The 57,671-nt window shown below is 44.5% G+C and carries 51 protein-coding genes (2 of these 51 only partly in view); 30 read left to right on the top strand and 21 right to left on the bottom strand.

The features are described from left to right. The 4 genes from mrdA to ACQY73_RS32135 all read left to right on the top strand — a co-directional run. On the top strand, nt 1-1,765 hold the 3' portion of the coding sequence (gene mrdA / locus ACQY73_RS32150) for a penicillin-binding protein 2 (RefSeq protein WP_428658317.1). 152 nt of this gene lie to the left of the window's left edge; the window shows 1,765 of its 1,917 coding nt (coding positions 153-1,917); the start codon falls outside the window, past its left edge; the stop codon is at nt 1,763-1,765. A gap of 96 nt (nt 1,766-1,861) precedes the next feature. Beyond that, a complete protein-coding gene (gene rodA, locus ACQY73_RS32145) occupies nt 1,862-3,145 on the top strand; it encodes a rod shape-determining protein RodA (RefSeq protein WP_428658315.1) in 1,284 nt (427 codons plus the stop codon). A gap of 40 nt (nt 3,146-3,185) precedes the next feature. Further along, nucleotides 3,186-4,208, top strand: coding sequence for a hypothetical protein (locus ACQY73_RS32140; RefSeq protein ID WP_428658313.1), 1,023 nt, complete (start codon nt 3,186-3,188; stop codon nt 4,206-4,208). Between the two features lie 1,430 nt (nt 4,209-5,638). Then, nucleotides 5,639-6,343: a LytR/AlgR family response regulator transcription factor gene (locus tag ACQY73_RS32135; RefSeq protein WP_428658311.1), complete on the top strand. Its 705-nt coding sequence runs from the start codon at nt 5,639-5,641 to the stop codon at nt 6,341-6,343. Nucleotides 6,344-6,426: 83 nt separating this feature from the next. Here the strand turns inward: ACQY73_RS32135 and ACQY73_RS32130 are convergent, their stop codons facing one another. Then, on the bottom strand, nt 6,427-7,077 hold the full coding sequence (locus ACQY73_RS32130) for a DUF4197 domain-containing protein (protein WP_428658309.1): 651 nt from the start codon (nt 7,075-7,077) through the stop codon (nt 6,427-6,429). 428 nt (nt 7,078-7,505) lie between these two features. Here ACQY73_RS32130 and ACQY73_RS32125 point away from each other — a divergent pair, with 428 nt between their 5' ends. Next, the gene (locus tag ACQY73_RS32125) at nt 7,506-7,910 is read left to right on the top strand and encodes a hypothetical protein (protein WP_428658307.1); all 405 of its coding nucleotides are present in this window, start codon (nt 7,506-7,508) and stop codon (nt 7,908-7,910) included. An 11-nt stretch (nt 7,911-7,921) separates the two neighbouring features. Then, nucleotides 7,922-8,329 (top strand): hypothetical protein, encoded by a 408-nt coding sequence (locus tag ACQY73_RS32120; RefSeq protein ID WP_428658305.1) that lies wholly within the window; start codon nt 7,922-7,924, stop codon nt 8,327-8,329. Here the strand turns inward: ACQY73_RS32120 and ACQY73_RS32115 are convergent. Then, nucleotides 8,326-9,804, bottom strand: a complete 1,479-nt coding sequence (locus tag ACQY73_RS32115; protein ID WP_428658303.1) for an aldehyde dehydrogenase (NADP(+)) — start codon at nt 9,802-9,804, stop codon at nt 8,326-8,328. The two genes, ACQY73_RS32120 and ACQY73_RS32115, sit on opposite strands and share 4 nt — an antisense overlap. A gap of 21 nt (nt 9,805-9,825) precedes the next feature. Next, nucleotides 9,826-10,281: a nuclease A inhibitor family protein gene (locus tag ACQY73_RS32110; protein ID WP_428658301.1), complete on the bottom strand. Its 456-nt coding sequence runs from the start codon at nt 10,279-10,281 to the stop codon at nt 9,826-9,828. A gap of 49 nt (nt 10,282-10,330) precedes the next feature. Between ACQY73_RS32110 and ACQY73_RS32105 the strand changes: the two genes are divergently transcribed. Both ACQY73_RS32105 and ACQY73_RS32100 read left to right on the top strand, forming a co-directional pair. Continuing rightward, entirely contained in the window at nt 10,331-10,927 is a 597-nt protein-coding gene (locus ACQY73_RS32105; protein WP_428658299.1) for a hypothetical protein, read from the top strand. A gap of 202 nt (nt 10,928-11,129) precedes the next feature. Continuing rightward, nucleotides 11,130-11,462, top strand: coding sequence for an L-rhamnose mutarotase (locus ACQY73_RS32100; protein ID WP_428658297.1), 333 nt, complete (start codon nt 11,130-11,132; stop codon nt 11,460-11,462). Nucleotides 11,463-11,969: 507 nt separating this feature from the next. Here the strand turns inward: ACQY73_RS32100 and ACQY73_RS32095 are convergent. Then, the gene (locus ACQY73_RS32095) at nt 11,970-13,031 is read right to left on the bottom strand and encodes a saccharopine dehydrogenase C-terminal domain-containing protein (RefSeq protein WP_428658295.1); all 1,062 of its coding nucleotides are present in this window, start codon (nt 13,029-13,031) and stop codon (nt 11,970-11,972) included. Nucleotides 13,032-13,441: 410 nt separating this feature from the next. On the opposite strand from ACQY73_RS32095, the gene recJ reads away from it, so the two are divergent. The 6 genes from recJ to ACQY73_RS32065 all read left to right on the top strand — a co-directional run bounded on the left by recJ (nt 13,442) and on the right by ACQY73_RS32065 (nt 22,809). Further along, nucleotides 13,442-15,163, top strand: coding sequence for a single-stranded-DNA-specific exonuclease RecJ (gene recJ / locus ACQY73_RS32090; RefSeq protein ID WP_428658293.1), 1,722 nt, complete (start codon nt 13,442-13,444; stop codon nt 15,161-15,163). Nucleotides 15,164-15,275: 112 nt separating this feature from the next. Further along, the gene (lptB, locus tag ACQY73_RS32085) at nt 15,276-16,010 is read left to right on the top strand and encodes an LPS export ABC transporter ATP-binding protein (protein WP_428658291.1); all 735 of its coding nucleotides are present in this window, start codon (nt 15,276-15,278) and stop codon (nt 16,008-16,010) included. A 98-nt stretch (nt 16,011-16,108) separates the two neighbouring features. Next, entirely contained in the window at nt 16,109-16,627 is a 519-nt protein-coding gene (locus ACQY73_RS32080; RefSeq protein WP_428658290.1) for a DUF4199 domain-containing protein, read from the top strand. Nucleotides 16,628-16,664: 37 nt separating this feature from the next. Further along, a complete protein-coding gene (gene gldF, locus ACQY73_RS32075; RefSeq protein WP_428658288.1) occupies nt 16,665-17,393 on the top strand; it encodes a gliding motility-associated ABC transporter permease subunit GldF in 729 nt (242 codons plus the stop codon). A 107-nt stretch (nt 17,394-17,500) separates the two neighbouring features. Continuing rightward, the gene (locus ACQY73_RS32070; RefSeq protein WP_428658286.1) at nt 17,501-21,256 is read left to right on the top strand and encodes a hydantoinase B/oxoprolinase family protein; all 3,756 of its coding nucleotides are present in this window, start codon (nt 17,501-17,503) and stop codon (nt 21,254-21,256) included. A gap of 56 nt (nt 21,257-21,312) precedes the next feature. Next, the gene (locus ACQY73_RS32065) at nt 21,313-22,809 is read left to right on the top strand and encodes a helix-turn-helix domain-containing protein (protein WP_428658284.1); all 1,497 of its coding nucleotides are present in this window, start codon (nt 21,313-21,315) and stop codon (nt 22,807-22,809) included. An 81-nt stretch (nt 22,810-22,890) separates the two neighbouring features. On the opposite strand, the gene ACQY73_RS32060 is transcribed toward ACQY73_RS32065, so the two are convergent. Next, nucleotides 22,891-23,550 carry an ABC transporter ATP-binding protein gene (locus ACQY73_RS32060; RefSeq protein WP_428658282.1) on the bottom strand — a complete coding sequence of 220 codons (660 nt, stop codon included), beginning with the start codon at nt 23,548-23,550 and terminating at the stop codon, nt 22,891-22,893. A gap of 196 nt (nt 23,551-23,746) precedes the next feature. Here ACQY73_RS32060 and ACQY73_RS32055 point away from each other — a divergent pair, with 196 nt between their 5' ends. Next, nucleotides 23,747-24,472: an SDR family oxidoreductase gene (locus ACQY73_RS32055; protein ID WP_428658280.1), complete on the top strand. Its 726-nt coding sequence runs from the start codon at nt 23,747-23,749 to the stop codon at nt 24,470-24,472. Nucleotides 24,473-24,637: 165 nt separating this feature from the next. Then, the gene (gene radA, locus ACQY73_RS32050) at nt 24,638-26,005 is read left to right on the top strand and encodes a DNA repair protein RadA (protein WP_428658278.1); all 1,368 of its coding nucleotides are present in this window, start codon (nt 24,638-24,640) and stop codon (nt 26,003-26,005) included. A 149-nt stretch (nt 26,006-26,154) separates the two neighbouring features. On the opposite strand, the gene ACQY73_RS32045 is transcribed toward radA, so the two are convergent. Then, nucleotides 26,155-27,609 (bottom strand): arabinose isomerase, encoded by a 1,455-nt coding sequence (locus ACQY73_RS32045; RefSeq protein WP_428658276.1) that lies wholly within the window; start codon nt 27,607-27,609, stop codon nt 26,155-26,157. Between the two features lie 149 nt (nt 27,610-27,758). Between ACQY73_RS32045 and ACQY73_RS32040 the strand changes: the two genes are divergently transcribed. Next, complete coding sequence (locus tag ACQY73_RS32040) at nt 27,759-28,637, top strand: AraC family transcriptional regulator (protein ID WP_428658274.1); 879 nt, start codon at nt 27,759-27,761, stop codon at nt 28,635-28,637. A 4-nt stretch (nt 28,638-28,641) separates the two neighbouring features. Here ACQY73_RS32040 and ACQY73_RS32035 read toward each other — a convergent pair whose 3' ends face one another. Together ACQY73_RS32035 and ACQY73_RS32030 are read right to left on the bottom strand one after the other, a co-directional pair. Next, nucleotides 28,642-29,337 carry a response regulator transcription factor gene (locus ACQY73_RS32035; protein ID WP_428658272.1) on the bottom strand — a complete coding sequence of 232 codons (696 nt, stop codon included), beginning with the start codon at nt 29,335-29,337 and terminating at the stop codon, nt 28,642-28,644. A 72-nt stretch (nt 29,338-29,409) separates the two neighbouring features. After that, nucleotides 29,410-30,657 (bottom strand): sensor histidine kinase, encoded by a 1,248-nt coding sequence (locus ACQY73_RS32030; RefSeq protein WP_428658270.1) that lies wholly within the window; start codon nt 30,655-30,657, stop codon nt 29,410-29,412. A 214-nt stretch (nt 30,658-30,871) separates the two neighbouring features. Between ACQY73_RS32030 and ACQY73_RS32025 the strand changes: the two genes are divergently transcribed. Next, nucleotides 30,872-31,249, top strand: a complete 378-nt coding sequence (locus ACQY73_RS32025) for a DUF1573 domain-containing protein (RefSeq protein WP_428658268.1) — start codon at nt 30,872-30,874, stop codon at nt 31,247-31,249. A gap of 98 nt (nt 31,250-31,347) precedes the next feature. Here the strand turns inward: ACQY73_RS32025 and ACQY73_RS32020 are convergent, their stop codons facing one another. Continuing rightward, complete coding sequence (locus ACQY73_RS32020) at nt 31,348-32,583, bottom strand: MFS transporter (RefSeq protein WP_428658266.1); 1,236 nt, start codon at nt 32,581-32,583, stop codon at nt 31,348-31,350. Between the two features lie 147 nt (nt 32,584-32,730). On the opposite strand from ACQY73_RS32020, the gene ACQY73_RS32015 reads away from it, so the two are divergent. The 3 genes from ACQY73_RS32015 (at nt 32,731) to ACQY73_RS32005 (ending at nt 34,417) form a co-directional block, all read left to right on the top strand. After that, complete coding sequence (locus ACQY73_RS32015; RefSeq protein WP_428658264.1) at nt 32,731-32,856, top strand: FeoB-associated Cys-rich membrane protein; 126 nt, start codon at nt 32,731-32,733, stop codon at nt 32,854-32,856. Nucleotides 32,857-32,930: 74 nt separating this feature from the next. Further along, nucleotides 32,931-33,920 (top strand): NAD(P)H-dependent glycerol-3-phosphate dehydrogenase, encoded by a 990-nt coding sequence (locus ACQY73_RS32010; RefSeq protein WP_428658262.1) that lies wholly within the window; start codon nt 32,931-32,933, stop codon nt 33,918-33,920. A gap of 2 nt (nt 33,921-33,922) precedes the next feature. Continuing rightward, nucleotides 33,923-34,417, top strand: a complete 495-nt coding sequence (locus tag ACQY73_RS32005) for a GNAT family N-acetyltransferase (protein ID WP_428658260.1) — start codon at nt 33,923-33,925, stop codon at nt 34,415-34,417. Between the two features lie 78 nt (nt 34,418-34,495). Here the strand turns inward: ACQY73_RS32005 and ACQY73_RS32000 are convergent, their stop codons facing one another. The 7 genes from ACQY73_RS32000 to hisG all read right to left on the bottom strand — a co-directional run bounded on the left by ACQY73_RS32000 (nt 34,496) and on the right by hisG (nt 40,593). Further along, nucleotides 34,496-36,019, bottom strand: a complete 1,524-nt coding sequence (locus ACQY73_RS32000) for a PKD domain-containing protein (RefSeq protein ID WP_428658258.1) — start codon at nt 36,017-36,019, stop codon at nt 34,496-34,498. A 202-nt stretch (nt 36,020-36,221) separates the two neighbouring features. Beyond that, nucleotides 36,222-36,755, bottom strand: coding sequence for a hypothetical protein (locus ACQY73_RS31995; RefSeq protein ID WP_428658256.1), 534 nt, complete (start codon nt 36,753-36,755; stop codon nt 36,222-36,224). Between the two features lie 57 nt (nt 36,756-36,812). Beyond that, on the bottom strand, nt 36,813-37,871 hold the full coding sequence (gene hisC / locus ACQY73_RS31990; RefSeq protein WP_428658254.1) for a histidinol-phosphate transaminase: 1,059 nt from the start codon (nt 37,869-37,871) through the stop codon (nt 36,813-36,815). Between the two features lie 114 nt (nt 37,872-37,985). After that, entirely contained in the window at nt 37,986-39,254 is a 1,269-nt protein-coding gene (gene hisD / locus ACQY73_RS31985; protein WP_428658253.1) for a histidinol dehydrogenase, read from the bottom strand. 7 nt (nt 39,255-39,261) lie between these two features. Next, the gene (locus ACQY73_RS31980; RefSeq protein ID WP_428658251.1) at nt 39,262-39,471 is read right to left on the bottom strand and encodes a prevent-host-death family protein; all 210 of its coding nucleotides are present in this window, start codon (nt 39,469-39,471) and stop codon (nt 39,262-39,264) included. After that, complete coding sequence (locus ACQY73_RS31975) at nt 39,468-39,716, bottom strand: type II toxin-antitoxin system RelE family toxin (protein WP_428668576.1); 249 nt, start codon at nt 39,714-39,716, stop codon at nt 39,468-39,470. Before ACQY73_RS31975 ends, ACQY73_RS31980 begins: the two co-directional genes overlap by 4 nt. A gap of 22 nt (nt 39,717-39,738) precedes the next feature. Beyond that, nucleotides 39,739-40,593 (bottom strand): ATP phosphoribosyltransferase, encoded by an 855-nt coding sequence (gene hisG, locus ACQY73_RS31970; RefSeq protein WP_428658250.1) that lies wholly within the window; start codon nt 40,591-40,593, stop codon nt 39,739-39,741. A 113-nt stretch (nt 40,594-40,706) separates the two neighbouring features. On the opposite strand from hisG, the gene ACQY73_RS31965 reads away from it, so the two are divergent. After that, complete coding sequence (locus ACQY73_RS31965; RefSeq protein ID WP_428658249.1) at nt 40,707-40,850, top strand: hypothetical protein; 144 nt, start codon at nt 40,707-40,709, stop codon at nt 40,848-40,850. 99 nt (nt 40,851-40,949) lie between these two features. Here the strand turns inward: ACQY73_RS31965 and ACQY73_RS31960 are convergent, their stop codons facing one another. From ACQY73_RS31960 to ACQY73_RS31950, 3 genes are all read right to left on the bottom strand, one after another. Continuing rightward, nucleotides 40,950-42,389 carry a 3-coathanger stack domain-containing protein gene (locus ACQY73_RS31960; protein WP_428658248.1) on the bottom strand — a complete coding sequence of 480 codons (1,440 nt, stop codon included), beginning with the start codon at nt 42,387-42,389 and terminating at the stop codon, nt 40,950-40,952. A 108-nt stretch (nt 42,390-42,497) separates the two neighbouring features. Next, nucleotides 42,498-43,484, bottom strand: a complete 987-nt coding sequence (locus ACQY73_RS31955; protein ID WP_428658246.1) for an ornithine cyclodeaminase family protein — start codon at nt 43,482-43,484, stop codon at nt 42,498-42,500. A 171-nt stretch (nt 43,485-43,655) separates the two neighbouring features. Beyond that, entirely contained in the window at nt 43,656-44,711 is a 1,056-nt protein-coding gene (locus ACQY73_RS31950; RefSeq protein WP_428658245.1) for a proline racemase family protein, read from the bottom strand. A gap of 84 nt (nt 44,712-44,795) precedes the next feature. On the opposite strand from ACQY73_RS31950, the gene ACQY73_RS31945 reads away from it, so the two are divergent. Next, nucleotides 44,796-45,266: a hypothetical protein gene (locus ACQY73_RS31945; RefSeq protein WP_428658243.1), complete on the top strand. Its 471-nt coding sequence runs from the start codon at nt 44,796-44,798 to the stop codon at nt 45,264-45,266. Between the two features lie 70 nt (nt 45,267-45,336). Here the strand turns inward: ACQY73_RS31945 and ACQY73_RS31940 are convergent, their stop codons facing one another. Next, the gene (locus ACQY73_RS31940; RefSeq protein ID WP_428658242.1) at nt 45,337-46,584 is read right to left on the bottom strand and encodes an NAD(P)/FAD-dependent oxidoreductase; all 1,248 of its coding nucleotides are present in this window, start codon (nt 46,582-46,584) and stop codon (nt 45,337-45,339) included. A gap of 140 nt (nt 46,585-46,724) precedes the next feature. Here ACQY73_RS31940 and ACQY73_RS31935 point away from each other — a divergent pair, with 140 nt between their 5' ends. The 5 genes from ACQY73_RS31935 to ACQY73_RS31915 all read left to right on the top strand — a co-directional run bounded on the left by ACQY73_RS31935 (nt 46,725) and on the right by ACQY73_RS31915 (nt 54,290). After that, on the top strand, nt 46,725-49,850 hold the full coding sequence (locus ACQY73_RS31935) for a sensor histidine kinase (protein WP_428658240.1): 3,126 nt from the start codon (nt 46,725-46,727) through the stop codon (nt 49,848-49,850). 27 nt (nt 49,851-49,877) lie between these two features. Further along, entirely contained in the window at nt 49,878-50,504 is a 627-nt protein-coding gene (locus ACQY73_RS31930) for a response regulator (protein ID WP_428658238.1), read from the top strand. A 170-nt stretch (nt 50,505-50,674) separates the two neighbouring features. Next, nucleotides 50,675-51,934 carry an aspartyl protease family protein gene (locus ACQY73_RS31925; protein WP_428658237.1) on the top strand — a complete coding sequence of 420 codons (1,260 nt, stop codon included), beginning with the start codon at nt 50,675-50,677 and terminating at the stop codon, nt 51,932-51,934. 129 nt (nt 51,935-52,063) lie between these two features. After that, on the top strand, nt 52,064-53,020 hold the full coding sequence (locus ACQY73_RS31920; RefSeq protein WP_428658236.1) for a hypothetical protein: 957 nt from the start codon (nt 52,064-52,066) through the stop codon (nt 53,018-53,020). 109 nt (nt 53,021-53,129) lie between these two features. Further along, nucleotides 53,130-54,290, top strand: coding sequence for a DUF1624 domain-containing protein (locus ACQY73_RS31915; RefSeq protein ID WP_428658234.1), 1,161 nt, complete (start codon nt 53,130-53,132; stop codon nt 54,288-54,290). 46 nt (nt 54,291-54,336) lie between these two features. Here the strand turns inward: ACQY73_RS31915 and ACQY73_RS31910 are convergent, their stop codons facing one another. Then, nucleotides 54,337-55,209, bottom strand: coding sequence for a Ppx/GppA phosphatase family protein (locus ACQY73_RS31910; RefSeq protein WP_428658232.1), 873 nt, complete (start codon nt 55,207-55,209; stop codon nt 54,337-54,339). Between the two features lie 215 nt (nt 55,210-55,424). Here ACQY73_RS31910 and ACQY73_RS31905 point away from each other — a divergent pair, with 215 nt between their 5' ends. Continuing rightward, nucleotides 55,425-57,287 (top strand): carbamoyltransferase family protein, encoded by a 1,863-nt coding sequence (locus tag ACQY73_RS31905; RefSeq protein ID WP_428658230.1) that lies wholly within the window; start codon nt 55,425-55,427, stop codon nt 57,285-57,287. A gap of 69 nt (nt 57,288-57,356) precedes the next feature. Next, on the top strand, nt 57,357-57,671 hold the 5' portion of the coding sequence (locus ACQY73_RS31900) for an SGNH/GDSL hydrolase family protein (protein ID WP_428658229.1). It continues 828 nt past the right edge of the window; the window shows 315 of its 1,143 coding nt (coding positions 1-315); the start codon lies at nt 57,357-57,359; the stop codon falls past the right edge of the window.

The raw sequence follows: 57,671 nt of genomic DNA, 5'->3' as shown, positions 1-57,671 counted from the left end.
ACAAGTGTATGACCGCTACGGTAATCTGATCGTTCATAATACATTGGTATATGATATATACGTAACTCCCAGTAAAATCAGAGTTGTAGATACCCTTGCGCTTTGCAATGCCCTGAGTATTACGCCTACTGCTTTTGACAGTTTAATGAAAATAGCCAAAGCGTATTCACGTTATCGTCCTTCGCTTTTTTTGCGCCAATTATCTAAACAGGATTTTGCCCGCGTTCAGGACGTATTGGTTGATTACCCGGGCTTTGAATACGTCAAAAGTTCGGTTCGTACGTACTCTGCTCCTGTTCTTGCCCATGCGCTCGGTTACGTAAGTGAAATTTCTCAAAAACAATTGGATGCCCAGGAATACCCTTACTATCGTCAGGGTGATCTGGTGGGGCAAAGCGGACTGGAAAAATACTACGAAGAATACCTGCGCGGGCAGCGAGGGGTCCATTACGTGATGCAGGATGTACACGGCGTATCTAAAGGTGCTTGGAAAGGCGGTGAATTGGATACCATCGCTCAGGCAGGGCAAAACCTATATACCAGCATTGATCTGGAAATTCAGCAATATGCCGATAGCCTCATGCAGGGCAAAGCCGGTGCCGTGATTGCCATTGAGCCCTCAACCGGTGAAGTGTTGGCCATTACTTCCGCACCAAGCTACGATCCTGCTTTGTTTGCTACGCGCGATTTTTCTAAAAATTACGCCAAATTAGCCCTTAATCCCTACCGCCCATTGCTTAACCGCGCCGTGATGGGCAACTATCGTCCCGGCTCCACCTTCAAAACGGTGCAGGCCTTGGTAGCCATGCAGGAAGGAGCCATTACCCCGGGAAGCATATTCAGTCACGCAGGCGCACCAATGAAGTGCCACAATCACGGTGGCCTGACGGGCGTTAACAGTGCCATTCAGTGGTCTTGTAATCCTTATTTTTATCACGTATTCCGGCGGATGATTTACGCTAACACTGAACGGAATACCTATAAAGCGTCGGCTATTGGCCTTAAAAAATGGCATGACTATACTGAGAAGTTTGGATTTGGTCACAAACTCGGCATTGACCTTCCCAGCGAAGCTATCGGAAAATTGCCCAACGTTGCTTTTTATGACAAATGGTACGGTGAAAATCGCTGGAAGTTTTCCAACATTTATTCACTCAGTATCGGTGAGGGCGAATTGTTGATCACTCCGTTGAAACTTGCCAACTTGGCGGCTACCATCGCCAATCGCGGTTGGTACATTGCTCCGCACTTGGTCAAAGGCGTTGGTAAAAACAATAATCCATTACCTGAGTTCAAGGAAAGACACGAAACGGGCGTCGACCGACGTTATTTTGACCCTGTTGTCAACGGAATGGAAATGGCGGTTGTGCGCGGTACGGTGTCACGCGGGGCGTTGATCCCTGATATTGTGATGTGCGGCAAAACCGGTACTTCGCAAAACAAAGTCGGTAAAGACCACTCTATTTTTATTGCTTTTGCGCCCAAAGAAAACCCTAAAATTGCCATTGCGGTATTGGTCGAAAATGCGGGTTTCGGTGGGTTTTATGCCGCTCCCGTTGCCTCTTTGGTCATCGAAAAATACCTCAAAAGGCACGTAGATCGCAAAGCATACGAACAGGAGTGGAAGAATAAGAATCTGATGCAGAACGTCATCATTCCGAAGTCGCAGCAACCTAAGCCCAAAGAAAAGCCGGCTCCTCCAAAACCCGAAGCAACCATTGTAAAACAGGAAAGAACACCTAACAAACTAACAGAAGCTCCCTAGTTCCTGCTTATCCGAGTATCTTTTGTCCGTTTTATTATTTGACGGATAACGATTTTACAAACAACCGGTAACGGATAAACGTATCCCTTCAAGAAAATGGCTCGTAACGAACATATTACCCAAAATATAGATTGGCTTACCGTATTGATTTATGCCGCCTGTGTCACGATAGGGCTTTTCAACGTCTATGCCGCAGTGTACAATCCGGAAGATCAAACCAAATTGTTTGACCTTTCCAACAGTGCCGGTCGGCAGTTGATGTTTATCAGTTCATCCGTTTTACTGATTATCGCGATTCTGGTCATTGACCATAAATTCTGGGAAGCGCTTGCTCCCATCATTTATGGATTTTCTATTTTTTTGCTTTTGGCCGTTTTGGTGGTTGGAAGTGAGATCAAAGGTTCTCATTCCTGGATAAAAATGGGATCGTTTTCGCTGCAACCTGCAGAATTTGCCAAAATTGGTACAGCATTGATGATTTCCAAATTCATTACCCAACCCAATGTCAACCTTAATAAATTTAAAGACCAGCTCTGGGTGGCAGGTATCATTATCGTGCCGATGCTGCTGATTGTGGTCTCAAAAGAAACCGGCTGCGCCCTGGTGTTTTCTTCTTTTATGATTGTATTGTATAGAGAAGGAATTCAGGGCATTTATCCGGCCATGCTGCTTATCGCCATTGTATTATTCATCCTTTCTCTGTTTTTTCCCATTTTGTATATTTGTTTGGGCCTAACTGCATTGGCAGCTATTGTTTACCGCTTCATTATTCCCCGTTATGACCGTAATAATAAGACGCTTATCAATTTGTCTTTGGTCTTCGGTATTATGATGCTGTTTGTGTCAAGTGTTGACTTTTTTACCAAACATGTGCTCCAACCACACCAACGAAAACGTATTGACGTACTGATTGACCCCAAAGCCGACCCAACCGGAAAAGGCTGGAACGTTATACAGTCAAAAATCGCCATAGGTTCCGGACGTTTGTGGGGAAAGGGGTTTCTGGACGGCACTCAAACCAAATTCAACTTCGTTCCCGAACAACATTCCGATTTCATTTTCTGTACCATTGGCGAAGAGCACGGCTTTGTGGGAAGTGCCGCTGTCGTGTTGCTGATTTTAGGGTTAATGTGTCGACTCATCTTTTTGGCCGAACGACAGCGAACGCGATTTGCCCGGGCTTACGGATACTGTGTAGCGGGCATTTTGTTTTTCCACTTTTTGGTCAACATTGGCATGACGATCGGCTTGATGGTCGTTATTGGAATTCCGTTGCCGTTCTTCAGCTACGGTGGGTCTTCGATGTGGGCTTTTACTATTTTGCTTTTTATTTTCCTTAAATTAGACGCCCAAAGGCCGTTTACATTGTCCAGAACCTAAGGCAACGTGAAGGGTTAAGTGAAATTTACCCTTCTCCGCTATGGCATTCATTACCCACAAAAAAATTCCGTTCCGTATCAATGCCGCTTTACGCAGTTATTTGGAAAATTATAACCGTGAAGTCACTTTGCCCATTGATTACCGTTATTTGTTACGGTACGACAACGCCATTCCATTGTATGACAAAAGAGGCAATGACACCCTCTGGGAGACGGTATTCTATGCTCACAGCGAAATAGACGAGATCTATTACGCCCTCAAAACCATCTATGCCGACCTGAAAGCCGACGGCGATCTGTCGGTCATGAAGCACTTGTATGTCGACCGGGTTGATGTTTGTTCTTATGGAAATTCCAAGCCTTTCCGGATTCGTATTGTGAATAAAGTCAACGACAACTTTGACTACTTTTACGTTAAAAATGCCGATGCCTCCCGTATCTATGGACTTGAATTAGAGCACATCCTGTCACCCAACCGCATCAGTTATTTGACCGGCGATGAAACCTTAATTGAAGAGCATATTGCAGGAATTCCCGGCGATATGTTTATCAAAAACTACTTATATGAACCCAATCTGAACACCGTTCGGTTTTGCAAAGAATTTGTAAAATTCAACGAGCGTTGTTTTGTAAGGCTATTGGGCGATATGCATTCCAGCAATTTTGTGGTCGATATTACGCCCGATTTTGAAGAGATCTATTACCGCATTCGCTCCATTGATTTTGACCAACAATCGTACGAAGGCAAAAAAGCCGTTTATCTTCCTCAATATTTCAAACAAAATAATGCCATCATTGAAGTAGGTATGAAGTACTTAACGTCGGAAAGTGTAGCACAATACCAAAAAGAAGAACGATCGCTGATCTCGGGGCGTATCAGAGTAGAACGAACACGTATCCAAGACTTGATGAATGTCATGATGGAAGACACTATTTCATTGCCCGAAAATTTGGAGCGATTGAAGCGCGAACTGGCGCAGCATTACAACAACAATAATTTTTTAAAATGCCGCAGCATGGGCGAAGTTGTGATGAGAAGTCTTGAATTGGTATCGGTGCATTAATTACTTGAACATAAATTGTAGGATATTTGACATAAACAGACGGTTGGGTTGTGAGCAACCCTCCGCACGGAGAGTGTACTCCTGTGCAAAGGGTTGCTCACAACCCGACACACTTCTCCAAATACACTTACTGTAAAAGGCCGGCAGAGCGGGTCACGGTACAATTCAGATATCCAGTTATTAGCAGAGTTACCACTGAGGCCATAGACCCAATAATACGAGCTGTTGTATTACCGGTGATCGGGAGTTTCCGAGTCACTTCAGATGCACCATAAGGTGCAGTGGTGGCGGTGGATGAAAAAGTTTGAGTGCCGGTCAAATCTGTCCGGGCAGCTCCATTATTACTTCCTTCAATGCGGTACGTAACCCCGTTGCTGAGGTTAAAACTCCGGGTCATTTCAATTCCGTCCAACACAGTAGCCTGAGAAAATAAAACCTGAAGATCTCCTTATTGGCAACCGCCACTGCGGTATTCCGGTAGCCGTTTTGAGTTCCTGCTGTTCCGCCCAATAAAAGAGAAAAACTCCTTCCGCCAGTTGTCAGTTCAGAAGTAATGGTATGGTAGTAATTACCATTGTATCATCTACATCGTATTCAATGACACAGCCAATTATTTTGACTATTTGGTATAATATTTAAAATGGAACATTAATTATATTCAACAAGGCATTTCGATATACAGAAAGGTATTTTTCTCATTTAAAACACGCCTAAAATGAATGCCAAAATGCACAACTATAACCCTTTACGACATTGTTTTTTCGGTGCATTATAACTTCATACTTTCACTGTTTGCCACATTGCCACACGGTAGTATAATTGAAGACCAACTGAATGAAGCGCCTTAAATTATTGGTTAAACCGGCATTTAAGCCACTATCAGTCACTGCTAAAATCTTGCGAAAAGCCGGCATTTTTAAGGCCGAAGCGGGCCTTCAGTGCCTTGTTCAGCAAAAAAGGGATAGAAAATAAAGGAATACAGGCTTAATCAGAAGTATTATTTTGCAAAAAAAATAAAAAATTTCATTTTTTTAATTGGCGTAAATTTTCCCCTTTACAGGAATTTTCCGCCAATATTCTACCATATAGGTATATAATAAAACACCATAGGTATCTTTTTATAATTATTCCGAATTTTGATAAAATGGTATTTTTTTTACGCAATCAGCTTCATTTAGAATCTACATTTCTATTAATTATTTTGCATGAAATATCCTATCGTAAAGCATACCATATAACTATGGCTTCGCTTTTACTGATTGGTACAATTTTCAACTTAGCTGTTTTTATAATTGCCATAGTTTATACTAAGAATTGGGAGGCAAAACCTTTTATTTGGAGAAAGCCGAAAAAACGGTTTATACACTCAATACTTATGTAGAAAGCCAAAAACCTTTTGAACCTCTGAGAAAAGTTACTTTAATGAGAAAATGATCAAGAAAATCAATTATTTGGTGGTCAGCACCGGCAATGTGAGTAAGCAGGTGATTGATTATGTTAGTGAACTGCCCTTTTTTTCAACCCCAACGACTTGCCGCAGTTTTGGCGAAATAGGTGAATTAGTAAAAAATACTCAGTTTGATGTAGTTATCCTGGATGCTTCGCTTGAAGGATTCAAGGAGCTTATTTTTCCTTTTAACAATGGTTATTTGTTCGAGATCATTGTGATATCATCGGACGAAAGAGATGCTTTGAAAGCGTTTGAACTGGGCGCAACCGGCTATTTATTAAAGCCACTCAACGCCGAACGTTTTTCAGCGGTTTATTATAAAGCCATAAAAGCCAACATCGCCAAAAACAGCATTTCTTTAGAGCACAAACTAATCATTAAATCGGGTAGACGTATGGAAATAGTGGCGTTTGACCGTATTATCTATATTGAAGCGTATGGAATGTATTCCAAGATTTTTCTGGAAGAAGGAAAAGTACTGGTCGTGAATGCCATCCTTGCCGGCGTAGAACAACAACTGCCGGCCAATAGGTTTGTACGCATTCACCGTTCTTACATCGTCAATTCCGATAAAATTACCGGTTTTGATAAACGAAAAATTTATCTGGACGAAAAAGCGATTGAAGTTGGCGGCGCGTATCGATCCAATTTCAAGCCTTTGTTCACTATTCTCGACAAAGAGTAGTTGACAGGAAACAGGAACAGCTTTGGCGGTAGTGATACGATTTATCATTACCGCCAAAGTTGTTTTATTACTCTTTAACTTCTTTATTTCTGCCCAAAGACTTTTTGCAAAACATCATTGACTCGCGCAACAGGGTCTTTCCGAATCTTACGTTCTTCCTGCGCTACCAACACAAACAATCCATCAATCGCTTTTTGGGTAGCGTATTGTTTCAGGTCCGGATTTACTTTCTGCACCAACGGAAGTTTGTTGTACGTATTCACCAGATCCGCATAGTATTTGGTTGCATTGTTAAGTTTCAGCGTACTGTCTACCACGGGAAAGAATTGATTGTACAATTCCTGATTTGTAGATTTGCGCAGGTATTGCGTAGCTGCGGTAGAATCTCCCCGTAAGATTCCTACGGCGTCCTGAATGGTCATCGAAGTAATGGCTTTCACAAAGACCGGTTTGGATTTCTTGGCAGCATCTTCGGCGGCACGATTGAGCGATAGGATAAATTTATCTACCTCACCGCCTAAACCTATTTGCCGTAACTTAGTCTCTACTCGTTGAACATCAGGAGGAAAAGCCAACTTGATCAGGTTATTTTTGAAATAACCATCCAACGCCGATGCCTGCGACGCACCGTTGGAAATACCGACTTTCAGGGCTTCTTTTAACCCCTGTACAATTTCATCGTTGCTTAAATTACCAACTGACTGATTGTTTAAGACTTGCCCTGCCTTTTCCAAAGTCCGCCAAGGCCTTTTTTCTGAGTTTCCTGCGCTAACGCATTAATGGCAAAAAGGAAGGTAAATACGTAAATGAAGGGTGTTTTCATGATGTGATAAACGATTGAAAATAAAACCGGTAAGCCACTTTTTGTTTTAATTTGCCCGAGTGACCATCAGACATTCACTACGTTAGCAAGTGGTGAAACTTATTAAAAATGATCTTTAAAACCAGAACCGTAAATGACAATTTCGGGTTTCTAAAAGCGAAAAAAAACATCTTAGTAAATTCCGTCTGCATTGGCAGTGTACCTTTAGACTAACTCTCTGCCAAATAGTAATCGTATACAGGCAGGATAAAAATAATTTTAACTATCATACCGCCGGCATTCCAACTGTAATCAAGTTATAAGCGTCTGTAGAGAACAAAACCTTATTCGCGTTCACTCATGAAAAAATCAACCGTTTTATTATTATTGTTATTTGTCAGTTTCATATCCTGCAATAAGGGTATAGACAATGAATTGACAGGAACCTGGAAATTACTGTCTTATTGTAAACCAACCGGAAGCAGCACTTGTACTCAAGTCACTGTTCCGACCGACAAAGGCGTTTTTATTTCTTTTTCCACTAGGAATGAGTTCAATGAATATTATCAAAATACCAAGCCGGTGGATTACAGTTTTTTGGGTTGCGGCGGCGGCAGCTATGAAATGGAAGATAAACATATCAGAATCAGAGCGCTGTGTATGTCTTCGAGCAATGGTCAGTTATTTCAACTTGTTTCCGTTACGTCACAACGTTTGGTTTTAAATCCGTTTGGATCAGGTGAATATGTTTTTGAAAAGCAATAAACACAATAGCTATGAAAATGATCAAATTGTTCATTATCATTATATTACCTGTATTCATAGGCTGTCAATCAGATTCCATTAAAGGCAACTGTTCTGCTGTACATCTAACGACTGAATTGACCACACTCACAAGCATTGAGCTTTTCAGCGTTCAGGAAGTAAAAGTCGCAGGAAACACGCTTACGATACAATTCGCCTACGGCGGAGGCTGCGACCCCGACCACAAATTTGAGCTTTATTTACAGCCTTTGCCTTCTACTTCCCTATCGGCGTTTGAAGGGCGAGTGGTTTTCACCACAAAAGACCCCTGCAAACGCTTGGACACCAAAGAGTTCTGTTTTGATCTGACGGAGTTAAAAAGCAAATACCCCTCCGGCAGTATCAACATTCGAGGTTTTAAGGAACCTGTTGTATTTTAATCTTTCCCCCAATTACCATTCACCATCCGCCATATTACTAAGGGATTTTCCGCTTTGAGTTCGTCAGGCAGTAAATGATTTGGAAAATTTTGAAAGGCCAACGGCCGCACAAAACGCTTCATGGCATGAGGGCCAACGGAACCAAAACGACCATCGGTACTGGCAGGATAAGGACCACCATGTTGCATGGCCGCGCAAACCTCTACGCCCGTAGGAACACCGTTCAAGATCAAACGTCCGCACAAAAGGCTGATCGAAGATAATAGATCGACGGCCTTAGACAAATCCTGCTCCGTTCCGATAACAGTACACGTCAATTGGCCTTCCAAATGGTCAATCACTTCCTGCATTTCTCCGGCATTTTTGCACTTAACGATCAACGAAAAAGGACCAAAAACCTCCTGATGAAGTGCCGGATTGGCCACAAACTGCGCCGCCGTCACGGAAGCGACGGAAGGAATACCGTCTTCTTCACCATACGCAAGCGAAGTCTCGGCTTCTACCGCCACGCTCTCCTGCGTCAAGACGTCCGTCCGTTTGGTCCTGAATGCTTTGGCAATGCCCGAATGAAGCATGGCCGCAGGTTGAATTTGGCGAATCTCAGCCGCCAATGCATTGCTGAATGTGTCTAACCCTTGACCTTCAATTCCGATAATGAGTCCCGGCTTGGTACAAAATTGACCCATACTTCCCGTGATAGAACCTGCATATAATTTGGCGTATTTATCCGCTTCTTTCTCAAGCGCATCTTCCAGCAAAAAAACCGGATTTGTGCTACCCATCTCGGCAAAAACAGGAATAGGAACCGGGCGTTGAGCAGCCAGATCAAACAACGCTTTTCCTCCCGCAAAAGAACCCGTAAAGCCTACTGCTGCCGTTTTGGGGTGCAACACCAAGGCCTTTCCCACTTCAAAACCGGCCCCGTGTACATGCTCAAAAAGTCCTTCGGGCATTCCTGTTTTGGTAATTGCTTTCTTCACGGCATTTGCCACCATTTCGGAGGTTTCGGGATGAGCAGGGTGCGCTTTTACCACTACCGGACACCCGGCCCCCCACGCCGCTGCGGGGTCAACCCCCGCCGTAGAGTAAGCAAAGGGAAAATTGCTCGCCCCAAATACCACCACCGGCCCGATAGGCACCAACATATTCCGAATATCGGGTTTAGGCAAAGGTTGGCGTTCGGGAAGTGCCGTATCAATTGTAGCCTCTATCCACGAACCTTCGGCTACGACATCTGCAATGTTGCGAAGTTGAAAACAGGTACGGCCGCGCTCGCCCGTCAGACGTGCCGCAGGCAGGTGGGTTTCGCGCATGGCCACCTCAATCACTGCCTCCCCCAAGGCCTCAATTTCGTCGGCGACGGCACGTATGAATGCCGCTTTGTCTTTACCGGATGTATGACGATACTGTAAAAAAGCAGCATAAGCACGCTGCATAGCTTGGTCGATCTGCGTAGTGTTTGCGTCTTGAAACATTTTAGTGATTTTTAGTGAAATTTAGGTTTCCACAAGCTTTGTTTTCAGTCCTCCCCATTCCTTGTCATTGAGTTGCCCCACTAAAAACAGATCAATTTCGATCTGCCCAACGCGAAAAGCCTGCATACTTTTCAAATTTGTTTCCAACAATTGCTTTACAGATTTAAAAGCATCTACCTGTGCACGTTCGTCATCGCCGTACCATTCTTCTTCCGCCAAAAGCGGCTTCCAGAATTTCTCGGGCGAAATCTCCTCCGATTTTACCGAAGGAGGATACCCCAAAAAGAACTCTATGTCACTGACTGTCAACGCTCCTTTTACTTTTGCCTTAAAACTGAACCACTCAATAGGTTCGTCCGATTCGCTTGGATAAAATAAATCTTTCACCAAATTAGTGACTTCTGCGGGGAACTCCGTCTTAATGCCGGAATCAGTTGAATCGGAAGTTTGAAGATTGTCCGGTTGATTGTTTTCCATTATGAAAATATCTCTAAATTTGATTCAAACTTAAAAACTTTTCAAGACAATGTTAGAGCAATTAATGGGTCTTATTCAAGATCACTCACAAGATGCTATTGTAAATAACCCTGCAATACCTAATCAACACAATAACGATGCAATGCAAACCATCCTGAGTTCAGTAACGGGAGGCTTGCAAAACCAAGCTCAACAAGGGAATCTTAGCGGTTTGATGGGTCTCCTGTCAGGCAGTAACGGTACAGGAAGCAGCTTAATGAACAATCCAATTGTTGCAGGAATTGCTCAAAACGCTATCGGAAGTTTAATGCAAAAATTTGGGCTTTCAAACAACGCTGCGGCAAACGTTATTGCTCAGGTTTTACCGGGAGTACTGACTTCAATGATCTCAAAAACCAGCAATCCAAACGATAACAGCATGGATTTTGGCAGTATCATGGGTTCATTGCTGGGCGGTCAACAAACACAACAGGCTCAACAGCAGGGTGGATTTGACTTTAACCAGATCGGTTATGCAATGGCCGACGGAAAATTGGACATGAACGATGTAATGCGCATTGGCGGAAGCTTAATGGGCGGCGGCGGAAGCAATAACTCCGGCGGTGGTGGCCTAGGAGGCTTATTGGGCGGTCTTTTCGGAAAATAATTCTGCCAGTACACTTCGATCTAAAACGGGAAGGCAATGATTGCCTTCCCGTTTTTTTATTTGCGCAAATTTAAACTCTCCCACCAAATTTATCTTTGAAGTGCCGGATAAGGACGCAGGAATATTCAAAAAAATGGGTAAAGAAATTATTCTTGACTGCTTTAATAGCCAAACATAATTTATCCAACTTATTGATTAACGTATGCCGCGCTACTGCCTTGCTCTCGACCTCAAAGACGAGCCTACACTCATTGCTGAATACGAAAAATACCATGAAAAAATCCGTCCGGAAATTGCCGAAAGCATCACCGGTTCGGGCATTACCCAAATGGAGATTTACCGAATCGGCAATCGGCTTTTTATGATCATGGAAACCACGGATGATTTTTCATTTGAGGAAAAAGCCGCTGCCGATGCCGCCAGTCCAAAAGTTCAGGAATGGGAAAATCTCATGTGGCATTATCAACAGCCGCTTCCTATGGCGAAAGAAGGCGAGAAGTGGGTGATAATGAAAAATATATTTAAATTGGTATAAGGGTTTTTGTAACTGAAAAATGATAAATAATAAATGTAAAAGTAAATCCCAAACCAATGTAGGGGCAGGCCTTGCGTCTGCCCACGGCGAGGCAAAGAAATAATAAATGTAAAAGTAAATCCCAAACCAATGTAGGGGCAGGCCTTGCGTCTGCCCACGGCGAGGCAAAGAAATAATAAATGTAAAAGTAAATCCCAAACCAATGTAGGGGCAGGCCTTGCGTCTGCCCACGGCGAAGCAAAGAAATAATAAATGTAAAAGGAAATCCCAAACCAACGTAGGGGCAGGCCTTGCGTCTGCCCACGGCGAGGCAAAGAAATAATAAATGTAAAAGGAAATCCCAAACCAACGTAGGGGCAGGCCTTGCGTCTGCCCACGGCGAAGCAAAGAAATAATAAATGTAAAAGGAAATCCCAAACCAATGTAGGGGCAGGCCTTGCGTCTGCCCAATGACGATGTCCAAATACGTCGAATTAGGCAAACGCAAGGCTTGCCCCTACGGTTTGGTTAATTATTATCGCGGAAAAATGATCCATTTTCGGTCGCTAAAAAGGCATCAAACGAAATTTCTTCCTGTTTGATAAAACCTTGCTGCGGCAGCGTACCGGCCGCTACCATTTCCACAACGGCCGCAATCGACGCAGCCGTTGTCCAGGAAATAGCTCGCCAATGCTGCCCGTCAATCAGGCGCGGATGATAAGCCCGATAAAGTTCTTCGCGCGCAAGGCCATCGGCTTGCCAGCCTTCTACTACGGCATATACATATACCACATCTTCTTTTACGGGAGGCTTGGCCGCCGTTAAAATCTCTTCAATTTGTTCCCGGCGGTTTTTCAGAATCAATTCATACAACAAAAACCGCATCAACTTGGCGTGTCCGGGATAGCGAATCGTTTTGTAATTGAGCGTGTCGACTTTGCCGAGATAGGTTTCACACATGGTTCCCAAGCCGCCCGAGGTGCTGAATGCCTCAAATTCCTGCCCTTCAATATTAATTACTTCAATGCCGTCCAGCGACGACACCATTTTGCGCTCGCCGTTGTGAATTACCTCAGCATCATTGATATATTCATTGATCACGCCGGCAGGCGACCACGTAAATGAATACCCTAACAATCCATTGGGATAACACGGCAACGCACCAACGCGGAGTTCAATATCACGAATTTTATCGAATCGTTTAGCCAAGTCAGCTCCTACAATTCCGATCAGCCCCGGCGCCAAGCCGCACTGCGGCGCCATTACGCCACGGTGTGTTTCGGCCATTTGTCGAATAGCGGCCGTTGTAGGTACATCTTCGGTCAGGTCAAAATAATGGATACCTAATTTGTACGCGGCGTTAGCAATAGGCAAATTAAGATTATAAGGCATACAGGACACCACAGCGTCGAAATCGGCAAGTGTTGTTTCGATAAATAATTCATCCGTTACGTCCCCTTCGATCATTTCAAAAGGAAAGGATTTTGTAGGCCGGCGTTTATCCAAACCTTTTACGCTGAATTGTTTGTTAAGCAGGGTAGCCACCAATGAGCCAACCTTACCCAAACCAATCACTAATACATTTTGCATGGCAGTTTATCGATTTTTGGATGGAATATAAAATGATAGTAAAATCAAAGAAAGCGTCTTTGTCACACGAAGAGAATCCACGATAAAAAAGGAACTTCAGCCAAACGGCCGGTGACAATACTGAAAGTTAGGGCACAAAGGAGCAGGCACTACGGAGGTAGGCCAAGCGGGCAAGGGATTTTTTGAGGTCGGGATTCATGACAAAGCAAATGTAAAAATCCTTTGTTGTTTGGGCAAGGAGTTGTTAAAAAAACAAAACAGAGCACTCTGACGATTTTGTATTATGCATAAATAACCGGTCATAAATAACTCATAAACAGCGCCTTTTCGGTCTAAATATTCCAATAGAACGACACACAATCAGGCATTAAATTTAAACGCTTTCAATGATTTTCGTTAATTTGCAGACTATGAATACCAAACGCTGGACATACCGACAAACCCTAACGCCAAATCAACAAGCCCAAGCCGACGCCCTTGCAACTTCCATAAACGTAAATCCGTTTTTGGGGCGCTTGCTGGTGCAAAGAGGTATTACAACGTTTGACGCAGCCAAAGCTTTTTTTCGCCCATCACTTGACCACCTCCATGATCCTTTTCTGATGAAAAACATGGATAAAGCCGTGGCAAGATTACTCCAAGCGTTTGAAAACAAAGAAAAGATCATCATTTACGGCGATTATGACGTTGACGGCGCTACTTCTGTGGCTGTATTTTATGGTTTTTTAAAAAAACATTATTCGCGCATTGAGTATTATATTCCTGACCGATACATTGAAGGTTACGGCGTTTCGTCGCAGGGAATTGATTATGCCGAAGCTAACGGCTTTACGCTGATCGTAACGCTTGACTGCGGTATCAAATCAGCGGATAAAGTAGCCGAAGCTAAGCAAAGAGGTATTGATTTTATCATTTGTGATCACCACCGTCCCGATGCCAATCTGCCGCCCGCAATAGCCGTTTTGGACCCTAAGCAGGAAGACTGCCCATATCCTTACAAAGAATTAACGGGATGTGGTGTAGGCTTTAAATTATTGCAGGCATTGTGTCAACAGGGTTTTGCGGACGAAACCGACCTCATGGAGCAGCTTGATCTGTTGGTGGTAAGTATTGCCGCTGACATTGTGCATATCACGGGCGAAAACCGCATTTTTGCCGCCTACGGGCTCAAAAAGATCAACGAACGTAAACGCGTTGGCTTAAATGCTTTGATCGAGATTGCAGGTTTTCGTAATGCCCTTGACATTACCAATGTTGTCTTTGGGCTTGCACCGCGAATCAACGCCGCCGGCAGAATTGCCCACGCCAAAGAAGCTGTTCGGCTGTTACTTTCGCCTAACAAAGTGGATGCAGAGTCTTTTGCGCAGGAGATCAACAAACATAACAGTGACCGCCGCACGTTTGACACAAGCATCACTGACGAAGCACTCAACATGATTCGTGAGGATGAATGGATGATGGGCGCTAACAGCACCGTGTTGTACAAAGAAGATTGGCACAAAGGTGTTGTGGGTATCGTGGCCAGTCGATGTATTGAGCATTTTTATCGCCCGACTGTCATTCTTACCAATTCACACGGCAAAGCGGCCGGTTCGGCACGTTCGGTGCCGGGTTTTGACGTGTACGAAGCCATTGAAGCCTGTTCTGATCTATTGGAGCAATTTGGGGGTCATACATTTGCCGCAGGGCTTTCTCTATCGGTAGACAACGTTCCGGCATTTCGGGTACGGTTTGACGAGATCGTTAAAACGCGGATTTTACCTGAACAACTTACTCCGCTCGTTGACATTGATATGGATCTGGAATTGAACGCCATCAACGGCAAGTTTTATAATATTATCAAGCAAATGGCGCCGTTTGGCCCCGAAAACATGACACCGGTGTTTGCAAGTCATCAGGTACGCATGAGCGGTACACCAACCATCATGAAGGAAAAACATCTCAAAATAGAAGTGTTTCAGCCCTCTGCGCAGGGAGCCATTAAGTTTACGGCGATTGGATTCGGCATGGCAGATTTTTACCCCAAACTCATCAGCGGAAAGCCTTTTTCCATTGCCTATACAATCGAAGAAAATACGTTTCGTGACAAAACGACGTTACAGTTGTATTTGAAGGATATTAGATTTGAGTAACGGCACTTTTTTCACACAGGAATCCTCGTCGACAAAAAATCCACAACCGATTGCTCTCCGTAATAAACAACCTGTCGAAATAGTAAAACCAGTTGGATAGAATAAGCCCAAAATGATTTTAAGAACAGAAAATTTAATAAAAAAATACGGCTCTCGCCTTGTTAATGACAACGTAAGCTACCAAGTGGGTCAGGGTGAAATTGTTGGATTATTGGGACCCAATGGTGCCGGAAAAACGACTTCGTTTTACATGGCTACGGGATTGGTCAAGCCCAACAGCGGCCACGTTTACATTGACGATAAAGACATCACCGATCTTCCCATGTACAAACGCGCCCGCTTGGGAGTGGGCTATTTGGCGCAGGAAGCGTCCATATTCAGAACGCTGACCGTGGAAGAAAACATCATTGCCGTACTTCAAATGACCACTCTTTCAAAGGCCGATCAAAAAGCAAAATGCGAAGAACTCTTGGATGAATTTAACCTGCATCATGTGCGCAAAAACAAAGGTATGGTACTTTCGGGAGGCGAACGACGCCGTACCGAAATAGCCCGTTGTTTGGCGGTTGATCCTAAATTTATTCTGTTGGATGAGCCTTTTGCCGGCGTAGATCCGATTGCGGTAGAAGATATTCAAACGATTGTGGCCCGATTGAAATTTCGGAATATCGGTATTTTGATCACGGACCATAATGTATCGGAAACACTGTCTATCACCGACCGAGCCTATTTATTGTTTGAAGGAAAAATTCTGAAACAAGGCACACCCGAAGAACTCGCCGCTGACCCTCAGGTGCGCCGTTTGTATCTGGGGCAAAGTTTTGAGTTGAAACGTAAGGTAGTATAACCGCTTGCCTTGCGCTGCAACCATCTATCCATTAAAATTCTTTCGTTTGGGCGAGCTTTTTACTTTTGCCACCCATAAACTTCTTAACCACTACTACAATGGAAACACAAACTACTACAGCCCGTACTGCCCTCAAATTTGGTCTGATCGCCGGTGTTGCTTACATTATTTTTACTACTATTTTATACGTTTCCGGGCAAGCGGCCAACTCTTCACTCGCATGGATCAGCGTCATCATTCCAATTACAACGATGGTACTGGCAATGAAGGAATTTCGAACATCAAATGGAGGTTTCCTGAGCTATGGGCAAGGGCTTGGAATCGGGACCTTGATGTCAGCGATCTCGGGATTTATTTCGGCAACCTATTCTTACATTTACAATGAGTTCATCGACCCCACTTTACGTCAACAAATTCTTGATAAAGTACGCGAAGATCTTGAAAATCGCGGCATGGACGATGCACAGATCGAGCAGGCCGTTGAAATGAGTCAGAAATTTTCCACTCCGGGGCTTACCTTTGTTTTTGGTATTTTAGGGGCTATTGTCATCGGTTTTATCATTGCGCTTATCATATCTGCCATTATGAAAAAAGACAAACCTTTTGAATTGGAGTAACCAATCATTCGCCCTTTAAAACTCTGCATCTTCGGCTATGCTCGCTATTTTTCGTAAAGAAATCAACTCATTTTTCAGTTCGCTGACTGCCTATATTGTCATGGCTGTGTTTCTTACTGCCGTGGGTTTACTGATGTGGGTTTTTCCCGATACCAATATTCTCAATTATGGCTATGCTGATTTGGGAACATTTTTCAACCTTACTCCTTTCGTATTGCTGTTTTTGATTCCTGCTATCACGATGCGGGCATTGGCTGAAGAAGTGCGAAACGGAACCATTGAACTGTTGCTGACCAAACCACTCAGTACGTGGGGGTTGATTCTGGGGAAATTTTGGGCGAGTTTGGCACTTACGCTTTTAACATTGTTGCCTACGCTACTTTATTATTACAGCATTTATCAACTCGGCAATCCCGTCGGCAACGTAGATTCGGCCCAAATTTTTGGTTCTTACATTGGCTTAACCCTATTGAGCGCCGTATTTGTATCGGTAGGCTTGTGGACTTCTTCCTTGAGCGACAACCAAATTGTCGCTTTTGTGTTGGGGGTATTCATTTCTTTTTTATTGTTCTCGGGCATTGGCGCCATTGCCAAATTAGACTTTTGGGGCTCGCTTGCTTATCCCATAGCATGGATTTCGCTTGATGAACAATACGCCGATCTGGGACGTGGATTGATAGATTCCCGAAATGTAATTTATCTTTTCAGCGTAACCCTGCTATTTTTGTGGCTGACCCGGAGTCGAGTAGCGGCACGACGAAAATAACGTCAAAATAAAATTCAAACAAAGGGTTAAAAGCAAGGGAAAGAGGCTTTAAATATCTTCAACCCGGCCTTTGACCCTTTATTTTTGGCATTAACTCTTAACCTAACATGTGGCAAATTTGGATTGATACAGGCGGGACCTTTACCGACTGTTTGGCAATGAGTCCTTCGGGCGTTTTGAAACGTACCAAAGTACTGAGCAGTAGCTTTCTGAGAGGCCAACTCCTTGAAAAAACCGCTCCCAAAACATACAAAATAGCCACACATTGGGGATTTGCAAACGCATTGATTTTGGGCTATGATTTTCGGATCATTGGAGAACAGGTGTTTGGTAAAGTTGTAAAAATCGACAATGATATACTGGAGTTAGACAGAGAAATTCAGGCTGAAAATCTTCGTTTTCCGCTTGATTTTGAAGTAACCACGCACGAAGAAGCACCTGTACTCGCTACGCGTATTGTAACCGAAACACCTCTGAATCAACCTTTCCCTTCACTATCAATGCGACTTGGCACCACTAAAGGCACCAACGCACTCCTCGAACGCAAAGGCGCTAAGGTAACGCTTTACGTGACCGAAGGCTTTAAGGATATGGTGAGAATCGGGACTCAGCAACGACCCAATTTGTTTCAGTTAGCCATTCCTGAGCCTATGTTGCTGTACGATGAAGTCATTGAAATACCCGAACGCTTGGCTGCAAAGGGAGAACTCATTGCCCCTTTTGTTACTTCACAAATAGCTTTACCAAAGTCAACCAATCATTCTGTAGCCATTTCATTTCTGCACAGTTATTTAAATCCTGCGCACGAGCAGCAACTTGGGCACGTTCTTGTGGAGCAAAATTTCCCATCCATCAGCAGTTCTTCGGAACTTTATGCCGGTATAAATTACCTGAAACGGACTCAAACAGCTTTGGTAAATGCTTATTTGCAACCCATTTTAGCCACCTATCTCACTAATATCAAACAAGCATTGGGCCAGGAAGCGGTGCACGTTATGACGAGTGCCGGAGGGTTGGTCAGCGCTGAAAGCTTCCGGGCAAAAGACAGCCTTTTGAGTGGCCCGGCAGGTGGTATGGTGGGAGCCGCCGCTATTGCACAACAACTTGGTTTTGAACGCTGTTTAACTTTCGACATGGGCGGAACCAGTACCGACACCGCCCGTTTTGACGGTAAATTGGACTTGGAATTCGTCACCAAAATTGAAGGCATTGAACTGCACAACCCTACACTTGCCATCGAAACTGTGGCGGCCGGCGGAGGATCAATTTGCTCTTTTGACGGACAAAAGCTCCGCGTTGGGCCTGAAAGTGCCGGCGCGAATCCGGGTCCTGCCTGCTACGGCGCGGGAGGGCCATTAACCATCACCGATGTCAATTTGTTGTTGGGAAAACTGGATACGTCGCGTTTTGGCATTCCGGTCAGAATCGAAAAAGCGCAGGAAGCATTGACCGCCATTCAACAAATCATTTTTGTCCAAACAAAACAGCAACTTACTGAAGATGAATTGCTTCGTGGATTTGAACAAATAGCCAACGAGAAAATGGCAGAAGCCATTCGGCGCATTTCGGTTGCCAAAGGATTTGATCCCAAAGAATATCCGTTGCTTACCTTCGGCGGAGCAGGTGGTTTGCACGGCTGTCAATTGGCCGAAATACTGAACATCTCCACGGTGATTTTGCCGTATGATGCCGGTTTATTGAGCGCCTATGGCATGGGACAGGCGCGGGTTGAGAGAATCGTGAGTCAACAGATTCTCAAGCCGCTGGATACATTGACAGAACATTTGGACGAACTCATTGCTCAACTTTCCCATAAAGCCGGTGAAACGCTGTTAAATGAAGGAATTGAGGCCGTTGAAGTGAGTGCAGTTTTGCTTTATTTACGTTTTAAAGGGCAGGAAAACGCGTTGGAAATCAGCTACCAACACACCGAAACGCTGACCCAACAATTTCGCGGTAAATACCAACAATTGTTCGGTTATTGTCCTGCTTCGCTTTCCATTGAAGTGGAAAGTATCAAGGTGATCGTTGGAGAGAAAAGAATAGCGAGCAAATCTTCCGTTGCTTATCAGACTGAGCATGAAGCAATTCCATTTAAATACATTAGCCTTCATCATTCAGAAAACCTCACTTATCCGGTATACGATTGGGAGCAGCTCTCAACAGGTGATTTTCTCAATGGGCCTGCGGTGTTGCTGAATCCAACATCAACATCTTTCATTTCGGAAGGTTGGCAGGCAGTGGTCACGCCCGCGCGTGATGTAGTCGTTCAAAATCGCTTACCGGAACTTAAAAACGCCACGCAAACCAGTGCAAATCAAGCCATTGAACTGGAACTTTTCACCAATCGTTTTATGTCCATTGCTGTGGAAATGGGCGCACAATTACAGCGAACGGCGTTCTCAGTCAACGTCAAAGAGCGACTTGATTTCTCGTGTGCGTTATTGGATGCCGATGCTGAATTGTTGGTCAACGCACCCCATATTCCCGTGCATTTGGGCAGCTTGGGTGTTTGTGCGCGTTTAGTTCGTGAAAAAATCCCCATTGGCCCGGGCGACGTTATTATTACTAATCATCCTAAATACGGCGGTTCGCATTTGCCGGATGTTACGATACTGTCAGGCGTTTTTACACCTGACAACCATCAATTGATAGGGTATGTCATCAATCGGGCCCACCATGCCGAAATTGGCGGCCGTACGCCCGGCTCCATGCCACCCGACGCAACCACGCTCGATGAAGAAGGTGTCGTTATTTTGCCAACGTATTTGGTAAAAAACGGCGAAATGCAGTGGGAAGCTATTGAATATCTTTTTACGCGATCCTCCTACCCTACCCGCGCGCTCACCGAAAATATTGCCGACATCAACGCGGCCTTGGCTTCATTACGCTCGGGAGAAACGGCTCTGCAACTACTTGTCGCACAGCACGGTTTGGCCAAAGTGCATCTTTACATGAAGTTGCTGAAAAACAGCGCCTTTGAAGCATTGCAACAGGCGTTGGTTCCTTACCAAAACCAATCATTTACCGCCACTGAATCGCTCGACGACGGATATTTGATCCAAGTCAGCATCACACCGCATTCGGAAGGCGGTGCCACTTTCGATTTTACAGGTACATCCGCCTGCCATCCGCACAACCTTAATGCCAATATTTCCATCATATACAGCGCGATTTTGTATGTTTTACGGCTGTTGGTCAACAAGAATATTCCGTTGAATGAAGGGCTTATGCAGGGAGTTGATGTCATTTTACCTGATAACAGTTTTCTACATCCCCATTTCAGCGACGACCCAACGCAGTGTCCTGCCGTAGTTGGCGGAAATACAGAAGTAAGCCAACGGTTGGTTGACACCTTGCTGAAAGCCTTTAAATTAGCGGCTTGCAGTCAAGGAACGATGAATAATTTTCTGTTTGGCAACGGTCAATTTGGTTATTATGAAACCATTTGCGGCGGAACGGGCGCAAGCGCGGGAGCAAACGGGCGCTCAGCCGTCCATCAACACATGACCAATACACGCATTACCGACCCGGAAGAATTGGAACGACGCTATCCTGTACGGTTGAATCAAATTGCCCTTCGCAAAGGCTCGGGCGGCAAAGGAAAATGGCAGGGTGGCGATGGCGTCGTGCGCGAAATCACTTTTTTAGAACCTCTCCGCGTGACGCTTATTACGCAACATCGACAAGTCGCTCCCTACGGTTTAGCGGGTGGACAGGACGGGCAGACAGGAATCCAAGCCTTAACGCGGCAAAATGGCACCACTGAAGCACTGGCCGGTGTTTGCAGCGTAGAAGTTGACGCAGGTGATTCGTTAAGAATAGAAACTCCCGGCGGCGGCGGCTACGGAAACCTCATGTAAAGTACTACGTTTTTCGGAAAAAGTGCTAAATTTACACGGTATTAACAATCCGTAACGTGTCTCTTAACCAAGATAATATTCGCCTCGTTTTTGGGCTTAAATTAAAACAACTTCGTCTTGACAAATCACTATCTCTTAGCGATTTGTCACAACTCACAGGATTATCCATTTCTTACATCAACGAAATTGAAAAAGGGAAAAAATATCCCAAATCTGATAAAATTATGGCCCTTTCGCGGGCATTGGATGTAGAATACGACTCGCTGGTTTCGATCAAACTCAGCAAAAAACTGGAACCTATTTCGGAACTGCTGCAATCAAATATCTTAACCGAACTTCCGCTTGACCTTTTCGGAATCGATCCTGCCGACTTGCTGGAAATGCTTTCCGACGCGCCCACCAAATTAAGCGCGTTTATTGGAACACTTATCGAAATTGCGCGTAATTATAATATGTCGGTCGAGCAATTTTACTTTTCGGCCCTGCGGACCTATCAGGAAATGTACGACAACTATTTCGAGGACCTGGAACAGGAAGCCGAGCTTTTTCTGAAGCATTATGCCGTACCTGAAGAATTGATCTTGGACGACAAATATTTGGCTGATCTATTGGTCAAAAACTATCCTTACGAAATTCGATTTATTGACGAAAAGAAGTATCCTGAACTCATCGGGATTCGTTCAATGTTGGTTTCGCGCGGCGATAAACTGCGGTTATTGGTCAGTCCTCAATTGGACGCCAATCAGCGGGCTTTCATTTATGGCCGTGAATTGGGGTATCAATTCATGAAGCTTAAGAACCGACTGAATACCACGCATTTGGTTGAAGCAGAGTCATTTGAACAGTTGCTCAACAACTACAAAGCGTCTTATTTTTCCAGCGCGATCATCATCAAAGGAGAAGTATTGGCGCGGAGGTTATCTGCCTTTTTTGAACAACCTCATTTTGACGGAGGAGCGTTGGTCAATATGATCAACTACTTCCACAGCACACCTGAATCTTTCTGCTATCGTCTGAGCAACATTCTCCCTAAATACTTTGGGATCAGTCAATTATTCTTTCTCCGGTTTAATAATTACGCCGGACAAAATCGTTTTGATCTGACCAAAGAAATGCACATTGCCCGTAAGCACAATCCGCACACCGTGCGCGATGAGCACTATTGCCGACGTTGGGTCTCGCTGACGATTTTGCAGGAATTGGCTGAATTACAGTCGCGGGGAGAATATGAGCAGATATTGTGCCGCACGCAGGTTTCGCATTATATGGATACGCAGGATCAATATTTTGTGGTTTCGTTTGCCAAGCCCATGTCACCCACACCCAACCTCAACGTGAGCGTTTCAATGGGCATTCGGTTGGATGAAAATGTACTTTCAAAGATCAAATTTTTGAGCAACGGCGAAATCTCCAAACGCGAAGTGAACGAGACCTGCGAACGATGTCCTTCCTTTGATTGCAAAGAACGCATGGCCGCTCCCACCGTACTTCAGCGCAAACGTAAAAACGAAGCCATCCAAAAAGCAATGAAAATGCTGAGCAGCGAGGTATAACCGGTAGGGGCAGGCCTCGCGTCTGCCCGGTATTGCAAATTTGTTGCAGTGATTGGGCAGACGCGAGGCCTGCCCCTACGTTTACGGTTGGGCGATACCCCCGTCGATCATTTCCAATTTTCGGTCGGCTAAGTTGGCGAGGTGCTCGTTGTGGGTCACAATGACAAACGTTTGTCCCAATTCGTTTCGAAGACGAAAAAACAATTGATGAAGGTCCTCGGCATTACGGGAGTCTAAGTTTCCGCTGGGTTCATCGGCAAAAATAATGGCGGGATTATTGACCAAGGCCCGGGCCACAGCCACGCGTTGTTGCTCACCACCCGACAATTGCGAAGGCAAATTCCCCAAACGATCTTTCAGTCCCAACATTTCCAACAGTTCAACGCCTCGTTTTTTTACTTCTGTCTCCTCTTTTTTGGCATCAATAAATGCCGGCATGCACACATTTTCAAGAGCAGTGAATTCGGGAAGCAAGTGGTGAAACTGAAATACAAAACCTATGGTACGATTGCGAAAAGCGGCTAATTCTTTCTCTTTGAGGGCAAAAACGTCGGTATCATTGATAAAAACCTGCCCGGCATCGGGTCGGTCGAGGGTACCTAAAATGTGCAAAAGGGTGCTTTTCCCCGCCCCGGAAGCTCCTACAATCGTGACAAGTTCTCCTTTGTTAATTTCTAAATCAATGCCTTTCAAAACGGAAAGATTCCCGTATTTACGAACAATTTGGCGAGCTTTCAGCATTCTGAGCGGGTTGAAGTTGGAACGACAAAGATTGGAAAACTTCGTAACTTAGGCAACAGAAAACGGCAGTTAGCCTGTTTTTAAGAGGTTTCTCGGAAGAGTAAATAGAATTTGTTTTAATCAAAGTGTCAAATACTCATTACAGGCAATACATTTGGGCCTTCAATCCTACTGATTTACGCAAAGAAACATAACCATGAACATTTCAAATAATAAGATTCTCATTACGGGCGGAGCGTCGGGCATTGGCTTAGGACTTGTGGAGCGATTTGTAAAAGAGAACAATACCGTCATCATTTGCGGAAGACGAGTATCCGCCTTGCAGGAAGTAATTGAGAAGTTTCCTGCCGTCATTACTAAGCAATGTGATCTATCGTCTGCCGAAGAAAGAGAAGCTCTTTTCCATTGGATTGCCGAAAATCATAACGACTTAAGTGTATTAATAAACAACGCCGGCATTCAGAATTGGATGACGGTATCAGACAGCAATTTTTTTCAGCGGGCCAAGGATGAGATCGCCATTAATATCGAAGCTCCGTTGCATTTGACCTCGCTTTTCAGCCAACTAACATCATTGGAAACGGTCATAAACGTCACTTCCGGTTTGTCTTTTGTTCCACTCACCAAAGTACCGGTGTATTCCGCAACAAAAGCGTTTTTTCATTCCTTTACACTTTCATTGCAGCACTTGATGAAATCAAAAAACATTGAAGTCATTGAGCTGATTCCACCGGCCTTGAATACCGATCTCGGAGGCAAAGGATTACATGATCATGCTCCTCCCGTGAGTGCTTTTATTGATGCTGTTTTTGAACAATTAAATCAAGGCAAAACGGAAATCACATTTGGTTTCAGCGAAGCAATGACAAAGGCCGGACCTGAAGATATACAAAAGGCTTTTGTCCGAATGAATCCCGAATAAGAAAGAGCTTATTATTTTATAAATCAGGCAATTAAGAGCCATTTTGCATGACTTTATCAATTCAAAAAAATAAGTTATCTCACATCAAATCACCGAATCTTTTTCACTTATATCGGTGTTTACTTTGTATGGGTTTGTTTCAAAAATCCACCTTACAACTACTTTATGGCTAAAGTCAAAACCGCATATTTCTGTCAAAGTTGTGGTCATCAATCACCTAAATGGCTCGGTCGTTGCCCTTCTTGTGGCGAATGGAACACATTGGTAGAAGAAGTTCTCGAAAAAGAAGATAAAAAAGGGCCCATAGGGCAGTGGAAATCAGTGAGTTTGGCGGCTAAGCCCAAAGCCATTGTCGAAATCAAGTACGAAGAAGAACCTCGCATTGTTACGATTGATGCCGAGCTTAACCGCGTACTCGGTGGCGGTATTGTGTTGGGTTCGTTGGTACTCATTGGTGGGGAACCCGGCATCGGGAAATCCACGCTGATGCTGCAAATCGCTCTTACGCTTACGCAACGTGTGCTGTACGTATCGGGTGAAGAAAGTGAGCAACAGATCAAAATGCGCGCCGAGCGTCTTAATTCCAAAAATCATAATTGCTTTATTTTAACGGAGACTTCAACCGACAATATTTTTCGTCAAATCGAAGAGTTTGAACCTGATGTAGTGATCATCGATTCCATCCAAACCATGCAATCCTCGCTCATAGAATCGGGCGCCGGGAGTGTATCGCAGGTGCGCCAATGTGCCTCTGAATTGATGAAATATGCCAAAGAGAGCGGCGTACCTGTATTCATGATCGGTCATATCACCAAAGACGGCAGCTTGGCAGGGCCAAAAACGCTTGAACACATGGTAGATACCGTACTTCAATTTGAAGGCGACCGTCACACCACGTACCGAATCTTGCGCACTACCAAAAACCGTTTTGGAAGTACTTCTGAATTAGGAATTTACGAAATGCTCGGCACAGGCCTTCGTCAGGTGACCAATCCTTCGGAAATTTTGATCTCGCAGCGTGAAGAACAATTAAGCGGCATTACGATTGGCTCCATGTTGGAAGGGAACCGCCCGTTGATGATTGAAATCCAATCTTTGGTAAGTGTTGCCAACTACGGAACGCCTCAACGCAGCAGCACCGGTTTTGACAACAAACGCCTTCAAATGCTGTTGGCCGTGTTGGAAAAACGCGGCGGTTTCCGCTTAGGAACCCAAGATGTATTTTTGAACGTTGCGGGCGGCCTGCGCGTAGAAGACCCTGCCATCGACTTGGCGGTGGTCACTTCTATTGCTTCCTCCTTTGAAGATTCCTTTATCCCTCCTTCGGTTTGTTTTGCGGGGGAAGTGGGTTTAGGCGGCGAAGTACGGGCTGTAAACCGCATCGAAAGCCGCATTGCCGAGGCTGAGAAATTGGGCTTCAAAAAAGTCTTTATTTCCAAATACAATACCAAAGGCCTGATCTTTAAAAGCTATGACATCCAGATCGTACCCGTAGCAAAGCTGGATGAGGTATTTGGGGAGTTGCTGCGGTAGGGTTTTGCTAATTGGGGTGATCTTTCGGATTTTAAATAGCAGCGGCCCTGTGCCCTGTGCTCCCCTGTGCTCTTTCGGATTTTAAATCCGAAAGCAGTCTGAATCGGGATTTCAAATCCCGATTAGAACATATCCCGATTAGCAAAAAATCAACAAACCCTCCTCACTTCCATCCCAAGCAACGACCCTAATTTTTCAATTTTAGAACTGATATGCCCTATCCCAATCGCACAATGATGCGCGGGGCCATGACTGTTCCAGTCATTGACAAATTTGCGTGCACCGATGGAAAATTTATAACGGCTGTTGGTGTTGCCAATTTCCAGAATCGGTCCCGGAACCGACTCTGCTTCCGCAACTAATAACATCAATCCGCCACCTCTTTTTTCAACTACTGAAAGCAAGGTGACGGGACCGTTTTTCACGCTCATTTCTACCGAAACACCTTTACCCACTTTCCCGTGGTATACTTTCAGAGGACGAACTTTGGTTTTACCTTCCGCGATGGCAATGTGCCCCGGGCCATCGTGTCCCATCAACACAACATCGCCCGTAAAATCCATGGCGTAATATTCTGTAAATGAACCACCTGCGCCAAAGCTATCCATGATTTTCATGGCTTGGGCGTTTTTGATCTCGTATTCTCCCGCCACAGGAACACCGTTGGCAGTCAATAATGAATTCCCCAAAATAATCGTCGCAATCGCTTCTTCATTCTCAGGATTCCCCGTTCCTTTGTAGTAATATGCCATTGAGCCAAGCTTGTGTTTCGTAACCAATCTATCCAACGCTACCGAAGTGATCGCCGCTTTTTCCAGTTCTTCCAATGAACAATCCGCCTGAACATCAAAGGATTCGTAGAATAATTGTAATCGTTCGGCGCTTTCTTTCGGACTTACTTCTTTTCGTAATTCGGCTAATTCTTCCACTTCGAGCAATTCAATATGACCACCAAAATGAGCGTATTGTTGCGTCAGATCAGAATAGATATCAAGCATACCGCTGTAATAATGCCCCATGCAACCCATGCGATTGTACGCCATCGTATTGGCTACTTTGGCGGCTTGTACCCATTCGCTGATTTCATTCCAAGCTGCGGGGTCCTTGTGCAGCATTCCCGTAATTTGGTGAAAAGTAATTCCTACCCGATTGAATACATTAGCGATCTCGGGTACAGGGCAAGCCGAACAATGTGCCAACCATTCCCCCGTCATTTTGGTACGGTCGGTCATGGCATTGAATAATTTATAATCAATGGCTGCTTCGGGCGAAAGATTTAAAATAATGACAGGAACTTTGGCGCGCTGCACTACGGGTAATACGGTAGAAGACAAAGCATACGTAGTCACGTACAGAAAGATCACATCCACATCTTCCGTTTTTAATTTTTTACCTGCTTCAAATGCTTTATCAGGCGTATCTACCAGTCCGACATTCACGATATACGGATGCACTTCCGCCAACTTTTCTTCCACAACGCTCAAATATCCTTCCAGACGTTCTTTTAATCCTTCAAATTGTGGCCAATAAGTATCCAGGCCGATTCCGAACAATCCAATTTTAAGCGTGTTTAGATTTGTCGTATCATTGGGTTCATTTCTCATTTTATGATTTATCAAATTATGTAATAATACATTTTAACTTTGGCAGCAATTCATACAATTGACAACTTTAATTGTACAATTTACCAAAAGTATGGTACAATAACTTGCAGAAGAATGCCTGTTTTGATTCTTTCTTTGCACTTTTTGATATGAAACTATTCAGAAACTATTTTAGCCTCGAATCACCATCCGTCGACGGGAATTTAGGCATTACTATTCTGAACGCGGGGCATAACATTCACCCTGCCAACCTTCCTTATCCTGACATTCAACATCCTGATTCTTATTATTTTGAATGGGAGAAAGGCCGTAGTCTGAAAGAATATCAGATCATTTATATCTCCAAGGGAGAAGGCATTTTTGAAGTCGGCGGGCTGCCTCCTCAATCCATCGAAGCAGGCACGATCATTTTATTATATCCCAACGTATGGCATCGTTATCGCCCCAAAGAAAACACAGGCTGGGAAGAATATTGGGTGGGGTTTTTGGGTACATATGCGCACTATCTGTTGGAACAGGAATGTTTTAACCCTCAGAATCCTATTATCAAAGTAGGCTTTAATGCCCAATTTTTGGAAACCTTCTCCAAACTCATTGAAGTGGTTGAAGTACGTGAAGATTCCTTTCAAAAACTATCCTCTTTTCTGCTTATTCAACTGTTGGGCATTGTGTACGCATCGGTCTTATTATCGAACCGGAAGATGTCGAGGAAAGAAGAAATCATTAACCAAATCAGAAATGAAATTCATGCGAATTGGAACAAGGGCATTGATTTTGAAGCACTGGCAAAGCGTTTTAACCTAAGTTATGTCTGGTTTAGAAAAACGTTCAAAGAGGTACTCGGCACTTCCCCCAATCAATATCATCTTACTTTAAAACTTCGAAAAGCGGAGCAACTCATTCGGGAAACCAGCTTAACCTTGGCCGAAATAGCGTACCAATCCGGCTTTGAGTCGGAATTTTATTTCTCAAGAATTTTCAAAAAGAAAATGAATTACAACGCTTCGGAATTACGAAAAAAGAAGTAATTGACTACCAACGCATCCGAAACCCTACCCCGTGAATCCCTTCAATTTTAATGCTTGGATCATCGCACAAATATTTCCGTAAACGCGACATAAATACATCAAGGCTACGACCCATAAAATAGTCATCATCGCCCCAAATGGCTTTGAGCAGGTCTTCCCGTTTAATGATCTGATTAGGTCGTTCGGTCAAATAACGCAATACTTCCGCCTCGCGAAAGGTCAGATCCTGGGTTTTTCCGTTGATTTGAAGGTGTAATTTCTCAAAATCAAATGAATAATTTCCTACGTTTATCACTCCGGGGGTTTGAGTTTTCGCATCAGAGGTTTGATTTTTTTGACTTCTGCGAAGGAAAATCTCTATTTTGAGCACCAATTCTTCCATGCTGAAAGGCTTGGTGAGGTAATCATCCGCGCCGAGACGAAGGCCATGAATTTTGTCTTCCTGCAAAGAGCGCGCTGTCAAAAAAAGAATGGGAACCTGCGTATCCTGCTGCCGAATTTTCTGTGCCAACGTAAACCCGTCAAGGTGCGGCAACATGACATCCAACACGCACAGATCAAAGGGTTGTTCTCTCTGAAAGGCTTCCAATGCCTGTAATCCATCCGTACAATGGACGATGTCATAATGGTGAAGTTCGAGATTATCTTTGGTCACAAAACCCAAATTCGGGTCATCTTCAACATATAAAATACGAGGCATTTTCAGGAAAACTGTTATCTGTTAAGTGGAACTACTGCTACTGTCTACCAAGAATCAGAGGAGACTCTGCTCCTATTTTTTTAAAGGAATGGAGATTTTAAACTCACTTCCTTTACCAACTTCACTGGTGAGTTGGAGCTTCCAGTGATGAGCCTTGGCAATTTGATGTACATAACTCAGACCGATTCCAAATCCTTTTACATTGTGAACATTTCCGGTAGGGACTCTATAAAACTTTTTAAAGACCTTACTACGGTGTTCCGGTGCAATTCCTATGCCATTGTCTTTAACTGACACCACTAATGCTCCATTTTCATTGGACGTTTCCAACAAAATAACGGGATTTTGCGGTGTGTATTTAAACGCATTGTCAATTAAATTGCTGATAGCATTGGAAAAATGCATTCGGTCGGCATGAATATAAGGCTCTGTTGCATTAAGCCGAACGGTGAGATCATTTTCGTATTTGTGAGCTAATGAAGTAATGATTTGATGCACATCCAACCATTCGATGTTGAGCGGCAATTTATTTTTTTCTGCCTTGGCCATGTTCAGCACCGTCTCTACCTGCGTTTGCAGGCGGAGCGCTTCTTCCTTCACAATTTCCGTGTATTTTTTCAGGCGTTCCGGCTGATCTTTGATGGCGGGCGTATTGAGTACATCGGCCGCGATACGAATGGTAGCAATGGGCGTTTGTAACTCATGGGTCATGTTATTGATAAAATCGCGTTGCACCTCGGTGAGTTGCTTTTGTCGCAAGATCACAAACAGCGCGTACCCAAAAAATCCTACCGCTATCATTACCAATAGTGACGACCAAATCCAACCCTTCAGGTCGCTGATAACGGCATCATTTTGACTGGGAAAACGTACGCCGAAATAATAGGGATATTTATTTGACTTGAGCCAATTGGCCGTTTGCGTGGGGGTTTTTCGTTCATCACGGGTGCTTAGGGCTACGCCGTAAAACATTTTATTGCTGGCACAATCATAAATTCCGACTTCAAAATCGGTGATAAGGTTGTGTTTGAGGAAACTGTTTTTTAAGTAATGTTCCAAAATTCCGGGGTCTACCATGGAATTGGTATTGACCAGAAAATAGTTAGCGGAAAGTTGCTCTACGGGGTTATTGTGAAGCATCACCGCATTGAGCCGAGCCAACTCTTCTGCCACTTCCTGCAACGATACATGTACCTGCTGATTGAACTGTCGCTCGCGCATTGCCAAGGCTTTTCTTACCCAATATATCTGAGTCACAATGACGCCGAAAATGGACAAAGTGGATAAAATTACGAGAAGACGAATCGTAGTTCTTGACATAAATGCAGGCGCACGCTTTTAATAATAAATGCCTGTTGGCAATATTAACCAAAAAACACATACGAATTTAGGTCGTATGCAGATTCTTATCAAGCGATTAACAATCCATTAACAAAAGTTGAGGTTTCATTAACACCCTCGTAGAATCCAATCTCCTACTTTTGAACTGTCAAATGACACAAAAAAATTATTAACCGTTTTAAGACTCATTAACATGAAAAAAGTAACTCTTCTTTCCTTTATTTTATTTTTTGCGGCATCGGTCGTATTTGCAAGTGCGGTGGCAGCTGCATTCAAATGGGTAGAAACCGAACATAATTTCGGGCAAATCACTCAAGGTAAACCCGTTACGGCGGAGTTTAAATTTACCAATCAAGGGCAAGCGCCTCTTGTCATCAACAAAGCCTACGGCTCGTGCGGATGTACGGGAGTAGAATATCCCAAAGAGCCAATTATGCCAGGCGCATCAGGCATAATTAAAGCGACGTTCAACGCCGCCAATGTCGGAACTTTCAACAAAACCGTTACGGTCGAATCAAACGCTGAAAGCGGATTGGTAACGTTGAATATTCACGGAGAAGTAGTCAAATAACAACGTATTTGCAAAGAGTATCAAACAGCCATGAAACAAAAAGACGCATTTTTACAGTGCGTCTTTTTTGGTTAGTTATCCACAAGAAGAGCATAGTTTTATTCTACGTAGTCTAAGTCTTTGTGAAACGTTTCTTCCATCAAAAAGAGAGACAGATAGGCAATCGCAAAGCAAAGCAGTGCCACCAGACCTCCCGCTGAAATAGCTCCCATGTCGGGTTTAAGGTATTGATAAAGCGGCAATGTAAGTAAGGTTGTAGCCCGTACGAAATTGGCTACGGTGGAAGTGGCCGTTGCCCGTAAATTCGTTCCGAAACTTTCAGCCGTTACCGTCAAAAACATGGCAATGTAGCCAATGGAAAAACCTAAATAGGCACATACCAAGTAGAATGTGTCCGCTTCGGTAATACCGCCAAACAGGTAATATATAACGCCGATTAAGGTCATAGTAGTCATAATTCCGATAGCCATTCGGCGCGATTTAAGCCATTGACTCAATACCCCGCTGAACATATCACCGACGACCGTTCCCACAAAAACATACATCACACACCTTCCGGTGACAATTTCTTCCGTAATGCCCAGTGCTTTGGCGAATTCATTGCTGAACGTGGCTAACACCCCGATCACAAAATACGTGGGCACTCCTACGCCAATGCAGCGCATGTATTTCCAAAAACGGGTACTGTCTGAAAAAAAGGCACGCATACTGCCTCGTTGCGTACTTTTGGCTTTGGCCTGTTCAAACATTCCTGATTCATAGACGCGTACACGCAACAGCAACAAAGCCAATCCCAAACCGCCTCCTGCAAAGTACGTAGTGCGCCAATCAAACCAGGAATTGGTCAAAAATGCCACAACTGCTCCCAAAAGCCCCACGCTCGCCACAATTGAAGAACCATATCCGCGCAAATGTTTGGGTAATATTTCGGCCACCAACGTTAAACCGGCCCCTAATTCTCCCGCCAATCCTACACCGGCCATAAAACGCAGAAAACCGTATAACGTGGGCGTTTGCACATAGCCACAGAGAATATTGGCCAGCGAGTACATAATGATGGAGCCGAACAACACCGAAAGGCGACCGCGTTTATCGGCCAAAATTCCCCACAAAATTCCTCCTATAAGCAATCCGGCCTGCTGCCAGTTGTAGATCGAAGCACCCACGCTCGATACTTCTTCGGGACTTAGCCCCAGACTTTTCAGACTTGGTACACGTACAATGTTGAATACGATTAAGTCATACACATCTACGAAATAGCCCAAAGCAGATACAATGACAGGTAAACTCAGCAAACGGCTTAAAGTGGTAGGTTCGGCAGCACTGTTTTTCATAAAATTCTCAGCGGAAAGGGTCGTCAGGAACGCAATTACGGAAAAAGGCGTTTTTGGAAAAAGCGATACAGGATAGATTTTATACTTTAAAGTACAAATCATCAAAAAATCCCCGTCATTGCGTTATAAAGTTAAAATTCTTCCGAAATGTTGGAAACAATCGTCATCGGCACTCTCTTTTTAGGTGCATTGGGCTACGTCGGCAACCGTCTGCGCAACGAGTTGAGTCCCAAGAAACCGGGCTGCGGCAAAGGCTGCGGATGTGAGAAATAAGGGTAAAGTTTAAGGGATAAAGGGTAAAGTTGGGGCTTTTTTTGCAAGTTTGCGCATCAAACACCAATCTGACAATGACCTCAATCGCCGTAATAGGCGGTGGCAGTTGGGCCACTGCGATCATCAAAATCCTTTCTGAAAACAACGTATCGATCCGTTGGTGGCTACGCGACCGTGCCGCCGTCGAGCACATCCGAAAGCATCATTACAATCCCGATTACCTCCGCGACGTACGATTAAGCCCCCGAAAAGTAAAGACATTCACCAAGATCACCGACGCGCTCAACGGCGCAGAATACGTTATTTTAGTCATTCCTGCCGCCTTTGTGCAGGAACCCTTACAAGGATTGACGCCTAAACACTTCGCCGGCAAACGGGTTGTTTCGGCCATTAAAGGCATGATTCCCGAGAAAAACTGTTTGGTAACGGATTGGGTAGAAGACCATTTTGAGGTTCCGTTGAGCCAACTGTGCGTTATTGCCGGGCCGTGCCATGCTGAAGAAGTAGCGTTGGAAAAACAGTCTTACCTGACCATTGCGTCGACCGATGCCGCCTGCGCCGCTGATTTTTCTCAATTAATGAGTTGCCGATTTGTGACGGCAAACCCGCTGGCCGATCTTTACGGAGTGGAATACGCCGCCGTGATGAAAAATATAGTGGCATTAACCTGCGGAATCAGTCATGGACTGGGCTATGGCGATAATTTTCAGGCCGTAATGGTTTCGAATGCCATGCAGGAAATCCGGCGTTTTGTGGATGCCGTTGACCCGCGTGAGCGCGACCTGAGCGCCTCAGCGTATCTGGGAGACCTGCTCGTGACGGCCTATTCTCAGTTCAGCCGCAATCGCACCTTTGGGAATATGATCGGCCGTGGTTACAGCGTACAATCGGCGCAAATGGAGATGAAAATGATCGCAGAAGGCTATTACGCCGTCAACAGTATTTTTGAAATGAATAAAAAATACGGGGTTGATATGCCCATTACGGAGGCTGCCTACAAGATCCTATATGAACGTCAGCCTCCGGCCGTAGAAATCGGGTTGCTCAAAATGAAGCTTCGGTAAAGATGATCAGGATTAAAAGAACAAATTCTGACAACGGCGATTTTCAGGAACTTGTGAAAGCGTTAGACCTTGAGCTAAAGCTACGAGACGGAGAAGAGCATGTATTTTATGCAGAATTGAATAAAACCGACAGATTACAGTATGCGGTTGTGGCTTACGACCAAGAAGAAGCAGTTGGCTGCGGTGCTGTCAGAGAATATTCAGAAGGTACGATGGAAGTAAAGCGAATGTTTGTTCCATTAAGCAAACGTGGACACGGCATTGCTACCGCGATTCTGACGGCGTTAGAAATGTGGTGCAGAGAACTGAATGTTAACAGGTGTATTTTGGAAACCGGCAGAAATCAACCGGAAGCTATCGGGCTTTACCTTAAGAATAATTATACGATAATACCCAATTTTGGAAAATACGTCAACAGCGAAAACAGTATCTGCTTTGAAAAAGAATTGTTACCTGATACGTTAATCTATTGCCAACAAAAGGCGGCAATCTGTTAAACGTTACCAAATGCCTTTCTTCAAAAAATTCGGGCAGCCTTTTCTCAAAGGTTGCCCGAATGCAATAAACTCCCGTAACTATTTCTCGATCAGCACGTTTAACTCCTGATTCTTTTCAAACGTATTGGCAGTCATTAAGTCGGCATTGGCTGAAGCGCCGTAGCTGACAAAGACACCGTAACCACCGCTACCACTGATGGCGGTATTCTTGATGGTCATATTGGCTTTGGTCCCGTAGATGGCAACATTCGCGCGTTTGCCTGACACAATTGCTATGCTGCCGGCATTTTTTACTTCCACATTCTCAAGCAGATTTTTGGCATCGGCCGAGTAGCAGATGATTCCGCGCCAAAAAGCCGCCGTGTTATTCGCTCCGTTGAAGACCACTTTCTGAGCAGCAGTTCCTTTAGCTATAATATACCCATCGGTGTTGATTCTGATCACCGCGTCGCGGTTCATTTCAAGGGTAACGCCCGGATTTATTTTCCAGCCTGTATTGACTGTAAATTCGCCCGTCAAACGATAGGGTGCTCTATCAGCAAAACCGGCCCAGGTGATTTCCTCTTTTCCCTTGATACCGGAAGCTGTCACTTCTACCACGTCACGGCCATTGCCGCCTTTAAACGTCGAAGCGGCATCCAATTTTACCACGTTTTCAGCATCAAGCATAATGCCTGCTTCGGTGTTGCCGGTAAAGGAATTTTTCACAAATTCACGTAAAATCGCTCCGTCGTACACATAGATTCCGAAGCCATCGTTTTGAGAAAACAGGGTGTTTTTTAAAGCAATTTGCGCTTTATTACCTCCTGACAAAAACAAAGCCGCTTTTGTAGTGCTGTAGATCGTACGGCTACCGGCGTGCATTACTTCCACATATTCCATCGTATTGGCGTTGCTTCCCGAGTAGAGCGTAATTCCTACCCAATAGCCTTTGGTTTTTTGAACACCGACAAACCTGATCTTGCGTTCGGCTTCGCCTTTGGCAATGAGCAGTCCACCGTTATCATTGATGTTCATCCGTACGTCACGTTCAAAAGCGATCACTACGCCGGGCGCAATGGTCAATTCGGCATTGACATCAATGGACTTTGTTACAATATAATCAGGCAAGTCAGGATTCAATACACGATCTACAAGATTGGTCTTCACGGTAATATTCGTGGAAATAGCCACCGGCTCGGCGACTGAAGCCGTCACCAACACTTTGTCAGTGCTTTTTCCATTTGAGCTGCTCACGGTCAGTTCCAATTCATACTCTCCTATTTCATCGGGAATGAACGTAGGCTTTAAGGAGGTAACATTTGCGAGTATTACCGTACTTTTAGCAGGCTTACGCAGCAGTTTCCATTCTGCAGTAAGAGGTTTGCCCTGACTGTCGTTTGACTCAGAGCCGTTCAAAATGACCTGCTGTCCAACCTGTACAGATTGGTCAGCGCCGGCTTTTGCCGTTACGGTAAACGTGGGTTCAACAGATTCCTGTTTTTTACACCCTGTCATCAGCAGGGTAATCATCAAGGGTATACATAGTGCCCCGATACTGGTATTTTTGACAAAAGCGATTACTTGAACCCGTAGGTTCCGGAGTGAAGTTGTTCGTTTCATGGCTTGTATTACTGTTTAATTTTTTGTGCGATCAAAAGTAGTCTGCCTATTCCTCCGAGAAAGGTGCAAAGCCTATGAAACGGTAAAAGTAACGATTGAAGCGGTACTAATGGGGGTGTTAAAACGAACGTCGGCGAGATGTGAGCCGCAAAGCGAACGTCGGCAAGGTTCAAAACCTTGCCGACGTTTATCGACGTTTAAATCAGAAATTAAAACGAACACCAACGCTTGCCTGCGGGTGAAGGTAAAATATATCGGGAATCAGTTCAATATATAATCCACCTTCCAGAAAGAGCGATAAAGGACTGTTTCCTACAAAATATTCTGCCCCTGCCAATCCTGAACCTCCCAACGAAATATTGTTAGTATATTCTTTTAATCCCGGCGCGTTACGGGAATCAAAATAGTACCGGCGTGAATTGATCTGGCCTCCGAAACCGTAATAGACATGTAGCTTTTCTGCTTTAAATAAGCCTTTGTGCCACAAATAATTAGCCCGTAGCGAAAATCCTGCATTTTGATAAAATCCTTTTCGGTACTTGCGGTCACGACCATAAAACAGCCCGTAAGTTCCAAAAGAGACATCCAAAGCTTTGTTTTCTCCAAAGTACTTTCGAAGGTTCAATCCGGAAGGTTCAACCAATTGAAAACCCACCGCCCAGTTATTGTACTGCGCCATTGACGGCAAAAAAGCAAAAGAGACAAAGAACAAAATCAATAAAAGCTTCTTTTTCATTTAATCATAGAGTTAATGTTTCTAAAAGACAATTCTCAACCTTCAACCCCTCATCGGTCAGGCCGTCACGGCAAATGCTTTCAGTGTCTTTATCAACGTATTATTTTCCTCCGCCGTTCCTACTGAAATTCGAAGGCATCCATCACATAAGATCACTTTTGACCGGTCGCGCACGATTATTTTTTCGTCGATCAGGTACTGCATTACCGCTGAAGCGTCGTCAAATGCTACGAGCAAAAAATTGGCATCTGACGCATAAATCCGCTTTACTAACGGCAAGGTAGCCAAATTCGTACGCAAACGCTCCCGCTCTGCCAAAATATCTTTGACCAATTGATCCTTTGCTTTGACGTAATCCAACGCTTCAAGTAACAACTGCTGCGTTGCCCCGCTCAGATTATAGGGTGGCTTGATTTTGTTCAATACTTTGATAAGTTCTTCCGACGCAAAACACATCCCTAAACGCAAAGAAGCCAATCCCCAAGCCTTTGAAAAGGTTTGCAAAACGACCAAATTGGGATAGTTATCCAACTCCTGTGTAAACGACGGCTCGTCTGCAAAATCAACATAAGCTTCATCAACCACCACTATTCCCTGAAATTGAGTTAAAATCTTCCGGATGGCTTCGCGTTGCATCAAATTTCCGCTGGGATTATTGGGCGAGCATATCCATACAATTTTAGTATTGGGTACAATTGCCGGCAAAACTTTTTCAATATCAATCTGAAAATCAGGCGTAAGCGGTACTTTGATTACGGGTACATCATTGATGTCGGCGCTTACCTGATACATCCCATAAGTGGGGGGCATAAGCAACATTGTATCTACCCGTGGCGTACAGGTGGCTCGTACCAACAGGTCAATGGGCTCGTCGGAGCCATTGCCCAGAAAAATCTGCGTGGGACGCACGCCTTTGATGGGTGCCAATTTTTCTTTGATCGCCCACTGGTACGGATCCGGATAGCGGTTCCAATGCTGACCGTTCACCGATTGATAGGGATTTTCGTTGGCATCCAAAAAGATGCCTTCTTTGCCCGTATATTCATCCCGCGCCGACGAGTACGGCACCAAATTAAGAATGTGAGGACGGAGAATTTTTGTTAGGTCAAATGTCATTGTGGTAGGTATTCTTATTAAAATAACCGTTTCGGGCAGATGCGAGCGGACAGACACGAGGTCTGCCCTAATTATTTTGTTATACCGGGCAGACGCAAGGCCTGCCCCTACACGTTATTTCAAACTGCTTAATCGTAGGCTTACGGCGCGCTTATGGGCGTAAAGTGACTCGGCTTCGGCCATGGCTTCAACGGTCGGTCCAAGGGCTTTGAGGCCTTCGGGCGTAATGTGTTGTAGGGTGATCTTTTTCACAAAACTATCCAACGATACGCCGCTGTAGGCGCGCGCGTGGCCGTTGGTCGGTAAGGTATGATTGGTGCCGGATGCGTAATCTCCGCAAGATTCAGGAGTGTAATTTCCCAAAAAGATGGAGCCTGCATTGGTGATTTTTTCGCTTACCTCTTCGGCATTTTCTACACTCAGGATCAAGTGTTCAGCAGCATATTCATTCAGCAAATCAATCGCTTCAGCTTCATCTTCCACCAAGATCGCTTTACTGTTTTCAATCGCTTTTCTGGCCAATTCTTTCCGAGGCAACCCTTCCAATTGCGTTGTCAGAGTAATATTTACCGACGCTAAAAATTTCTTATCCGTCGATACCAGCAATACCTGACTGTCAGCGCCGTGTTCTGCCTGTGACAAAAGATCTGCCGCCACAAAAGCAGGGATCGCGGAACTGTCGGCATAAACTGCCACTTCCGAAGGGCCGGCCGGCATATCAATGGCAATCCCCTCTTTGGCCAACAGCATTTTTGCTGCTGTTACGTACTGATTACCGGGACCAAAAATTTTGTACACTTTAGGCACGGATTCGGTTCCGTAAGCCATTGCCGCAATGGCCTGCGCGCCTCCTATCCTGAAAATCTTGGTTACACCCACCAGTTGGGCTGCATACAATATAGCCGGGTGATCACTTGGTGTGCATAGAATTATTTCTTTGCAACCCGCCAATTGAGCCGGAACGCCCAACATCAAGACCGTACTGAAAAGAGGCGCTGAACCGCCGGGGATATAAAGTCCGACTTTCTCAATGCCTACACTCTTCCGCCAACAGGTAACGCCTGACATGGTTTCAATTTTCACCACCGGTTGATACTGCGCTTCGTGAAATGTACGAATATTGGCATATGCCTGCCGTATAGCTGTCTTTAGTTCGTCTGTAAGGTTTGATTCTGCCGCCGCTATTACCTCTTGCGGCATGGCAATTTCAACGAGTTCGATCTTATCAAACTTCAAAGCAAAGGCACGCAGGGCGGTATCGCCTTCTTTTTCTACTTTTTCGAGAATCGGAGCTACCGCTTTTTCAATAGCTGCCATGCTTTGCGTTGGACGGGCCAGTAATTTCGGCCATTCACTACGGGAGGGGTAAGGAATAATTTGCATAATCAACTTAAAAGAGACCTAATTCTTTTTTCATTTCTTCGTGAGATACCCATTCAGTATTCTCACGTTTTACCTTTTGTAAGTAAAGAAAATCCGTCAGATCTTCCACCGAATCAAACCCACGAAGTAATTCTTCTAAAGAGGCGTAATCTTTATAGGAAATAACCGCGAATTTAGGCTGGTTATCTTCTTTTAAAATTTGTGCTTGTAGTGTCATTGGTATATTTCTTTACGATGTCCAACATCTATAATATCAATAATCTTAAGTGTATCTTCCCTATCAAATAATATTCGATAGTTCCCTACTCTTAAACGATAACCGGATACAAAGTTATGAAGTGTTTTAACATTTGTTTTTAGTTCAGGAGCTTCGGAAAGTTGCTCAATGGCCCTAACAATACCTAAAACATCGGACTTGGGAATATCCTTCAAACTTTTTATCGCTTTTTTTGTATACCTGATTTCCTAAGCCATAGCTAAACTCTTAACGAATCATTTTCTCAATAGGAATGACTAAAATCCCTTCTGCGCCGGCTTCGCGAATTTTTTCTATGTTGGTCCAAAAATCATTTTCATTGATCACCGAATGAAGTGATACCCATCCTTCCGTCACCAACGGCAATACGGTTGGTGCTTTCATGCCCGGAATATATTGCATGATCTTATCAACGGCTTCAGCGGGGCAATTAAGCAAAATGTATTTGTTGTTTTGCGCCGCCTGTACCGCCTTGATCCTGAACATGATCTTATCAAGCAACAGTGCTTTTTCGTCGCTCAAATTGGGAGCTGCAATCAGAATAGCTTCTGAACGATAAATAACCTCCACTTCTTTGAGACCATTACTCAACAAAGTACTTCCTGAACTTACAATGTCACATACCGCATCAGCAAGGCCAATGCTTGGAGCAATCTCGACCGAGCCGCTGATCTCATGAATTTCTGCTTCTACACCATTCTCTTTCAGAAAGTTACCCAAAATACGTGGATAAGAAGTAGCAATGCCTCGTCCATGAAGATCCTGCACGCCGTTCCATTGAGTACCGCGCGGAATCGCTAATGACAGACGGCATTTTGAAAACCCCAATTTATGTACTACGGTCACTTCGCGACCGGTTTCAGTATATACATTTTCGCCTACGATGCCCAGATCAGCCACACCGTCTTCGACGTAGCCGGGAATATCATCGTCACGTAAAAATAAAAACTCGGCAGGGAAATTGGCGGAGATTGATTTCAATTTTCCGGAAGAACTACTGTCGAACTGAATACCGCATTCTTTGAATAATTTGATAGAATCGTCGCTGAGACGTCCTGATTTTTGGATGGCAATGCGTAACATTTTTTAAAAACGAAATGAATAAATGAGCAAATGATTGAGTGGGTTCGCTACCTGTGCACTTACGATTACCCCGACGGGAAAACGTTTCAATACTAAAGTAAGCAGCAAAGCTAATGAAAACGAATGACTTATATCCTCAAGCCATGCGTATGGAATGGTATCTACGCTCGCCCGCAGGCGTGGAAGTGATGATGTCGAAAAAAAGCGTAGTTGCGTGTTTTCACGAAGAATTGTACAAATTGATGCTGCAAATGTAGGTGAGACACGCAGGATTGTCAAGGATTTGTACAAAAAAAGCAAGTTTTACCGTAAAATCTTCCTGTGAGGCTTGATGATAAGCCTCTTAAATGAAAGACTCAGGGCGGATTACAACCACCTATAAACGCTCGAAAAGTACTTCCGGCAGGTGCCGTAAACCCGGGTTTCAGTTCCACAGATTTGCCGGCAGAATACCAAACCGTACTACTGTTTGTCAGCTGGTTATCCGACAAAATTGTCAGATGCGCTTCATACGTTTGTGTCCCCGTATGGGGTGGTGACGAAAGAATAAGTTGCTCAGGGCATGGATCTGCTTTTTGGATAATAAACTGGTCAAGAACCTGTTGGCTTATGTCTATAAAGCGAAACCAAAGGCTGTCGTGGGTAAACGTCATTTTGGCATATCCATACTTATTTGAGATTGAAGCAGCCATTGCCTGATGGATGCCTGCATTTTCTGCATGTACACCACCCGTTCCAACTACTGCATATACTGCACCTTTATCGGTCTTTTGATAAGGTGCCGGAAAACCTGTGCCGGCCGAGAGGCGATACGACGCATTGAATTGCGCCGAGATTCCATAAAAACCGTTGATAAAGTGGCTCCTTTCGTAAGAGTGGCAATGGCCTCCAAGCACCAGATCCACTCCGTATTGTTCCAGTATTGGCACAATGTTCTGACGCATTTCTATTAATTCTATTTCATTGTCACTATCATGTGATCCTTTGGAAAAGGGGGGATGGTGAAAATATACAACCCGCCACTTGCTTTTATCCGCCTGCAAATCCTGACGAAGCCAATTAGCCATAGCGCCCGTAGGATTACGAAAAGAGCCCACTGTCGACTCCAACACAATGAAGTGAACATGACCGTAATTGTAGGAATAATAGGCTTTTGTAGTGGAAGCTACGCCCCCGTATTCGCCTGCCGTCGGAAGGCTGAAATAGTCAAAATAAGGACCGGTTTGGGTCGTTGGCGAAGCACTTACCGCATCATGATTTCCCAAAGCCGGCATCAGGCTGATCTTAGGATAATGTTTTCGATAGTGCGTTCCAAACGTATTGGTCTCATAATCAGACACCGAGCCGATGGGATACGAATTGTCACCATACCAATGCCAGACGTCCGCCTGCTGGGGCAGTGCTTCCTCTACGTTATTTTGGTCTGCCGAATTCACCCCAAAATCTCCAAAACCAACTACGATAATGGGTCGAACATATGTCCCGGCAACAGGGGCAGTCCGAAAATGATAATTTGTATCTGCCGGAAAAGCAGCTTGAGTAGTACCGATAAGGTACGTATAATTCGTATTAGGATTTAATCCTGTTATTTTAACAATATGTTCCGTAGTTTCAGTCTCGTCTGTGTAAGTGGAAGCGCCAATGGTCACTACTGATTTGGTCGGAGCATTTGTACGCCAACGAATAGTGGCTTTTGTATCTGAATTATTGATATAAGGACCTCGAGTGATGGTTTGTGCCTGAACGACCACAGAAACGAAGTTGATCATCAGTAATTTAATCAATCTTTTTTTCATTTCGTTGAATAATTCCCGTTATAAAAAATTATCATTCAGCAATATAGGCGGTTTTGGGTTTACCACATTCCGGTTACAGAAAAAACCTTTAGTTTACAAAATCAGACATTAGGCCAAGTTGACTCCCAAATCATATTTTTGGGCTTTTTTTACCAAGTAACTCGCCACAGCCAAATCCTGTGCCGCATTTCCTACGGATTTAAAAACGGTGATCTCATCTTCTGAACATCTTCCCTGTTTGATTCCGGCAACGATTTCCCCTATTTCTATAAAAATCGGGTCGTTGCCAAGCAACCCTTCTTTCATTGGCAAAACAATATCTCCTGCTTCGGCAGCGGCGGCCGTGCGCTGATCTACCACAACTTTTGCCACCTGCAAGGTTAGTCCCGGGATTTCGCGGGTGTCGGGTCGATAGGAACCAACGCCGTTGATATGAACCCCTTTTTTGAGGTGATGATGTTCAAAAACAGGGACGTTGGACGTCGTAGCAGTACACACAATGTCTGCTTCGAGCAATTGGTCAGGTTGTTGAACAATCTCTGTTTTAATGCCTGTTTTAGTATAAATATCATTGCAAAACGCTTCGGTATTTTTCCTGTTTCGCCCAAAAACAAGTACTTTTTGCAGCGAACGCACGGCAGCAACTCCCTCTACCTGCGTACGTGCCTGTGCACCGGTGCCAAAAATCGCCAAAACGCTCGCCTCTTTTTTAGCCAACAGATCCGTTGCCAAACCGGAAGCCGCTCCCGTTCGAAGTGCCGTTAGGTACTCAGCATCCAGCAGCGCAAGCGGTTGTCCGTTGTTGCCATCCATGACGAGCATTAAGCCGTGAATTAAAGGCAGATCTCGTGCAGGATTATCTCGAAATATAGTCACCATTTTCAGTCCCAACGCTTCCGCCGATGGCAGAAATACGGGCATAAAAAGTGTCTGAGCATTTTGAGCAGGTTGCGGCAAATTGACCCTCAACGGCACCACGGCCTCCCCCAGCGAAAGGCTGCGAAAAGCCTCTTTCATCAATGCTATCGCCTCCGGCATTGTAACAGACTCTTCAACAACCTGACGTGAAAAATAACGGAATGAGTGTGATGGCATTGACATTGTTGTAATGATTGTAAGACACGTTTGTTTTTTCGTGGTTTTGAGAAACCATTGCATTAGCTCTGCTCTTTCGGTTTTGAGAAACCGAAAGCACCTACTCGCCTGTGCCGTCGGTTTCTCAAAACCGACGGTTGGGGTTCTCAACCCCCAACGACACACCTATTTTTACCTCAAAAAAAATCCTCTTCCCAGTTTATCATCCGGGTCGATCAGAAAGGTGCTTTTACCACAGATATGAGCCTTTCCCTCTACTTCAGGAATAACTGCCGCGTAAGGCCCAAACGTGGTGACGCACTGAACCGAAGCAGTAAATGTACTTCCTACAATACTCTCAATCACCATCGGTTGCCCTACTGCCAATTCACCTTGCGCATGGCGCAACGCCACTCGCCCGCTTACGCCCGTTCCGGTAGGGCTGCGGTCTACTTCACCATCGGCAAAAATGCACACATTTCGGCTGTCAGTACCCGGGGCATGGCCTTTTCCATAAAAGATCGTTCCGTACAAAAAGCTCAGTTCTTCCTCAAAAGGGTGTACGATGTCAAGCGCATTCATAACCGCATTTTTGATCGCCATTCCTTTTTCGATCAAAGAACGATAATCGGCATTTGCCATTCCTATTCCTAACTCATCGGCATTGACATACACGTAGAATGCACCTCCATACACTACATCAAATTTTACCTCACCAAGTCCTTCTACCGTCAACCACTGATCGCGATGCAAAACAAAAGAAGGAACATTTTCAAATTTCACCGACGTTACCCGGCCATTTTTCACGTTGGCATGCGCCGTAATCAGTCCCGCCGGCGCATTGATCCTGACCGTTGTAACAGGTTCTTGCGTCGCAACTAATTCTAATTCTACCGCTACTTTTGTAACCGCAATAATGCCGTGGCCGCACATAGAACTGTAGCCTTCATTGTGCAAAAAAATCACTCCAAGATCGGCTCCTTCCGTTACGGGTTCGGTAATGATACATCCATACATATCGGCATGGCCGCGCGGCTCCCACATCAACGCCTTACGAAACCAATCAAGGTGCGTTTTCAGAAAAGCGCGTCGTTCCAAGATCGTATTTCCCTCAATCGGCGGAAGGCCGCCCGTGATGATCCGCAACGGCTCACCGCCCGTGTGAGCGTCTATTGCGGTGATTTGGCGCATATTCGTTGGTGGATTCCAGGCAGTTAGATTGAGAAGGCGTTCGGAAAAAGGAAGCATAAAATGAAAGAATTGAAGGTCGGTATTTTTGAAAGTGCATCGAAAATAGTTACATTTCGACCACTTTTCTAAAAAACATACACAATGAAAGTAGGATTACTACAATTTGGCCTCGTAGCTACCCTTTTTATTAGTTTCCAAACAATGGCACAATACGGTGGCTATGGGGGAGGTTACGGAGGAGGAGGATATGGCCGTGGATACGGCGCCAATAGTTATAATCAAATGCCGTCAACGCCCAAAAAGCCCCTGACACCCGACAAAATTGCGGAAGAGCAGACAAAGTGGATGACCAAAAAACTGAAACTTACCGAAGATCAGTCCATCACTATCGAAACGCTCAATCTGGATCACGCCTTGAAACTGAGTGATTATCAGGAAGCATTCATGAAGATTCATGCAAATACCCGCCCTACTCCGCAGGAAATTCAACAGATCAGAAGTACCGTGGAAAAATGGCAAACGGAAAAAGAGGCTAAATTTCAGGCGGCTCTGACGCCCGAACAGTGGGAAATTTACCTGAAGAAAAAGAAAAGCCTACCGCATTATCAATAGTCGAAAAACAGTCATGAAGCAGGCATTCCATTGACTACTTCATGACATACATGACACTTCTTCACTGATTTTATCCGAAGCGCAGCGGGTTAAAAGCCTGCATATCCATAGTGGTTGGTTTATCGGTCACGATCTCCGCGATCAGTTTGCCGGTGGCAGGTCCCAAACTCACGCCCATCATACCATGTCCCGTGGCAAGCGTCACATTATTTAATCCTTTTACCCGTCCAATATACGGCAAGCCATCGGGCGAGCAGGGTCGCAGGCCGCTCCATACTTTCTCAACTTCGGGCAATTGTACTTCAATTTCGGGATAATAATTATTGATACCCTGCACGATTCCACGCACGCGGTTCATATTGACCGTCATGTCCGTTCCGGCAACTTCCAATGTTCCCGCAAAACGCAGATCACCTCCCATCGGAGTCGCCGTTGCCCGTGCTTCCAGCATAATGGCCGGTACCTGAATGTTATTGGTTACGTTTTTGAGCATGAAACTGTATCCTTTACCACCCTGCAATGGCAATGAAATACCTAGTTTTTCAGTCAAAACGGGCGACCAAGCGCCGGCAGCAATGACCAATTCTTCGACTGGATGACTTCCTTTGGCCGTTTTTACAGCCGTTATTTTTGATCCGCTTTTCTCAAAACCGATCACTTCTTCGTTCTCAAAAATGTTCACCCCCTGTTTTTTCAGGTAAGCCAGCAGGTTCTTAATGAGCAAATTAGGCGTAATATGAGCATCTCCCGGATAATATACCGCTCCGCGTACATTCACGCGCACATCAGGCTCCAAAGCCTGCACCTGTGCGCCGGTCAGCATTTCGGCCACAATTCCCGCCTGATTGGCCAGGTGTGCTTCTTCAGCCATTTCGTGCTCGGTATCCGCATTCTTATACAACATCAGCAATCCACGCTCATGCCACCCAAAGTCTACCTCACCGGATGCCGCCAAGTCTTGGAAGAGTTTTTTAGAAAGTAGACTTATGTCCCGCAAAACGGGGATTGAACGTTGAACATGTTCTTCTGTAGAATGTTTCCAGAACAGCACCCCCCATTTCATTAACTCCCAGTTAAGGCGCGGTTTTACGTAAAAAGGGCTCGTGGATTTGAGCATCCAACGCATCCCTTTGGCAATCATACCGGGCTGGGCCAACGGCACGATATGGCTCGGCACGATCATGCCGGCATTGCCGAACGAGCAACCGTTCGTGAAATTTCCCTGCTCAATAATGGTGACCGAATGGCCGGCTTTTTTAAGATAATAGGCCGAAAAAAGGCCACTCACACCTCCTCCGATAATTGTTACTGAATTCATGATTGATCATCTGCTTTAACAGGGTCAAAGGTACAGCGTCCCCTATGAGTTTTCATACCCGGAAGTTGATGAATTTTGATGAAATATTAACTACAATATTTTCATAAGTTGTTTGACCCCATCCGGGGTCAAACAAAATAATGCAAACTAATTCTTATAGCTTACTTATAAAGATTTATTTTATATTTGTACACTTACTTCCTGCTTCGGGTATTCAAAAAATTCAGCCGTTTGAAATACTCCCAAAAACAGAGTTTAGAAATGTGATGCCGATCAAAACTTCAACTGCCGGCAGATGGGTTGCCTCCCTTCTGTTTTCACTGGTGCTGCGTACATCGGTGGCGCAGGTGTATTATTTCCAGCACTACGATATTTTTTCGGGGTTGGGACAATCGCAGGTCTCCGACATCGAACAGGATCGTTTTGGATATATTTGGCTTTCTACACGCGGAGGGGGGCTTTCCCGCTTCGACGGCCTGCATTTTACCACGTATCGAAAGGAAGATAATCTACCCGCCAACAACATTTTATCGCTTGAAATTAACGCTAAAGGCCTGATGTACATCGGAACCCCTTTCGGACTTTCTATCTACGACGGCAAAAATACCCGCCCCGTTCGTTCGCCCAATCGTGAATTGTTTGTTTCATCCGTCATTGGCGATCAAAAGGGTAATGTTTATGCCATCTGCAATGCGAGTCAATTAGGAAAAATCACGAATGACAGCTTGGTCTTTTTAACAAAAAACGGCCCCGCACGACCTTCTTTTTTCAGTGATATGTCGGGCACTTCCAACAAGCGGCTGATGGTTTCTACGTTCAGCGGGGAGATTTTTGAAGTGGCTCCTACCGGTCTGCAATCCCGTTATCATACGCCCGAAGGAATGGTGTTGCGGTGCATTCTGTTTGATTCCAAAGACAGTCTGTGGCTTGGCACTGATCGAGGCATATTCCGAGCACCAACCAACAAACCTCTCTTAGAAATAACTGATTTACAATTTATTAGTGAAGAAGTAGCGCACGAAATGACCGAAACCTCCGACGGGAGTGTGTGGGCAGGATTAGCTATGGGTGCACTGCGGTATCACAAAGGAAATATTCTCCGTTTCAATGCCCAAAACGGCTTTACGAGCTTTATGGTCAAAGGTTTACTCGAAGATCGTGAAGGTAATATTTGGTTTACGACCGACGGCGACGGCGTCTATAAATTTACCAATCCGGCCTTTACCAGTTTAAATTCTACCTCAGGACTAAGTGGAGAAACGATCTCCTGTTTTGCCCTTGCTCCCGACGGCAAACTTTGGATCAGTTATTTTGATGAAGGAATGGACATTTTGGATACCAAAACCAACAAAGTTCTGCCGCTTCCCAAGCAACTTCAAGGCAAACGCATTAATTGTTTAGCCGTTGATAATGAAGGCAATACCTGGGTTGGGCTGGCTGCACCCGGCGTTTATAAAATTTCAAAAACTTCCATTGAATACATTCCTCTTGATACTTACATTTCTTCCCAAGAGGTAGCTTTATTTATGGAAGCAGGCAAAGGAAAGGAAATGTGGATCAGTACGTCCAATGGGGTGGTTTTATACGACGGCAAGCAACTCCGGCATTATACTTCAAAACAGGGCTTAAAAGGCAGGTTTGTAAGAAGAACGTTACAACTCAATGATAATGAAGTGATTGCTTCAGGGCCAAGAGGTTTGAATATTATAAAAAACGGGCTTATTTACGATTTTGTTTACGACGATGAGCTTGCTTCATTTCCTGCCTTGAGTATGGCCAAGCGCGCTGATGGCTTATTGGCTTTGGGAAGTTTTGAAGATGGAATCGCTGTTTTTGACCCTAAAACGCGCAAAAAAAATTATTTTACCGTAAAGAACGGTCTTTGTTCTAACCTGATCTACAACACTGTTTTTGACAAACAAGGTCGATTATGGATAGGAACTGAGCGCGGCATTGACCTGCTCACCATTGATAAAGACCTAAAAATCAGCAACATCAGGCACTATAATGAAACCGATGGTTTTACCGCTCGTGAAACCAATGCCAATACTGCCTATATAACAGCCGATGGCGAATTCTGGGTTGGTACCATCAAAGGGTTATTTCGCTACAGCGACACCAATAATAAGTCCCAATCGGAAGCATTGAAAGTGCATTTTACTGATATCAGGATTCCGTTTGACACGACCGACCTTTCACAATATGCCCGTAGCCAAAGTAATTGGAATCAGGTGTACGAAGGTTTATCGTTACCTCACACGAAGAATCAACTGAAAATCAGTTTCATAACCATCAATCACCGCCGCCCGGATCATATTAGGTATCAATATCAGTTGGAAGGCGCAGATGAAGGCTGGCTGGGACCAACCGATCAAACGAGCGTTGTTTATTCCCATCTTACGCCCGGATGTTATCAATTTAAAGTACGAGCTTCTTACGGCGATAATCAATGGAGCGACATTTCTACGTACGAGTTTGAGATCATTCCACCTTTTTATCAACGTTGGTGGTTTATTTTACTTTTAGCCGGCACCTTAGTATCGCTCGGGATTTTATCGCAAAGGCTTTATATTCAATACCGTACACGACGGGTGTTGGCGTATGAAAAGCTGAAGCAGGAAGCAGAGGCGGTGGTTCGGGTACAAATTGCGCAGGATTTTCACGACGAATTGGGCAATCGTTTGGCCGCTATTCGAATGCAATCCAACGTACTGAAACTACGCTATAACGGGCACGAAAGCGAAGAAAAACGCATCGTGGGCGAAATTGAGAAAAATGTCGTGCGGCTCTTTCGCGATACCAAAGATTTTATTTGGTCAATCGACCCCGAGAGCAATCAGATCAACGAACTTGCCTTGTATATCAAGGATTTAGGCGAAAATTTATTACAGGATACTCCCATTCATTTTCATACCGATATTTGTTTTCCGAAAGAATACGAGCATTTGAGCCTACCGCCGGGTTGGAGTATTCAGGTAATCATGATCTTCAAAGAAGCTTTAACCAACTGCGTCAAGCATTCGCAATGTCAAAATATTATTTTTAGTGCAACAATTGAGAACCGACAGATGTCTTTTGCACTGACCGACGACGGTATTGGAATCAAATATCCAACCGAAGGCTACCACAAAGGACTGATTAATATGCGTTTACGTTCTGAACGTATCCATTGTAGCTTATCCATTATCCCTACCCTTCCCAAAGGAACGACCGTTCTGTTAAGAGGGCAAGTACCAACCAAAACAGCCTCCCCCAAAAGTAGTTAGCTTTAGGGGCAAAACCATAAACGTATAATGAATAACGTTACCAGAATTACCGTTATTGAAGACAATGAAGCCGTTAAAGACGGCTTGGCGCTCATCATTGGCAGCCAGCAACGCTTCCACGTTGTAAACACCTATACTAACTGTATGGATGCGCTCAAAAACCTCAAAAAAGACGCTCCTGAATTGGTATTGATCGATCTTGAACTGCCGGGAATGCACGGCATCGAAGGCATTAAACGTATCTTGCGCGAGCGACCTCATACCACGATCCTGGTCATCAGTGTACATGAAAACGGCAAGTTGGTTTTTGAAGCACTTTGCGCGGGTGCTTCGGGGTATTTGACCAAAGATACCGACCATATACGCCTTCTGAATGCCATTGATGAGGTATTGAGCGGCGGCGCACCGATGAGTTCAAAGATCGCATCACTGGTAGTAAAGTCATTCCAGCGCAATCTCAATACTCCCCTCTCCGACCGGGAAACCGATGTTTTGATGCTCCTTGCGAAAGGAAAAACGTATCATTCAATTGCCGATGAATTATTTATCAGCGTAGAAACCGTCAAAACGCACATCCGGAATATTTATCAAAAACTGCACGTTACCAACAAAACCGAAGCTCTCAAAAAAGCCGCTAAAGATAAGCTTATCTAACATCCCTATTTTTGGGGGAGTATCAGGAATTACCCGTCTGACGATTCAAAACCGTCGGACGGGTACGGGCACATTTGTTCCGCTTTTGCTCTAAAAACCACTATTTTGGGGTGATGCGCGGCGTTGCTTTTTATTCGTACTTCATGGCTTCAAACAACTCTTATAAAGCCATGAAAATTAACTACTTACTATGCTGCATCACTCTTTTTTTCGGATGCATTACCGCTCAGGCGACCAAGCCTAAAGAACAGGAAGAAATTCACGGTTTACACCTGACGAACGGGCGCCAATCCACTCACATACAGTTTGAGCTGCACGCCAATCTGATCATTGTACCCGTTCATATCAACAAATCCGACACCCTGCGATTCGTGTTGGACACGGGGGTAGGCTCTACGATTTTGACAGATGCTTCCGTTGCCCAAAAACTGGGAATGCGGTCGGTACGAAAAATGAAAATTGAAGGTGTCGGTAACGGACAGGGCATTGCCGCCGACGTAACCGTTGGTAATATCCTGAGAATGGGAAAGATGGTAGGGTTGAAACACAATATTGTGGTTATGGACGATGACATTTTGAGGTTATCGGAGGTAGTGGGAACGCCTATTCACGGTATTTTCGGGTATGAAATATTCAATAAGTTTGTGGTAACGATTGATTTTCAAAAACAGGAATTGACCCTCACTACGCCGACCAAATACAAATACACGGCCAAACAAGGGGATAAATTTCCAATTGTTATTGAAAAGACCAAACCGTATTTGGATGCTGTTACAGTGGTTTCCAACGACCGCGAATTGCCTATTCGGGTTGTATTGGATACGGGTGCCGGCCATGCGCTGATGTTAAATACCTCTGTTTCTAATATTCAAATGCCTCAAAAGGTTGTTAAGTCGCAATTGGGCGTTGGATTGGCGGGCGTTATCAACGGCCACATCGGTCGAATGCCCAAGGTACGTATCGGCCAATTTGAACTCAATGACGTGTTGACCACCTTTCCGGACAGCTCGGCATTCGGTATGAAGATCACGGATCAGTTTCCCCACCGAGACGGAAACATTGGCGGCGAATTATTGAGTCGTTTTAAGGTTACGTTCAATTATGAAGGCGGGTATATTGTCTTGAAACCCAACAAAAAGCGTTTCAATGAGCGTTTTGAGCACGATATGAGCGGAATCGACGTACGGGCTAAAGGAAAGGGATTTCGGCAATTTTACGTTGAAAACATCATTGAAGGCTCTCCTGCCTTTCATGCAGGATTGCAGGAAGGCGATGAAGTTCTTTTGGTCAACAGCTTATCGGTTGAAACTATGGCATTAGCCGATCTTTATCGAATGTTTCAGCGCAAAGAAGGCAAAGAAATGCACGTGGTGGTGCGGCGTAACGGAAGATTGGTATCTGCAAATTTTGCCTTAAAACGAATTATTTGATCAATTTTCCTTCTTTTCAAGGAGAAACGCTATGCACAAATACTTTTGACTATCAACCATTTACAAGCATTCTACAACTTATTAACGACTAACACTAAACTATTTTTCCTGATTTAAATTTCGTATTTCATGCCTAAACTAACGTTCATACTTCTACCATTTTGTACCGCTATCTGTTTCGCTCAATCTGATTACTTAAACCAACCAAAGCCCGCTCAAACGCCCCAAATCTTCGCTCCCGGAATCGTGAGTACGGGGGCGTATGAGCGCGATTTGGCGATCTCGCCGGATGGGAAAGAAATTTATTGGTCGGTGGTCAGTCCTAAAAACCTTTTCAGTGCCATTGTTTGTCGCAAATTACAAAACGGCAAATGGTCTGATACGCAGGTTGCTTCGTTTTCGGGTCAATACAGCGACATTGAAGCTGCTTTTTCGCCCGATGGCAATCGGCTTTATTTCGCCTCAAATCGCCCTTTGGAGGGAAATGGCAACGCCAAGGATTTTGATATTTGGTATGTAGAACGTACCGCGCAGGGTTGGTCAGCCGCCAAAAATATCGGCGCGCCCATCAATACGCCCGACGTAGATGAATATTACCCTTCCGTCACCAACGATGGCACACTTTATTTCACCGCCATTTATAAAAGCGGCCCGGGCAAAGACGATATTTGGCGAAGTAAACGGGAGAATGGAAGATATGCACAACCTGAGTTGGTCGGCAAACCCATCAGCACCGATGGCTACGAATTCAACGCGTACATTATGCCCGATGAATCCAAGATATTTTATACCGGCTGTAGTCGCAAAAACGGCGTTTTGGAATGTGATCTGGTAGTGAGCAATCACAACGCCAACGGAACATGGTCAGAAGCAAAGCCATTGGAAGGTATCAATTCCGACAAATTGGATTATTGCCCTTTTGTTTCGCCCGATGGCAAATACCTTTTCTTCACCAGTGAACGTGCAAAAAAAGATTGGCACTTTGATAAACCTTTGAATTACAAAGACTTAATCAAAAACATACAATCTCCTGCCAACGGAGAAGCGGACATTTATTGGGTGGAGCTAAAATCCCTATTACGCTGATTTTGGGCAACCCATGTTATAAAAAAACCTGTTTTCAGGTATTTCTGTCTCTTTTTGGCATTTTGATTATCTTTAGGCTTCCATTAGCCTAAACCAATAACTCAACTGCATGAAGCGAATTCATACCATTGATGTCACCCGGGGCATCGTAATGATTATCATGGCATTAGACCATGTCCGGGATTTGATGCACACTACCGCGTTGACCCAAGACCCAACCAATTTACAAACCACCACCGCCGCCCTCTTCATGACCCGTTGGGTAACGCACCTGTGCGCGCCGAGTTTTGTGTTTCTGTCAGGTGCTTCGGCCTATTTAACCTTTAAAAGTCAAAAGAATTTGGCGCAAACCAAAAACTTCCTTCTCACCAGAGGGCTTTGGCTGATGCTGCTGGAAGTGACGATCATCAATTTTGCTTTTTGGTTCGACCTTCATTTCCGTACTATTATTTTACAGGTCATTTTTGCCATTGGATTAGGATTCGTGACACTTTCTTTTTTGTTGAAACTATCGGCAAGAATTATTGGCGTCATTGGCGCGAGCATTATTTTTCTGCACGGTCTTACGCTGTTGGTGCCAATCCCCAAAAGTCAGGGTTTGGCGTTGGCATGGTCATTTTTATTTCGAGCCAATGTGTTTGCGCTTACTCCAAACTTTACCTTGGGTACTTTATATCCTTTTATTCCGTGGTTGGGAATCCTGTTATCAGGCTTTGCTTTTGGGAGTGTTTTCCAACAATCTGCCCCAATTCGCAAAAAGCTGCTTTGGCGCTCGGCTTTAGTAGCGTTGAGTCTGTTTGTGATTATTCGCTTCATCAATTTTTACGGCGACCCGATTCCGTGGGCACCGCAAAAAACGGGGCTTTTCACGTTTCTTTCCTTTATCAACGTTTTCAAATATCCGCCTTCGCTGCTCTATACACTGCTCATGCTCGGCATTATGTTCGTGCTGCTGGCTTTGGGGGAATCTAAACCAAACGGTTTCACCAACCTATTGGCTACGTACGGCAAAGTGCCGATGTTCTACTATCTGCTGCATTGGTATTTGATCCACAGCATCATGTTTGGAATGCTATTTTTGCAGGGCTTCACTTGGAAAGACATCCCAATCGGGACATTCAGCTTTGGGCGACCGACAAATTCAGGGGTTGAACTGGGAGTAATTTATTTGGTGTGGTTGGGAGTGATACTGGCTTTATATCCGCTGTGCCGTTGGTATTCAAAATACAAAGCCGCCCACCGAGAGATCAAATGGTTATCCTATTTATAAGAGTAGAGCCGCAAGTTTTTGCGGCTCTACTCTTATTCATTCGATTCTATTTTTTTAGCTTTTCGTACACCAACTGAATAATACCGTCTTTCAATCCCAGGTCAGGCACCAGTATCTTATCGGCCCCCGCCCATTTCATGACCGAAATATAAATATCCGAAGCAGGAATAATGACATCGGCACGGTCAGCATTAAGCCGTAATTTGTTGACCCGTTCGAACTGACTGAAAGAAGCTATATAATCCCGCATTCGTTGCAGTTCCGACAAAGAAGTGGCATTTTCGGCAGTTTTGGAAACCAGGTTAAAGAGTTTGGAAATGTTCCCTCCCGTACCGACGGCTACAACGGGTTCGAGCGAATCTACGTTTTCTTCGATCCATTGCTCTATTTTGCCCCAAGCTCCTTTGCTTTCTTTGCCTTCCAATAAGCGAACCGAACCGATCTTAAATGATTTGGAAGCTATTTTCCGACGATTAAAATAAACGTTCAGTTCTGTACTGCCACCACCTACGTCGATGTGAAGATACTGGCCGTCTTCAAGGGCCTGCACCACTACATTGTTGATTAGTTGTGCTTCTCTGGTACCGTCAATGATGTGAATTTTAATGCCGGTACTTTTAGCGATCCGTTCCACAATTTCATCGCCGTTGGAGGATTCTCGCATGGCTGAGGTGGCACAGGCCATGTACCCTTCCACTTCGTGCAATTCCATCAACAGTTTGTAGCACTGCATCAATTTGAGCGTGCGAGCTTCGCTTTCGGGGGTAATACTGCCAAAATTGAAGACATCGTGTCCGAGACGCAAGGGAAAACGGACGTATTCAACTTTTTTAAAACTGGTAAATCCAACATCGTGCAGAACGGAAGAAATTTGTAAACGTGCCGCATTGGAGCCAATATCAATAGCCGCGATTTTCAATGAATGTTTAGCATTTAGTTTGTGCAAATGTAAAGCCTAGCCGCGTACCTTTTAATAACCGGATTCGTTAATTTTTGAAATTTCTCATAATCCTCCTTAGTTTTGTCAGTCCATAGTCAATTTAAAAAAGACAGAAACTGCCAAACTTGTAGTAACATTGTAACGTTTTTTGAACTCAACAATCAGCGATACCCCCTATTTTATCCCAGCTTAGAATGAAGATACTTGGAATTTCCGCATTTTACCACGATTCAGCTGCCGCTCTTATTGACAATGGCGAAATTGTAGCCGCCGCCCAGGAAGAGCGTTTTACCCGTAAAAAACACGACCCTAACTTTCCTGCCAATGCCATCAACTATTGTTTAGAATATGGGGGTACAACGATCAATGAGTTGGATGCCATTGTATTTTATGACAAGCCTTTGCTCAAGTTTGAGCGTTTGTTGGAGACCTATTATACCTTCGCCCCTAAAGGGTTAAAGTCTTTTATAACCGCTATTCCGGTATGGATCAAGGAGAAAATGTTTCTTAAACGCCTCATTAATGAAGAGTTGGAGAAACTGGGGTATGATAAAAAAAAGCCCGTTAAACTTCTTTTTCCTGAGCACCACTTATCACACGCTGCCAGTGCTTTCTACCCTTCTCCCTACGAAAAAGCCGCGATCCTGACCATCGACGGAGTGGGTGAATGGGCTACGGCGTCGATCTGTTCCGGCGAAGGAAATAAAATTTCTATCCTGAAAGAACTGCGTTTTCCGCATTCTTTGGGGCTTTTATATTCTGCTTTCACGTACTTTCTAGGATTTAAGGTTAATTCCGGTGAATATAAATTGATGGGATTGGCCCCCTACGGCAATCCTTCTTCTCCGGAAGTGGACAAATACGTTGAAACCATCAAAAAAGACTTAGTGGTCATTAAAGATGATGGTTCGATATGGCTTGATCAAAATTATTTTGATTATGCAACCGGTCTCAAAATGGTACGCGAAGCCGATTGGGAACGCCTGTTCGGTATGAAAACCCGCAAGCCGGAAGATCCGTTGGAAGCCCACCATTGTAATCTTGGATTGGCCATTCAGCGCGTGACCGAAGAAGTGGTAGTCAAAATGGCGCAGGAAGCCAAACGCCTCACGGGTGCCGATTATCTATGTCTGGCCGGCGGGGTGGCGCTCAATTGCGTATCCAACGGTAAACTGCAAAAATCAGGGGTTTTTAAAGAAGTATTTATTCAACCGGCCGCCGGCGATGCAGGTGGTGCGTTGGGAGCCGCCTTGACCGCTTATTATATTTATTTTGATCAAAAACGCGTCATCAACTACACCCAAGATGCCATGAGCGGGTCTTATTTAGGGCCAACATTCTCAGACCTGGACGTAGAATTGACCGCCAAAAAATACAAAGCCGTTTATACGAAATTTGATAATTTCGAAGAGTTGACCAAAGAAGTTGCTCAGATTTTGGCCGATGGCAACGTGGTTGGTTGGGTACAGGGACGCATGGAGTTTGGGCCTCGTGCGTTGGGTGCCCGCAGTATTTTGGGTGACCCCCGCAATGCAGAAATGCAGAAAAAACTAAATGTTAAGATCAAATATCGGGAGTCATTCCGTCCGTTTGCACCTTCGGTTTTGGCCGAAAAAGTAGGTGAATATTTTGACTATGAGGGCATTTCACCATACATGCTTTTGGTGCACCCCGTGAAAGAAACACGACGCAAAGAACTTCCCGCTGAGTTTGACTCGTTTGATCTGCGCGACAAGCTTTATTATTTACGTTCGGATCTGCCTTCCATTACGCACATCGACTTTTCGGCGCGTATTCAGACGGTTCACAAACAAACCAATCCGCGTTACTATCAATTGATCAATGATTTTGAAAAACTGACCGGGTATGGTGTGATCGTTAACACCAGTTTTAACGTTCGCGGGGAGCCTATCGTAAGTACGCCCAATGACGCCTATCGCTGTTTTATGCGCACTGAAATGGATTATTTGGTTGTGGGAAATTATGTATTTGACAAGCGTCAACAACCTGAGTGGCAGGATACCGACAACTGGAAAGAGGAATTTGTGTTGGATTAGATTTCGGTCTGTTAATTGTTCATAAAATTACATCTAACATTCAATGACCAATATCCTACGGATTTTTCTATGATTTCAAAATTAGTCACCTCACTTATCCGACTTGCCATCTTAGCGGTGCCGGTGTTCCTGCTATTTTTCCCCGATAAAATAAACATCAAATTCGACTACCCTTACGCCGGACTTGTCGATAATTTTTACATCCGCCTGGCCAAGGCAATGGTGATTTTATTTGTCTTGGTAGAATTATTGCGTATGTTTTATTACGGAGTTATCAAAAACCCGAAAAGCAATAAGCTCATTGCTAACGTAGCCACTTTAGGCATTATGGTGGTGTGGTTGGCAGGTATACTGGAAATCGCGTTCATGTTCATTTCCCAAAGC

Source organism: Runella sp. (genome assembly GCF_965279615.1).
Taxonomy (GTDB): domain Bacteria; phylum Bacteroidota; class Bacteroidia; order Cytophagales; family Spirosomataceae; genus Runella.
The sequence above is the reverse complement of the archived record's forward strand: the minus strand, read 5'-3'. Positions and strand labels throughout refer to the sequence as shown.

What these genes read in the sequence shown, in the direction of transcription:
- rodA (WP_428658315.1), top strand. Translation starts at nt 1,862, where the DNA reads ATGGCTCGTAACGAACATATTACCCAAAATATAGATTGGCTTACCGTA.
- ACQY73_RS32140 (WP_428658313.1), top strand. Translation starts at nt 3,186, where the DNA reads ATGGCATTCATTACCCACAAAAAAATTCCGTTCCGTATCAATGCCGCT.
- ACQY73_RS32135 (WP_428658311.1), top strand. Translation starts at nt 5,639, where the DNA reads ATGATCAAGAAAATCAATTATTTGGTGGTCAGCACCGGCAATGTGAGT.
- ACQY73_RS32125 (WP_428658307.1), top strand. Translation starts at nt 7,506, where the DNA reads ATGAAAAAATCAACCGTTTTATTATTATTGTTATTTGTCAGTTTCATA.
- ACQY73_RS32120 (WP_428658305.1), top strand. Translation starts at nt 7,922, where the DNA reads ATGAAAATGATCAAATTGTTCATTATCATTATATTACCTGTATTCATA.
- ACQY73_RS32115 (WP_428658303.1), bottom strand. Translation starts at nt 9,804, where the DNA reads ATGTTTCAAGACGCAAACACTACGCAGATCGACCAAGCTATGCAGCGT.
- ACQY73_RS32110 (WP_428658301.1), bottom strand. Translation starts at nt 10,281, where the DNA reads ATGGAAAACAATCAACCGGACAATCTTCAAACTTCCGATTCAACTGAT.
- ACQY73_RS32105 (WP_428658299.1), top strand. Translation starts at nt 10,331, where the DNA reads ATGTTAGAGCAATTAATGGGTCTTATTCAAGATCACTCACAAGATGCT.
- ACQY73_RS32100 (WP_428658297.1), top strand. Translation starts at nt 11,130, where the DNA reads ATGCCGCGCTACTGCCTTGCTCTCGACCTCAAAGACGAGCCTACACTC.
- ACQY73_RS32095 (WP_428658295.1), bottom strand. Translation starts at nt 13,031, where the DNA reads ATGCAAAATGTATTAGTGATTGGTTTGGGTAAGGTTGGCTCATTGGTG.
- recJ (WP_428658293.1), top strand. Translation starts at nt 13,442, where the DNA reads ATGAATACCAAACGCTGGACATACCGACAAACCCTAACGCCAAATCAA.
- lptB (WP_428658291.1), top strand. Translation starts at nt 15,276, where the DNA reads ATGATTTTAAGAACAGAAAATTTAATAAAAAAATACGGCTCTCGCCTT.
- ACQY73_RS32080 (WP_428658290.1), top strand. Translation starts at nt 16,109, where the DNA reads ATGGAAACACAAACTACTACAGCCCGTACTGCCCTCAAATTTGGTCTG.
- gldF (WP_428658288.1), top strand. Translation starts at nt 16,665, where the DNA reads ATGCTCGCTATTTTTCGTAAAGAAATCAACTCATTTTTCAGTTCGCTG.
- ACQY73_RS32070 (WP_428658286.1), top strand. Translation starts at nt 17,501, where the DNA reads ATGTGGCAAATTTGGATTGATACAGGCGGGACCTTTACCGACTGTTTG.
- ACQY73_RS32060 (WP_428658282.1), bottom strand. Translation starts at nt 23,550, where the DNA reads ATGCTGAAAGCTCGCCAAATTGTTCGTAAATACGGGAATCTTTCCGTT.
- ACQY73_RS32055 (WP_428658280.1), top strand. Translation starts at nt 23,747, where the DNA reads ATGAACATTTCAAATAATAAGATTCTCATTACGGGCGGAGCGTCGGGC.
- radA (WP_428658278.1), top strand. Translation starts at nt 24,638, where the DNA reads ATGGCTAAAGTCAAAACCGCATATTTCTGTCAAAGTTGTGGTCATCAA.
- ACQY73_RS32045 (WP_428658276.1), bottom strand. Translation starts at nt 27,609, where the DNA reads ATGAGAAATGAACCCAATGATACGACAAATCTAAACACGCTTAAAATT.
- ACQY73_RS32040 (WP_428658274.1), top strand. Translation starts at nt 27,759, where the DNA reads ATGAAACTATTCAGAAACTATTTTAGCCTCGAATCACCATCCGTCGAC.
- ACQY73_RS32035 (WP_428658272.1), bottom strand. Translation starts at nt 29,337, where the DNA reads ATGCCTCGTATTTTATATGTTGAAGATGACCCGAATTTGGGTTTTGTG.
- ACQY73_RS32030 (WP_428658270.1), bottom strand. Translation starts at nt 30,657, where the DNA reads ATGTCAAGAACTACGATTCGTCTTCTCGTAATTTTATCCACTTTGTCC.
- ACQY73_RS32025 (WP_428658268.1), top strand. Translation starts at nt 30,872, where the DNA reads ATGAAAAAAGTAACTCTTCTTTCCTTTATTTTATTTTTTGCGGCATCG.
- ACQY73_RS32020 (WP_428658266.1), bottom strand. Translation starts at nt 32,583, where the DNA reads ATGAAAAACAGTGCTGCCGAACCTACCACTTTAAGCCGTTTGCTGAGT.
- ACQY73_RS32015 (WP_428658264.1), top strand. Translation starts at nt 32,731, where the DNA reads ATGTTGGAAACAATCGTCATCGGCACTCTCTTTTTAGGTGCATTGGGC.
- ACQY73_RS32010 (WP_428658262.1), top strand. Translation starts at nt 32,931, where the DNA reads ATGACCTCAATCGCCGTAATAGGCGGTGGCAGTTGGGCCACTGCGATC.
- ACQY73_RS32005 (WP_428658260.1), top strand. Translation starts at nt 33,923, where the DNA reads ATGATCAGGATTAAAAGAACAAATTCTGACAACGGCGATTTTCAGGAA.
- ACQY73_RS32000 (WP_428658258.1), bottom strand. Translation starts at nt 36,019, where the DNA reads ATGAAACGAACAACTTCACTCCGGAACCTACGGGTTCAAGTAATCGCT.
- ACQY73_RS31995 (WP_428658256.1), bottom strand. Translation starts at nt 36,755, where the DNA reads ATGAAAAAGAAGCTTTTATTGATTTTGTTCTTTGTCTCTTTTGCTTTT.
- hisC (WP_428658254.1), bottom strand. Translation starts at nt 37,871, where the DNA reads ATGACATTTGACCTAACAAAAATTCTCCGTCCTCACATTCTTAATTTG.
- hisD (WP_428658253.1), bottom strand. Translation starts at nt 39,254, where the DNA reads ATGCAAATTATTCCTTACCCCTCCCGTAGTGAATGGCCGAAATTACTG.
- ACQY73_RS31980 (WP_428658251.1), bottom strand. Translation starts at nt 39,471, where the DNA reads ATGACACTACAAGCACAAATTTTAAAAGAAGATAACCAGCCTAAATTC.
- hisG (WP_428658250.1), bottom strand. Translation starts at nt 40,593, where the DNA reads ATGTTACGCATTGCCATCCAAAAATCAGGACGTCTCAGCGACGATTCT.
- ACQY73_RS31965 (WP_428658249.1), top strand. Translation starts at nt 40,707, where the DNA reads ATGAAAACGAATGACTTATATCCTCAAGCCATGCGTATGGAATGGTAT.
- ACQY73_RS31960 (WP_428658248.1), bottom strand. Translation starts at nt 42,389, where the DNA reads ATGAAAAAAAGATTGATTAAATTACTGATGATCAACTTCGTTTCTGTG.
- ACQY73_RS31955 (WP_428658246.1), bottom strand. Translation starts at nt 43,484, where the DNA reads ATGCCATCACACTCATTCCGTTATTTTTCACGTCAGGTTGTTGAAGAG.
- ACQY73_RS31950 (WP_428658245.1), bottom strand. Translation starts at nt 44,711, where the DNA reads ATGCTTCCTTTTTCCGAACGCCTTCTCAATCTAACTGCCTGGAATCCA.
- ACQY73_RS31945 (WP_428658243.1), top strand. Translation starts at nt 44,796, where the DNA reads ATGAAAGTAGGATTACTACAATTTGGCCTCGTAGCTACCCTTTTTATT.
- ACQY73_RS31940 (WP_428658242.1), bottom strand. Translation starts at nt 46,584, where the DNA reads ATGAATTCAGTAACAATTATCGGAGGAGGTGTGAGTGGCCTTTTTTCG.
- ACQY73_RS31935 (WP_428658240.1), top strand. Translation starts at nt 46,725, where the DNA reads ATGCAAACTAATTCTTATAGCTTACTTATAAAGATTTATTTTATATTT.
- ACQY73_RS31930 (WP_428658238.1), top strand. Translation starts at nt 49,878, where the DNA reads ATGAATAACGTTACCAGAATTACCGTTATTGAAGACAATGAAGCCGTT.
- ACQY73_RS31925 (WP_428658237.1), top strand. Translation starts at nt 50,675, where the DNA reads ATGAAAATTAACTACTTACTATGCTGCATCACTCTTTTTTTCGGATGC.
- ACQY73_RS31920 (WP_428658236.1), top strand. Translation starts at nt 52,064, where the DNA reads ATGCCTAAACTAACGTTCATACTTCTACCATTTTGTACCGCTATCTGT.
- ACQY73_RS31915 (WP_428658234.1), top strand. Translation starts at nt 53,130, where the DNA reads ATGAAGCGAATTCATACCATTGATGTCACCCGGGGCATCGTAATGATT.
- ACQY73_RS31905 (WP_428658230.1), top strand. Translation starts at nt 55,425, where the DNA reads ATGAAGATACTTGGAATTTCCGCATTTTACCACGATTCAGCTGCCGCT.